This is a genomic window from Candidatus Protochlamydia phocaeensis, assembly GCF_001545115.1.
Lineage (GTDB): Bacteria > Chlamydiota > Chlamydiia > Chlamydiales > Parachlamydiaceae > Protochlamydia_A > Protochlamydia_A phocaeensis.
The window spans coordinates 1-57,671 of record NZ_FCNU01000031.1 but is presented as its reverse complement, the minus strand read 5'-3'; the positions used below and the strand labels follow the sequence as shown (position 1 = coordinate 57,671).

The following is a 57,671-nucleotide window of genomic DNA, read 5'->3' as shown; positions in this document are numbered from 1 at the left end:
GCAAGGAGAGTGATAAGCGATTATCCAGGCAGGAAGGATATCGGCAAAGGGAAAGCGGTCCCATAATAGATAGCGATGATCGTAGCAGTTTTGATTGATCGCATCGATATCCAGGTTTTGTTGATCGAAGGGGCCGGTGCTCATATGCGCTCCTTGGACAGACAGACTGACAATGGATAAAGCCAAATTTATTATAAAGCTTATTTTTAAGCGGTTGAAAAACATAGAGGCAGTCTCAGAAAATATTTTTATAGAATAATCGATGATGTTTACAGTAGATCCTATCGGATATTTTTATGCTAGTCAGACGAAAAAGTATACGGTTCCTAGGCAGCCCGGGCTTGTGAAAGGAAATGAAGGACTCATTCGCTTGAATCCACATTGTCAATTTGAGCAAGCGCTAGAAGGATTAGAAGGCTTCGATCGCATCTGGGTGCTTTTTCGTTTTCATCTTCATTCCCATTGGAAGCCAAAAGTGCTTCCCCCCAGAGGAAAAAAAAAGAAGGGGGTATTTGCCACGCGTTCTCCTCATCGTCCAAATATGATTGGGCTATCTTGCGTGGAGTTAAAAGCCATAGAGGGATTGGATTTAATCATTGTCAATCATGATTTAATTAATGGAACGCCTATTTTAGATATTAAACCGTATTTGAATTATGCGGATTCTTTTCAGTGCATCCGGCAAGGATGGGTGGATGAATTGGACAGCCAAGAATCCTTTGTTATTGAATGGTCTCCACTTGCGCTTCAGCAGATCGCTTATTTAGACGAACAGGGACTTCATCAATTAAAAGCAGAAATTGAAATGCGGCTGGAAACCAACCCCTTCCCTTATCCCAACAATCGCGTCAAACAATTAGAAACTGGTCTCTATCAACTGGCTTATCAAACTTGGCGCCTTTATTACACAATTTGCGGGCAAGAAATTCTCATTCACCGTTTGGCAAGCGGGTATGATGAGGCGACGCTAGCAGGCAGAAAAGAATCGAAATGGCCGGATGTGCCCATTCATCAAGCGTTTTGCCGGCATTTTCCTTTAAACAATGCTCCTTAGAATACAAAGATTTAAGCGGAGAGATTTCATGAACGATAAGAAAAGCGAAGAAAAACCCTTGGAAGTGGAGCCCGTCAAGCGTCACATTTTTTTGTGCTGTGATCAGACTAAACCCAAGTGTTGCGAGTATGAGGCGGGACTAGCAGCTTGGGAGTATTTAAAAACGCGATTGAAAGAATTGAATTTAACCGAGCAGGCCGGGATTTTCAGGACAAAGGCGAACTGTCTGCGCTTATGCCGTCAAGGTCCCATTGCCGTTGTTTATCCTGACGGCATTTGGTATCACTCCTGCCATCCTGATGTGTTGGAGCGCATTATCCAAGAACATTTAATTAAAGGAATTCCCGTCGAGGCGTATCGCATTCCGCAGGGCAGATCAGATTAATCTAGCGCGCATGATCAGGGGGAGAATGAGGAAGGGGGGATTCCAACCAATGGCCAATGTCATCCATTAAATGGGGGATATTCCTCAGGGTGTGATTGCCACCTTCTAGCTCCCAATAAGTGACCGGATTACCATGCTCTTGCAATTTTTCCACCATATGGTGCCCCTCTTCCAGATCGACGCGTTGATCTTTTGTGCCTTGTATAATCAAGATGGGGAGGGATTTTCTTAAATAAGGAACGGTTTCCAGCGGATCCCGCTGTTTAATCCACGTTTCTGCATTATCTGCAGAGAGGCCAAAATCATGCATGAACATGGTTTTCATATCTTCGCGGTCTGTAATTTGCCGATGCAAATCAAGAATAGAAGAAAGCGCAACGATTTTCTCGACTTTGTTTTGCAGCTGAGGATAACGTGCCAGCATTAAAAACATTTCCAACCCCCCTCTGCTAGGCCCGAGCATATAGAGGTGTGTCGGTCGAGGGCATGCGTGCAGTTTATTGGCTAGCTGAGGATAAAAGGCGATCAAATTTTTCATGTCATCAATATCCGTTCCTCCAAATTCATCCTGCCCTTCACTGACCCCTCCTCTTAAAGTAGAAGAAATGACGGCGTAATCGCGATAATTGGCCATGTCCAAGCCAGGATTAAATAAGGCAAAATTGCGATTCCCCCAGCGGAACAGTACAAGCAAAGGATGGCAAGCGGGACCTGCCGGCAAGCTCACAAAACCTTTAATAGAGAGGCCATCGCTTGGATAGCGGAAAAGATAAATACGGCGATGGTAGGCTTTAATTTCCTCTTTAACGTCCGGCTTGGTATCCGGGCTCTCAAGCACTTGTTCGGTAATATCTTTGATGTCTTCATTATTTTTTAGATCATAAAAATGCGTCATGCGCTCAGATATATCCAGAATTTTTTGATTTTCTTGCTTAAGCGCTTGATCTTTGGAGAGGGCTGCATGAAGCGTTAACGAAGCCAAGCTTAGAAACATAAAAATTGAAAAGATCTTTAGGTGCATCTTGTTCATTCTTTTACCTACGTTAAGGTGTACTACCCTCTAAAATAAACCAAATGTGCGAGAAAAATGCCAACCCCGTTAGTTTGCCTATTCTTTTTATAGCGGCATTCAAATAAAGAAAAGTTTAAATACACTCTCTAAGCCAAGAATGAAAATTAAAACATTTTAAATTCAACTCAAATTGTGTGATAAATAGTTTGAAGAATTGTCTGTTAGTTAATTTTCTTAATACTGTGCGAATACAATCTAAACAGAATCTTAATTGACGTAAAATAATAAAAAACTTTAATATTTCATAACAACAGCTATTTTAAAAGACTTGTGATAGTGATTATAAAGCACTATCTCAGTTTTATTTTATTATCATTCAACAAGAAGGATTGATTATGCAGGCAAGTTCAGGGATTGTTGCTCCAAATGGATTAGCATATTATAGGTTAGATGGGGCTGGTTCAGTACAGATGAGGGGGGAGACAAAAGGCAAATATACGATGAATATCAAGGATTTTGGAGATAATAAAAAAGCGATAGAAATTTATGAGATTACCCAAAATACCATTACAGGCAATTCAGATTCCAAAAAAGACACGCTCAAGGATTATTATAAATGGGAATGTATTGGTTACCTGTCTCCGGATAGAGAAAAGCTGTTTGTAGAGACGATCGCTTATATGTCGATTGCTGAGAAAATCAATGGCGTTTGTATAAGGGGAACGGGAGAATTTATGCCGGTAGAGATTGTCCAAATGCCTATAACGCATAAGTATGATTATCACTATTATTTAGAGACTCAATTATTCGGGAAGTGGGGAGGGACTTATACAGACAAGCCACGCGGCTATAAAGGATGTAAGCGTTCGTTAGCTGGTTATACTCCACCACAAACGCTTGATGCCGGAAAGAAAGACAAGGGGTGTATTATTTCCTAAAAGATCCATCAACCATTTGTTTGACAAGCTTGCCTGGTAGTCTTTGGACGACTAGGCAATTATTTTTTATTCTCTCAATAAATGAAAACAATGATTTTGCAGAATTTGATGCTGACCCTTAATTAAGATCTTGGTTGTTTTCCTCTTTTTTATCATTTAACAAGAAAGGATGTATTATGCAGGCGACTGGTTCACAACAAATTGTTTCTCCCATTGGGCTGGAATATTACCTCATCGAAGGAGTCTATACTCGAGGGACTGGATATAATGATCAATCTACGTTTCAAATATTCCCTAAAGATACAGAAAATGGGAAAGCTCTAGAAATCACTGCCATTACAAAAGATATTTTTAAGGGAATGGATAGCGACCAGCGAAAAGATAAAGTCATGAAGTATTATAGAGGCCAGGCGCTTGCTTACATGACGGCAGACCACAACACCGTTTTTCTGGAGACAGTGATGTGGAAGGGCATAGCCGAGGAAGTGAAAGGCGTTATCATAGAGGGTCATTTCTTTGCTGTTGAATTTAAGCCGATGCCGACAGATAATTGGCAGTCTTATCACTATTATTTGGAAGAGAACATTGGAATGAAGTGGGACCATTACACCTCAAAGCCTCGGCCTTTCGATAGTTATAAGAAAAATTTGAGCAGTGTAAAAGGGTATGAAGTTCCTATAGAATTTCAGAAAAAGAAAGAAGATAAGGGCTGCATTATTTCCTAAAATAGGTAATCAGTTTATCTTATAGATTTTCTGGTAGGTCTTAAGAGAGAATATGAAAACGGCTAAAGACTTAAATGCGAGAGGACTTTTCTTTCTATCGACTAAGAAATATGAGGCCATATTTTAACTCGTATGGCCTCTATTTTGAGAACTCACATGCACTTTTTAACCTAGCTTTTATCTCAATTGAATCTGCTCAGCTTGATTTCGAGTAAAAGCTTGCAGGCCTTTGAAGTAAGCCATCGCAACTTGCTTAACTCGTTCTGGCCCTTGAATCCCTTCTAGAACCAGACTTTTATCATTCAGCCTCAAACATTCTTGCTTGTTATCTTGGCATAGGCTCTCTCCGTAGCATAAGGGGCTATGCACCAAGCGGGTTAAAGCCAAATTGCGGGCATATACGCCTTTGGAAATGTTAATACAGGCATTTTTCAAATAGGGAACCGGATCAGCCTCTTCAACAGCCGGTACGTTGAGCTGCTTGACAAATTCTTTTAAAATTGCCTCGCTTAAAGCAATGGAGCGGTCCATCGTTTGGGTCAGCAATAAGTGCAAAAAAGCATAACGGCTTTTAAAATCGCTTAATTCATTGCGGCAAAAGCTGCCTCCTACAAAGACCATATTATAATTATAAGGTTGAGGAATATTTTGCTGGGTGATAGGATCGCGGCCTCCATGTGCATTGTAATGAATAATCAAGGTTACATCCGGTTTGTACGCATTAATTTTGTCGGCCCGGGCCAGCAAATCTAACCGATTATAATCTTTGAATAACTCAAAAGGAGATTTTGAGGAATTCAGCCGTCCAAGCCAATCAAAAAAATCCTCCGGATAAACTCCCGTGCCATTTGTTTCTTTTGTTAGCAAGACTTGTGCTCCAGCGTCTTCTAAAAGATTTTTTAAGAGCTTGGCCGTTAAAAGAGTTAAAGTGCCTTCATTGAAAGAAATGCTATCGCTGGCTTGATTCGAGTCCGGCCTATCCATCTCTATCCATCGTTGCTCTAATTTGGCATAGCGCCCGCCAAAATGGCCAGGGTCAATGGCTATTTTGAGTCCTGCAAGAGTAGAGGGCAACGGAAGCGAATGAGGTCTTTCCGAGGTGGGACGAGAAGCTAAAGCTAAAGTGAATTCCGGCCGATGCGCCTGGCTGTCTTCTTCTGTTGCATAGAGAAAGAACGCCTCCTTTGTAAGCAAAAATTGTTTGGCAAGAGCCGGGTCTTTAACGAGATAGTGATTAAGCTTAAACGCTATCTCATCGGAAGTGTAGATGCCTTGATAATTGTCAAAGTCTTGATAGCTTTCCGCTCTTAAGGAAAGACAACAGAGAAAAAGAAGGCAGAAAAGGAGGAGAATTAAGCGAGAATCTATATGAGGGAAAAAAGATACGTTCATGCACGCTCCAAAATTAGAATGGCATCAGAGACTTTTCTGACCTTTTTCAATCCTTCATCTTCATCCTCGTCGCCTGTTGGGTCATTGACGACATGATGATCGATGACCATGGTTGAGGATCCGCCTCCATCCAAATTAAGGGCTTCTTGGCAGCCTAAGCTATGCATAAACGAAGCTAATTCAGGAATGGTCATGCCTTTGCTTAATTTCGGTTGCCTGCCATCCACGACGACTAAAAGCCAATGCCCATTAGGTAGAAGGCCAACAGCTGTGCGGGCATGGGCGCTATTTAGAAAGCTGCTTCTCGTTTGTTCAGATGAAAAATCGCGGATGACTTCTCCTCCACGGATTAAAACGGGAGCTCCTCCAACTATATTAGACAAGCTGTCCCATAAATGGGAAGGCGTATAAGACGACTGCGAGTGCGTATGAATTTGTAAATTTATAGGAGAGCCAAGAGGGATCGTTCGCCAAAATTTAAGAAAAACTTTAGAGCCGAAGGAAAGGATGAATCCGTCCCAAGGAATCGCATGGCTGCCTCCTTCATAAACGGCAAACAGGCGATTTTGCCGGACAACCACTTCAAAACCTTTCTCATTGGTAAGAGTGGTGGAATGAAACTGGGGGGAGAAGAGGATGGTTTCTTGCTCATTCCTTTGCCGATTAAGGCCATCGATGGCCATCACTTTATCTTGGATTTGGCAGGAAGCCTTGCACAACACTTGGTCAATTAGAGCGAGGCGTCCATCTGGATTCCATCCCAGCGCTCCCCTTGGTTTTGTCGGCCAAGCATACCATTGCGATTGGATTTTTAAAATCCCGGCAGGCAATCCTTCCCAAGGGCTTCCCTTAAAGAAGCCGCCATTGATCGCAGCAAGCGCCCCATAGGCATCGGCTAATTCTTGCACTGTCTGCCTGCCAAGGGCTTTTTCTTTTGCATGAACGAGTGTAATGGAAAAAGCTTGAGGATCAACTTCTAAAATATGGATGGAAAGAGGGCCTGGTAAAATGACATGTTTATAAGGAAGGGCTTGAAAAGCGCATAAAAAAAATAAAAGTCCGAAAGCAGCAGCTGATTTAATTAAGGAAAGCAGATACGCAAGAAACGGTCTTTTAAGAAACGAAAAAGAAGCCTGAATTGGAATTCGAAAAAGAAATAAAAATGGAAACATAAGCCGTTTGTCCTGATTAATCACATCATTATTTAATAGAAGAAAGCTGTTTTATGCCACATGAATTCTCCTTCACAAAAATTACCTTTTTCTTCCTAATGAGGATTTAAGAAAAAGCAATAAATATTTTGAAATATAAAGGTTATCATTTCTAGCCAAGCACTTTCTAAGAGAATTTCTTAAAACTGCTAATGGCCTATATTTGAGATCGTGGAGAGTCTCTAAGGAGAAAGATCGTGACAAATCTGCAATTGAAGCATATCAAAAGATATAAAGATTTTGCCTGGCTGCTCGTGAAGTATGGCAGATCAGATTTATTGAAAGAGGTGCGGGCAGAACTACCACAGTTAGAAGAGGGGCGAACAGAGACGGCAGGAATGCCAAAACCGGAAGAGCTGGCTAAAGATTTGCAAAAAATGGGCCCGACTTTTGTCAAGTTAGGGCAGCTGTTGAGCACGCAATCAGATATTTTCCCCGATGCTTATATAGAAGCGTTATCAAAGCTGCAGGATAAAGCAGAACCTTTTTCTTATGAAGAGGTGGAAAAGATTTTTAAGGAAGAATTGGGCGTGCGTATTCAAGACATCTTTAAAGACTTTGAAAAAGAGCCCTTGGCTGCCGGTTCTTTGGCGCAAGTTCACAAAGCAGTTTTGCCTAGCGATCGCATTGTTGCGGTTAAAGTGCAAAGGCCGCACATCCAAGCAGGCATTATTGAGGATTTAGATGTTCTGGAAGAAATTGCGACTTTCTTAGAAAAACAGACGACATGGGGAAAACGTTATAATTTAGTCGATAAAGTTATCCAATTGCGGACAACACTATTAAATGAATTAGATTACAGAAAAGAGGCGATCAATCAGATTAGCTTTAAGCGCAACTTAAAAGAGTTCCGCCGCATCCTTATTCCAAGCCCGGTCGAAGATTATACGACATCCCGCATTCTAACAATGGACTTTATAAGCGGACAAAAAATCACCGACATAAGTCCTTTAATTAAAATGGAGATTGACGGCGAGCGTTTGGCCGAAGATCTTTTTGAAGCTTACCTCAAGCAAATTATCATTGATGGCTTAGTCCATATCGATCCTCATCCAGGCAATATTTACTTAAGTCAAGATAATCGGTTGGTTATTTTGGACCTAGGCATGGTTGCACGCATTGCTCCTCAATTGCAGACTGGATTGCTCAAGCTATTATTGGCCGTTAGCGAAGGACAAGGGGAAGAGGTGGCGGATATTATCATTAGATTAGGGCAAAAGACGGATGAATTCGATTATCATGTGTTTCGCGAACACATCTCCAATCTAGTTGCGCAGTATCAGGACTTAAATTTAGCTCAGATGGCTATTGGACAGGTGCTAATTAAAATTAGCGGGGCATCTGCCGAAACAGGTGTTAAGCTGCCTCCGGCTTTTAACTTGCTTGGCAAAGCTTTGTTAAATTTGGACCGCGTCGGCAAGGCTTTAGCGCCTCACTTTTCACCCAATGAGTCCATTAGGGAAAATGCCACTGCCCTCTTAACGGAAAGAATGCGCAGGAATTTTTCCGCAGGTGTGTTTTTTCGCACATTTATTGAAGCGACAGAATTTGTTCAACATTTGCCTGCTAAGATGAATAATATTCTGGATATCTTATCCAAAAATGAATTAAAGCTTGATGTTGATGCATTCAATGAACGACGGTTAATGATTGGCTTCGAAAAAGTCGCCAATCGCATTACTTTAGGACTTGTTTTAGCGGCTTTAATTATTGGAGCAGCTCTCTTAATGAGGATAGAGACGAATTTTACGATTTGGGGATATCCAGGTTTAGCCATTTTGCTATTTCTTGCAGCTGCTTTAGGTGGGTTGGCGCTTATTATAAACATTTTGATGTCCGACGAAAAAAAAGAGCCTAAATGATTCTCCTCCTTTTATTTTCTTTTTTAGCAGGCATTGTCACTGTTTTATCTCCCTGCATCCTGCCGGTTTTGCCCGTGATTTTATCGGCAAGCGTTGGAAAGGGAAAATGGCGGCCTTTCGGAGTCATTGCGGGATTAATCATCAGCTTTGTTTTTTTCACGTTGGCCTTGACGACTCTTGTACGATCTTTCGGCTTGTCTGCCAATGTCCTTCGCTATACGGCTATTTTGATTATTGGTTTTTTCGGTCTGGTCATGATTTTACCGACCTTTAGCAATTTGTTCGCTAAACTGACCGGCTCCCTTGCCGAATGGGGGAATCAAATTCAGGCGCGAACGCATCGGCAAACGGCAGGATTTTGGAGTGGTTTTTTTCTGGGAATTGCCCTTGGATTAGTCTGGACGCCTTGTGCAGGGCCGATTTTAGCTGCGATTACGACTCTTGTTGCCACTCAGAAAGTAACGATAGAGGTTGTCTTATTGACCTTTGCCTATAGTTTAGGAGCGGGCATTCCCTTGCTTTTTGTCGCTTATGGCGGAAATAGGGCGGTCTCCGAGTTCCCGGCTTTGGCCAAATACTCAGAAGAGATTCGAATGGGATTTGGCGTCATTATGATTCTGACCGCTCTTGCGTTAGCCTTTAATTGGGATGTGGCTTTCCAACAAAAAGTCCTGGATTACCTGCCGAATATTCAAATTGAGAATAATACCTGGGTCCAACAGCAGCTTCAACACCTCCGCTCCCCAGCTCCAAGCTTTCCCAATCAAGATAATAGTCCCTGGGAAGAACAAGACAATCCCTCTGTTCCCTCGTCTAGCCATCAACAAGCTGAAAAGGGTGAGGTATTGCCTATTATCTCCAAAGCCCCTCCTATTGTGGGAATTGCGGATTGGATCAATAGTCCTCCGCTTACATTGAAGGATTTAAGGGGTAAAGTTGTTCTCATTGATTTTTGGACGTACAGTTGCATCAATTGCATTCGGACCTTTCCTTATTTAAAGCGCTGGTATGAGCGATATAAAGACCAAAATTTTGTCATTATAGGCGTCCACACTCCCGAATTTGAGTTTGAAAAGAATCTAAGCAATGTCAAGAAAGCTGTCGAACGTTTTCAAATTGTTTATCCGGTTGCTTTGGATAATCAGTATGCGACCTGGGAGTCTTACCATAATGCCTATTGGCCAGCCCATTATCTCATCGATCAAGAGGGAATGATTAGAGAAGTCCATTTTGGTGAAGGCGGATATACAGAAACAGAAAATGCCATTCGCTCTCTTCTCAATGAGAAGCCCTTATCCAATCAAACAGAAGAACCCATGCCTGCTGTTCCCATCAGCATAACTCCTGAAACGTATTTAGGCTATCACCGTGCCGGTGCTTATGTTCCTGCGCTCACTATCCATAAAAACCAATTTTTTAATTACAATTCCATTCAATCTGTGGGGCCTAATCAAGTCGGCCTTAAAGGAGACTGGAAAATAACAAATGAAAATATTCTCGCAGGCGCAGACGATTCTATTCTGGTCTTGAATTTTATGGCCAATCGCGTGTACTTGGTTTTGGGAGGATCCAGTTCCCTACCAATCAAGGTGGAATTAGACGGCGAGCCTTTGCCTCTTAAATATCATACCGTAGACATGAATCCGCAAGGGGAAATCTTTGTTAAGGATGCACGGAAATATGATATTGTCAATCTAAGAGGAGAAGGAAAAAGGCGTCTTTTAGTCCTGCATGTGCCCAAGGGAATTCAGGCCTATGCCTTTACCTTTGGCATGGAAGAATAAAATCCTTCTTTCCAATTCCTTCCCAATGTATAATATAAGTTATTTAATTTGTTTTATTTAAATTTTACTAATTCTATGCATTGGCCTGCTAAGAAAGGCTTAAATGGTAACTAGGTTCTATGACGTTGCTTCCCAAAAATTCTGATGGCTGCCCGTATCTATTGTTAGCGCCCATGGAGGGAGTCGGGGATTCTACCTTTAGGCGCGCCATGGCCTCTATTGGAGGCTTTGACGAAGCCTGTACTGAATTTCTGCGCGTACCAAGCAATGCGCATGTAGCCAGTTTGGCTAAGCGGTATCGAGCGGATGAAACTTTTCCCATCCCGCAGGCCGCTCAATTAATGGGATCGGATCCGGATTTAATGGCAGAGATGGCGCGCGCTGTAGTGGAAAGAGGAGCTCCGCGAGTGGACCTTAATTGCGGCTGTCCGTCCAATACAGTTACGGGACGTGGAGCGGGCTCTAGTCTTTTAAAAGACCCCGGGCATCTTTACAAAGTTGCTAAGGCTATGGTAGAGGCTGTTGCTGTTCCTGTTACAGCTAAGCTGCGTTCGGGTTTTGAAGATACGTCCCTTTTTAATGAAAATCTATTGGCGGCTCAAGAAAGCGGCATTAAATATTTGACCCTGCATCCGCGCACGAAAGTCGATGGCTATGGACCTCCTGCCCGGTGGGATCTGATTGCCGAAGCCAAACAGCTATTGCGCATTCCGGTGGTGGGCAATGGAGATATTCTGACAGTGCAAGATGCGCTCAGAATGCTGGAACAAACGAGATGCGATGCTTTGATGATCGGACGAGGCAGTGTCATCAATCCTTTTATTTTTCATGAAATTAAAGCCCATTTTGCCGCTTTGCCTTTCGAGCGCGAATGGCTGCCTTTCGAGCGCTTTATCGCTATCTTTAAACAGGAACTAGCGAATATGCCGATGCGGGGACAAATTAATAAGTTAAAGCAGCTATTCGGATTTCTCTTTAAAGGAAATGCTGCATTGTTAGGAAAAAGACAGCAAATTCTGACATCCTTATTTACTGATAAGGAGGCTTTCTTAGATTTTGTCCTCCCGCTTTATCAATCCGATTGGAAGAAGGCCGGTCAAAAAGATTCGCTGATTTTAGCCGAATTTGAACGGGGGAATGGTGACATGTGCCTAGAGGAATCTTGCGGTTAGTTTTCTCGAAAATATAAAAACTCCACATTCAAGTTAAAAAGGTAGGCAAGTGAAGAAGGAGGAAAAAATTTCCTCCTAGTCATTAGCGGCTTTAATACAGCCTCTCTGTGGTTTTAAATATCCCGGTGAATCAATGTCGTTGAAGCTTGATTTGTAGGATAAAGAATCAAATCAGCGATATTGACATGCTGGGGTCGCGAGGCAATAAAAATAATGGCTTCTGCAATATCTAAAGCCGTTAGAGGGGTAATTCCGGCATAGACTTGCTTGGCTTTATTTTCATCTCCATAAAACCGCACATTGCTGAATTCCGTCTCCGCCATTCCAGGCGAGATAAGGGAAACCCGGATAGGAGTGGCCACAAGCTCCATGCGCAAAGTATCGGTTAGCGCTCTTACTGCGAATTTGGTTGCACAGTACACTCCTCCTCCGGGATAAGTTCCATGGCCTGAAATACTTCCCACATTAATGATGTGGCCACGGTTAGCTTGGATCATGCTTGGCAAGATCTGCCTTGTCATTGTCAAAACGCCTTTGATATTTACATCAATCATTTCATTCCAAGCATCCGGTTGAACTTCCCATAGCTTATCCATGCCTCTCACAAGTCCCGCATTATTGACCAAAATATGCGGCATGCCAAAGCGGCTTTCTATCCGTTGAATTTGCTCCGCCATAAGAGCATAATCTGCCACATTGCCAACGATCAGAGTACTTTCTGCTTGATAGCGTTGATTTAATTCTCGCTGAAGCTCTTCAAGCCTTTCTTGGCGGCGAGCGACAAGAATCAAGCGGGCGCCTTCTTTGGCAAAAAGGCGGGCTGTTTCTGCTCCAAAGCCAGAACTTGCTCCTGTAATCATGACTGTTGTGTCAGTAAAAAGCTTTGCCTGCATGGCGGGCTCCTTTAACCGTTTTTACTAAATTTTGAACCCAGAGAAAAATACGTCAGTGCTTTCCCCCCCTTTTGACTAGCCTATCCCAGTAGGCTCGCATATCAGGATTGAGGTACATGCGAATGCTTTTATAATCGGGTCCTTGTGAGGGATATTCTGTATCAATAAAGGCAAAAAGCCCTTGATTCGTATAGGCAATATTATCCGGCCTATAACTCGATCCTTTTGCGAAGCTAAGGATGGAATACAGTTCATCTAAGTGATCGGGCGTAATGTAATTTTGCCAGGCATAGTAATTGAGGTCTTTGGGAGCTAGATTCATATCGGTGACTAATAACAGCGCCAAGTGGCGGGTATGTTTTTCGTCTTTAGGAGGAGAAGGGTCTGCAGGTAAAGGGTAAATCCACTTGGAAGCTACGACGAAAAAGCGTATTTGTTTTTTGTTGATGATATAGCGAATTTTATCCGCCCCTTCACATCTGCGTACAAGCCATTCCCAGCTAGGTCGGTCGCGTTTTTCTTTCAATTGATCATCCATATAGGCTTTGACGAGATAGGTAGGCAATGATTTATGCTTGGCAACATAGATAAAGGAACGGGGACGTTTACTGATTATCCTAAATCCCGATGCTTTAAATGTGTCTTCATTGACTGTTGCTCTTTTCCTTAAAAAGATCGCATCAAGGTTATCCTTCATGGGATGCTTATCGGGAATGATATAGGGACGCATGCGTTTCTTTATTTTATTAGAAAGAACGCGGTTTTTCTCGAAATCGACATTTTGAGCCCGAACTCTTAGACTAGCAGCCTGACCGGAAGAATTTAAATGATCAAAGCCCTGTTTGCTCTCACGGTCAATGGCTTCTTCCCATAGACCGGACAGATAATTAAAAGAATCGGAAAACAAGCGTTCGGCTTGTTCGCTCTCTCCCATTGAAAGGTGGTGTTTTGCCTGATGATAACTTTCCTGGGCTTTTTCAAAGCGATATTCACGTCTAATTTGCTCGGTTGTCGCTTTTTGGGAGTAAAGGGAATGAGCAATCTTGTCCCACAAAAGACTGATTTCTTCTTCCGAGAAAGCAATGCCATCTGGCTCTTGGCTCGCATCTAAGGAGTCTTTAAGTTCTTTTATATGAAAGCTCAGCGAAGCTAAGCCATAAATATATGAGTGCTGATCCTCTTTAGCCTCTAATATAATCGAGGAAGAGGAATGAGCAAATAGAGGCGTTGTATGAAAGGACAATCCCGAAAAAGCGAGACATAAGGTTAAAATGGAAATTTTTGAGCGCATGATAGACCGTGAAAGGTTAAGATTCAAAAAAATTAACTTAAGACTTTTAGCATATTTGTTTTTGGACGGCAACGTTAAATCACGATGCTTTGAGGGTGAAGGATATTTTTGTTTGTTATAAACCTCTAATAGTCATTTATTTACTGAGATTTGAGTGGGGTTAATAGAAAGATGTGTTCGAAAGAAAATTAAATAGAAGGATGGGTCAGATATTTTAATAAGGGTTCGTGAAGAGGGGAATTGGTTGCCAAAAGGCTAGTTGTACTGGTTAGTTGTCGAGCTTGGCGATCATAGTAGGTGATTTTGCCTTGCGCTTCTTGAATGAGCAATTGACCGGCAGCCCAATCCCATATATATAGGTTGTTCATCCAAAACCCGTCCAATTTTCCAGCTGCTACATAAGCTAGGGCAAGGGAGGCGGATCCTAAATTGCGCAAAGTAGCGCCCAATTGGGTTAATTGGGCTAACTGCTCGATGCATAAAGTAGGATGGTCTTTGACATCATACGGAAATCCGGCTCCAATGAGAGCATTTTCGATGCGGTCGGTTGTACTGACGCTTAGACGTTCTCCATTTAAATACGCTCCTTTTCCTTTTTCAGAAATAAAAAGCTCATGGGTTAAAGGCTGAAAAATTACCCCGCATAAACACTCTTCCTTATAATAAGCGGCGATGCTGATGCTGAAAAGGGGGATATGGTGGGCAAAGTTAGTCGTTCCATCTAAGGGATCGATAATCCATAAGATGGTTTCTGCTCCAACTTGCGCAGACAAGCCACTCTCTTCTGCTAAAAAAATATGAGTGGGAAAATGCTCTTTAATAAAGGAAATGATGCAGGCTTCGGAAGCTTTGTCAAATTCCGTTACAAAATTTTGCCTTCCAGACTTTAATTGAATTTGATAAGACGTCCCAAATCCCTTTCGAAGAATTTCTCCGGCCTTTAGAGCCGCTTGTGTGGCCACAAATGTCAAATAAGATAAATCAAAAGAGAAAGCCATATGGAACCTATTATTCAAGCAGATTGTTTGCTAGAGCTGGCCGGAAAAAGTCATTGGCTGCTGCTGCGAGTTAAATCTGAAGAGCGGAAAACCTCATCAAACTCAGGTGAATAAGCCTAACTCTATCAAGTTAGCTTAACTTTTATTTGATTAATAGATGAAAGACAATCTTTTCAAGACTAAAAGGCGAAATTCAATTTTGAATTCACTTGTGTATAAAGGCGATTTAAATTTAAATATGACATCTCTAATGACTTATATGCTTTTTTAAATCGATGTTGTATGAATAACCGCTTTTATCTATTGTCAATTGTTAGGGCAGAGAGTGTGGTCCTCTGAGAGACCATTGTCGAATTGCTAATTGTCTGTGAATTCGATGATAGTCTCTGAGACTTAGGATGTAAGTAATTTTAGGTTATTTAAACGTCTATAATCAGGAGAGTGTACTATGCCTTCAAAAGAAGATGGACGCAAGCAAGCCGCCCGAAAAGGTGGACAAGCATCGGCAAAGAGAAGTCATGAGGAAAAATCAGCGGCTTCTAAAAAAGCTGTAGAGACGATGCGTGAGCGCGAAAGAGGAAAAAAATAAAGAAGTATCTAAGTTTGAAGAGTTAAAGGTGCTAGATTAATGGCCCGCCTATATATAGTTAAGTAAAGCATTAACAAGAGGTTTATTAATGGCTTTCAAAACAAACCGTAAAGACAATCCAGCTCGTCAAAACCCTCGAGCTTCCACTCAAAAAGCATACCAAGAGACGTCTTCTCAGATTGCTCAGAGAGGAAATAGGACTCGTCATACACAAGAGGAAGATGATGAAGAGGCCCTTTCTCAAAGAAATAAAGAACAATCACATGACTTATCAGAAGGCTTATCCTCCAACAGGGCTTTTCAGGAAAAAGCAGGAGCGGCCAGACGTTTAACAGGTTCTCATATAAATGCTGCCGATGAAGACGAAGATTACGAAGATGAGGACGATGAAGACGAAGATTACGAAGATGAGGACGATGAGGATGAAGATTACGAAGATGAGGACGATGAGGATGAAGACGAAGATTATGAGGATGAAGACGAAGATTACGACGACGATGAAGATGAAGATGAAGACGAGACTGAAGAAGATGTCTATCAAAAACCCTTCAAGAATCCTTCAGGACGCAGCCCTTACCAATTAAATGAACGGGCGAATAAGCCGCAAGGCAATCGCCTAAACTCTAATTCGGAAGAGGATGAGACTGATGATAAAGAAGAAGGAGGGCGCATGAATAATACTCAGACAGCCCGCCAAGCTAATCAGGCATCCCAAAGATGCAATCGGGATAATTCCAAAGATTCTAAAGGATGCGGTTGCAATAGAAGATAGATAAATAAAGCCAGGTACGCCTGGCTATTTTTTTGAATAGCTGTTTTCATTAAATTTTCAGAAATTTTGCGGAAGCGCTCCTATCTCTGGAAGAAAAAGGAAGGCTTTTGAGCGAATACAAAGCTTATGGCTGCAATCCTATTTTTAATTATCCTATTTGCCATTTTAGCTAATATCCTTTGGTATTCTTTTCGTTATGGAATTACTCCAACCCCTACTTCCTATCAAGTCAAAAAGGTCGTTCTTCAATCCCTGCCTGTCCCTAATAAGGGAACGATTATGGAACTAGGATCGGGCTGGGGCAATTTAGCCTTTAGCTTGGCTAAACATTTTCCCGATCATCAAATAGAAGCATATGAAATTTCTCCTTTTCCTTATTTGATCTCTAAACTCCTAGCAAAACTAGTTGCTTATCCAAATCTACGCTTCATCAGAAAAGACTTTTTCACTTTCCCATTGCATGAGGCTTCTTTAATTGTCTGCTATTTGTATCCAGGTGCAATGCGAAGGCTAAAAGATAAATTTGAAAGAGAATTGCACGCGGGAACCTATATTATCAGCCATACATTTGCTATTCCAGGGTGGACGCCTATTAGGATCAGGCATGCCCATGATTTGTACCAAACACCTGTATTTGTCTATCAAATAAAGAAGAGTGAACCGAATTAATCTAGCTACTGAAAATGGATAGGATTTAAATCAAGAAAAGAAGCGCGCAAGAAGAGTTGAATTCTTGCGCGAATATTTGAAATTTAGATGTTAGAAGGATCTGGCTTTATCGGCTCAACGGTAAGCATAGAGGGATAGTCTTTAATAAAATCTGATAGCAGAGGCGTGGTAAGGGCTTCCAAATCAATTTGCCTGTCTTTGTTATATTTAATTTTATAGCCATGTGCATGATAAATCGAGCCCTCTAGCCATTCTCCAATAGAAGCTGATCCACGTTCCGTGGGCATGCAATTGGCAAAATAATGACGGAATAATCCCGAGGCCGCTTGCAGATCTTCTAGCTTATTTGTTTCGCAAAGAACGGCATTGGCAAAAAGCAATGCGATTTCTTGCAAGGTTTCATCGATAAGAAAATTATCTTGGTGAATGACCATGACTGTCGAGTATTTTAACATGCGGTCAATGGGAGGTTGTTGGAAATCGCGGTAGAGCCAAGTCAGATACTGGGTCATCGCATACATTTTCCCGTTCACAAGCAAGCGAGATGTTCCTAAAGCAAAAAAGGACTTTAAGTTTCCTTCGTTTCCAATCAATTGGACTTCTCCCTTCAGCCCTTGTTTAACAAGAGGAGAGGGAAATTCTTTCTGCAAGTCCAGTAAAAGATTTGCCATTTTCAAACGTTTATATAGGTTCAAATCGTTTTGTTTTAATAATTTAATGGCATTTTTTAAAGACTGCAACTCTAACTCGGAAAGGCTTGTTTGCTCTCTTTTTGTTAATAGATTGACGGGGAAATCTTTTGGAAGCTCTTCCTGTGAAATTGGGATGCGCCATCTCAATGAATCAAGTTCTTGAATTTCAAAGATTTCTACTTCGAAGGACGACGTGTAGCCTAAGTAGGTATTCTCTATTTTTTTTTGTTGCTTGGCATGATTTTTGGTTTCAATAGGCATGCCTTGCATGGTTAAAGAAAAGAGCTTTAAGATTTTGGGATTGTATGCCTGATAAATATCATCCAGGTAGGTATGATAAAAATCTTTTATTCCTTCCTTATCTCTACGGCGTCCAAATTGCTCAGCATAAGGTGTTCCATGTTCCCTGGCAATTGCTTGACGTTCTTTTTGGAAGTTCTCTAGCAAAGTGAAGAAAAGCGTCGCAAGGGAATCTTTAGCTGTCTGCTGAATTTGTTTGCCTCCCCATGCAATGAGAGCTTGAGTTCGGTTCACATAATCGCTTTGCCGGCCGCCAAATCGATCAGGAGCGCGCTCTGTCATATAAGAAGAAAAAGAAGATGTCATTAGTTGTTTTCCTTAATTAATAAGTATTAAATGAGAAAGCTAGATTTAATGAAAGAAAAGCTAGATAATCCAATTGGAATTAGCTTTTATTTAACTGGTAAATTGTAATAAAGAAATGGATAAAGTGTATAGTTAAAAATTATTGAAATGACGCGGATACATCAAATTTTCTTGACCGCTAAGAAGCCGTTCTAAATCCATAATAGCTTATAGTACAGATTGCATTCTTCTAAGGGAAAAAAACGCAAACTCGGTCATTAGCGGTTTTAAGAAATTTTCTAAAAAATGGTGTACGCATAAGTATGAGTTGTATGCTGCATTTAGTTATAAACACGTACTCAATATGGATGGGATTTAATAAAAAAGAATGGCAGGAATAATAGAGCGAATGAATTCTCTAGGTTTGCCTCTTAAGAAAAAGCTAATACGATTTTATTTGTGACTATCGAAGATGAAGAACCTTGCCGGTTTAGCCCTATCTTTTCCTGCTCATCAGTAGCTAGCTGATGAACAAGAAAATTTTACATACGCCTCGATTGTAAATGAAAATTTGACTGAGAATGCAGGAGGGGGCTAAAAAGTAGAATAAAAGGAATAATAGCCCAGACCTTATTTAACAAGCTCTTCTTCAAGAAAGTCGGCAGACTCTTCTTGCGTCAGGCAATTTCTGCCGTCCGGATTTTTTCCTTGCTTTTCTAGCATATATAAAGACCATGTTTTATCCCAATTGCCGGAATAAAGACGGCAATATTCGTAGAAATCCTCTAAAAAGCGGAGGCGAAGGATCGCATAAGGGAGTTTCCAAGATGTTTTTTCAGAAAGATTTTGAAAATTGAGGCCCCCGATAGACCATTGTCTTTTGAGAATATCGTCCAAACCGACTGTTTTGGCATTTTTAATCATATCAAACATGGCCATAAAAGTTGTGGTCCGTCCTACTCCTGCAGCACAATGCATGTGCAGCCAATAATCTTTTGGAAGGTTGCGAACAAATGATATAAAAAGATCGACGGCTTCATCGGTTGGTTTAACATGATCTGTCACAGGGATGCGGATATAATGCACCTGATAGCGATTGGCTATTTCTCTTTCGGTTGCTATATTAAACACCCTGAAGGGAATTTGCTTGACTTCCGGAAGCTTATTTCCGGTCTTGTCTTTTTTTACGATAAGGTTCAGCGAAATTGTTCGGCGCTTTAAGCAATCTTGCAGTAAGAACCTTTCATTCCGCAGAATATCCTCTAAGGGTTTGCCTACATTATCCCAATCTCTAACTCCATACCAGCTCACTGCTGTGCCATTTAAAAAGCCATGATATTCCTGCCGCAAATCAATGATGAAGAAATGCGAAGGATAGTTTAAGTGATTCAAAATGGCCCCTAAGGCATTTTCGGAAAATTGGGCGCTGCCGGATAAATTTAAGGAATTCAACCCCTCACGAGAAAGAGCCAAGCTTTTAATTTTAAAAGCGTCTTGTGTCGTTCGAAAATTGCGCGGCAAAGCAGCCTCGTTCTTCATATTTAAAATCAAGAGCGATTTTTCTTCATTGGAAGCTGCGTATGAAGAGGCCCACGTAACGGCAAAGAAAAGAGAATAGAAGAGTATTTTTTTTAACATAGTTCTTATCTAATTAATCATGATTTATAGCTTGAGTCTAAAGGACATAAACCTAAGAAAGAATATCCACTAATTGATGCTCAGGATTTTGCTTAATGGCATATTGCTTTTCCCATTGTTCGCCAAATAGGACGATTGGACGATTCAATCGGTCTTGAACAATCAAAGCTGTTGTTGTTTTCTTAAAAGTCTGCAAATCGCCAATCAACCAAGCACTGCATTGATAAGGCAAGGGAGAGAGGAGCGTATCCACTCCATATTCATCTTTTAAACGGTATTGCATCACTTCAAATTGGAGCTGTCCCACAGCTGCAAAAATCAAATCTCCGCCTAAATCATAAGGATATAATAGTTGAATAGCCCCTTCATCGGTCAATTGCAAGACTCCTTTATCAAAGGATTTACGTTTGCCGACATCTTTAGGTTGAACGCGAGCGAAAATTTCGGGCTGAAATTGAGGCAGGGGTTTAAAATTAAAGCCTCCCGTCAGGGAAATCGTATCTCCGATGGCGAATACGCCCGGGTTGATCACACCAATAATATCGCCTGCATAGGCGACATCTAGTGTCGTTCGCTCGCCAGCTACCATGCCATGAGGGCGGGATAAACGCACCTCACGTCCTAAACGGTGGTGCTTGACGACTAAATCACGCTCGAATTTACCTGAGCAAATGCATAAAAAGGCCATGCTATCGCGGTGCCGTTTATCCATGTTTGCCTGCAGTTTAAATACATACGCGCTGAAGGGGGTATTAACAGGATCAATTTCAATATCTTCTCCCTTATCATTGTGCGCTAACCGCTTATGAGGAGAAGGGGCTAAATGGATAAAGGCATCGAAAAAGGGTTCCACACCGAAATTCGTCAAGGCGGAAGCAAAAAAGACGGGGGTGACTTCTCCAGCCAAGAATTTCTCTTGAGAGAAAGGATTGCCGGCTAGGCCTAAAAGCTCCAGTTCTTGTAAGAGCGTTTGAAATGGCTCTTCTCCTAAACGGTTTTTAACTTCAGGATCATGTAGCGGCAGACGAGTAATGGCAGCCTTTTGGGATCCGCCGGGTGAAGTCTTTGTAAAAAATAAGCATTCTTCCGAGGCCATGTCCACAACACCGCAAAAATCCTTTCCGGTTCCAATCGGCCAATTCAGCGCACAAGAGTGAATTTGCAAGACATTTTCCACTTCTTGCATGAGATCGAGGGGATCGCGGCCCGGCATATCCATTTTATTGATAAATGTTAAAACCGGAATTTTGCGCAGACGGCAGACTTCAAAAAGCTTACGCGTTTGCCTTTCCACCCCTTTGGCAGCATCAATCACCATAATTGCGCAATCGGCAGCTGTTAAAGTGCGATAGGTGTCTTCGGAAAAGTCTTCGTGACCGGGAGTGTCCAACACATTAATGATGGCATCTTTATAAGTAAATTGCATAGCGGAAGCTGTAATGGAAATGCCTCGCTCCTGTTCCATCGCCATCCAATCCGAAGCTGCAGCCTTTCTGCCCTTGCGACCGCGCACCATTCCTGCTGTATGAATCATACCCGAGTAAAGGAGAAGTTTTTCTGTCAAAGTCGTTTTTCCGGCATCGGGGTGGCTAATAATGGCAAAAGTACGCCGTTTCTGGCAGGCTTCCGAAATCATTTGTGAGTCTGGCAATGTCATACATTCCTGGATTAATGAAAGATTTAATAATCGGTCAAACTGGGCATTGCGGGCTTTCTTAGAGGGAAATTAAAACCGCTAATAATCTGGATTTGAGTTCTTTTCCCCAAGGAGAAAATCATTTCAAATACCAGCCATGATAAGGGATTTAACACCCGCTTACCGCAATCAAGACAAAAAAAGAAAGCTAGTAGCCCAAGTTATTAAAAGCACTCTACTATTGAATCAATTAATTTCATGGTTAATTTGTTTATTATAATGATTGATTATATTTAAATCATTAAATAATTTATTTAAGAGGGATTTTTTTTAGAGATTATCATTGAATTCCTAATGGCCTGGATTCAAAATTTTTTCTTAGAGAGCGTTAAAACCGTTAAGAGTGGTTCTTGAAAAAGAAGGAAGCCAACCTCATCTGCTAGTCGCTTAGCCTCTTTAGTCTAGCCAGCCTTTTTTTGCTCTATGCCTTTCAAATTTGAGTTTTAACAGCTAAAATAATCTTGAATGAATTAAACGGGCGCATTTTTCGATTCAAGTTCTTCCCATCGATGAAAAAGAGCTTCAAGGGCTGTATGCTTTTCATCCAACGTCTGACACGCTTGTTGAAGCTGTTCAGGTTGTCCTGCAATTAGGGGATCTTGAATCTTTTTCTCTAATTGTTCAATTTCTTGTTCGACTTGCAAAATTTTACTTTCAATTTGTTCCCACTCTCTTTTTTCAGAATAGGTCATTTTCTTTGCTCGATTCTCCGTACGGTTTGGAGAAGGAGGAGAAAGCGTTTTTGCAGAGTCTTTTTCTTTAGCGGAGAGATCGGACAATCGTTCTTTTTGCTGAGCTTGAAATTGTTCCCATTGCCGGTAATCGGCGAACAAAGTTGTATCGCTCTGCGTGCCGAGACCGAGAATAACTGTCGAGATTTGATCTAATAAATAGCGATCGTGGGAAATTAGGACAATGGCTCCTGGAAAATCCATTAAGCTGTCTTCTAAAAGCTCGAGCGTAGGGATATCTAAATCATTCGTCGGTTCATCCAATAATAGGATATCGGCAGGCTGGAGCATCAAACGGGCGATGTGTACGCGTGCTTTTTCTCCCCCTGAAAGCTGGCCAAAGGGAAGATCGAGACGATCTGGGCTAAAAAGGAAGCGTTTACACCAGGAGTTGACGTGAATGGATTGGCCGCGGTAAGTGACTGTTTCTCCATCAGGCGCTAAAGAGCGTCTAAGGGAGGTATCGGGAGGCAATTGGGCGCGATGTTGATCGAAATAGACAATTTTAATTCCATCGGCGTACTTAATAGTTCCCTTGTCGGGGGCAAGTTCTCCTTTTAGCAAACGCAAGAGGGTTGTTTTGCCGCTTCCATTCAATCCAACGATGCCTAAGCGCAGTCCCGGAGATAAGGTCAGATTTACTCCGGCAAAAAGCTGACGCTCTCCCATGGATTTGGTCAAATTGGTCGCTACCAACAGTTTTTGCGTATCCCTTTTCGTAGAAGAAAAATCAATTTGGCTTTTGCTGTCTTTATTACGGGTTTGGATGTCATCCAACTCTTGAATAAGCCTATTGGCTTCCTGAATACGAGACTGCGATTTAGTGGTACGTGCCTTGGGATTTTGCTTGAGCCATTCAACTTCCCGTCTCACTTTGGAGGCTAATGAACGCTCCTGCTGAAGCTGGCCGCTGAGAAATTCTTCGCGCTTTTCTAAAAAAGCACTATAGGACCCTTCAACGCTGAATAATCCTTTTGGATAGCTTTTATTTAATTCCATCATGCGCGTTGTAATATGCTCTAAGAAATAGCGGTCGTGGCTGATGACAATATAAGCAAATGAAGCCTGCTTTAAAAACTCTTCTAGCCACAAGACCCCTTCAAGGTCTAAATGGTTAGTCGGTTCATCCAAAAGTAAAATATCCGGCGAGCGGACGAGTTCGGCGGCTAGCGCTAGGCGTTTTTTCCATCCCCCGGAAAGGGTGGAAGCCAATCTTGTCGGATCTTCGAATCCAAGCTTGCTCAATGTAATGATGGCTTGAATGCGCTTTTCCTCGCGGCTTAACAGATGCTCTTCGGTTAAAGCCTCTTCGACAATATCTTGCACACTTTTTTCGGGAAATACTGTTTCTTGGGGAATATACCCGATACGCAATGATCGATTGCGGGCGATATGGCCTTCGTCCGGATTCTCTAAATGGGATAAAATTTTTAAAAAAGTGGATTTTCCGGATCCATTTGGCCCGATTAACCCAATTTTATCCCCGCGAAAAATGCCAAAGCTAATGTCTTTGAATAAGAGGCGCGATCCAAATGATTTGCTGATTCCTTGGCAACTAAGAAGTAACGTCATATAAATAAAAAAATAATAAATAATTGTTGAGATTTGATTTATTATAACATCAACTATCTTATAAAATAAATAGTTTTCTTTAAAATTATAGGGTGTAGAAATTATCAGAGTTGTCCGGTCATTAGCGGTTTTAAGAAATCCTTTCAGACTCGCATGCGCATGCCATCTCCATAGGCATTTCCGTAATCAGGCTCGACAGAAAAAGAATGATGTCTAGTTGATAGAGAAAACCCTTGTATGGCGCTTCCCAAGCTTGGACTTGGCAGTTGATTGCTAGAAAAACAGTTGAAAAGGACGGGGATTCTCATACATCCCAGAATGCTTTCACATACATGAGAAATCATCTCGTCTAAAGAAGGGCAGCCTTGGTTTTGATTTTTTTTCACTATCACTTGCCGACAATTGGGACAAGTAGGCAATTGATTTTTATAAGCCTGCGCATCAAACCATTCTTTTATACAGGAGCGATGAAAAATATGCGTGCAGATAAGAACTTTTACGGTTTTATCTGCTTGATAGTCGGCTATTTGAGGATAGGCAGGCAAGGACTGTATGCAAATTGAGCAGTCTAGATTTGACATAGAGTTTTTCCCATAAATGGTTAGCAACGTGCGTCTGATTCATAATGACCTAGATTCAGACTAATCTTCAATATAAGCCATTAGCTATTTTTAAAAAAACTCTTGATTATTCTTAAAAAGAAAATAATCTTAAATGATGGCAAAATGATTGATGTTAATTATTTATTTGGAGTATAATTTTAGTATTAAATTAATACTTGAAATTATTATGACAACTATTTTTTCTTCCAATTTTTATCAACAAAACTTTTTTTTAAATGAAGTAAAGCCATTTATTGAAAATGAGATGGTTGATTTAGTGTTATCTTCCCGGCCAGACTCTTCTCTGTTTAGTCGAATTAGAGCTTTTTTCCTTTTCAAGCCGGATTCCGATTTATTTGCCATCAGTCAAAAATTAAATGAAATTTTCGATGAAATAAAGAAACCCAACTCTGAAATGGCTAGAAAATTGATCGAAGAATTGCATCGAGAAGGAAACACAGGTTATCAAAATTTACTCTCCAATTTGGAAAGCGTAAAAAGAGTGTTTCAAATTGAGAATAAGCGCTCGTCTTTTGCTCGTTTTTGTTTATCGATTTCAAATATATTTAGAACGATTTTTAACTATCCGTTGCTTCAAGAGCCGCAGCATTCCCTTATTTCTTATAGGCAATGGAAGGACGTCTTAAAGCCTCTTAAGCGGGAAGCTTTTCAATTAACAGCGGAAGAAAGCAATCAAACTAAGTTTTTTATGGAGATAAAAGGTCCTTCTCCTGTGTCTTTAACAGCAGAAAACATGAATAAACTGCAGTGTGGATTTATACCTGCGCTTATTTTTGAACATGGTTCAAACAAGTATAGGCTAAACTATAAAAAAGATAAGCAGGCTTTTCATTTGGGGTTAGTTTCTGGGCCAGAACCGAGATCCCTTAAGGAGTCGAGAGTGTTTCTAAATCCTCCCGCTGAATTTGTCAATAAGGGGCCTTTGCGTTATTCTGTTGAAATAAAAGGAAATCGAGAGGACTGGGAAGGGACGGCAAATTTATGGATGGAATGGGAATTTAAAAAGTCTTTCTTTCAAGGATCTAGCGGTTCATTTAAATCATCCGGTCATCTTGTTCTTGAAACGGATACAGACTATACGCTTTCTTGCGAGGGAGAAGCGCCTCTTATATTGACTTTGAAGCAAAAATAAAATTGAACAGCAAAGAAACAATCTATCAAATCGCAAAAGAATAGAAAGGGATAAGCCTAAGGTTTTGGCTAGATCCCATTCTCTTTAATTTTAATTTTTTGTGGTTTTTCCTGAATTTTATTTAATAATTCTTTTTTAATCGCTTCCAGTTCTTTTTCTTCTCTCTCTTCTATTGCGATTAAGGCGTTTTCCGCTTCTTTATTACTTCTAATTAACTCGTCTATTTTTAAGTGCAAAGCCTTGCTTTCTCGATTCTGAGTGTTTTGAATAATAAAGACCATGAGAGAGGCATTAATCGTAGCAATTGTATCGATCGTCAAAAGCCACGAGTCTGAAAATCCCCAGATAAATCCAATAACGGTCCAAAGAAACAATAAAAAAAGAGCGATCACAAAAGAGATGGGCTTGCCGGCCATTTTAGCCGACCATGCTAAAAAACGGGACAGGGAAGGAATGTGATAGCTTTCCATGAAAAACTCCTTAAATGAATTGATCTAGAATGGTATAGATACGTTTTCCCTATAAAATAATTATAATTTAAACTTGAATTATTAGAAAAATTTTCCTAATCTGAAAAATTTAACGGCCAAGCAAAGAATAAATAAGGGCTAAGTGCATGAAGGCATTGGTGTATAAAGGGATAAATCACATCAGCTTAGAAGATGTCCCTAAGCCTGTCTTAAAGCATCCGACCGATTGCATTGTCAAAATTGTTAAAACAACCATTTGCGGAACCGATCTCCATATTAAAAGAGGAGATGTGCCATCTGTGGAAAGCGGCCGTGTCTTAGGACATGAAGGAATAGGAGTAATTGAAGAGGTCGGGAAAGGGGTAAATAACTTCAAGGCAGGCGATAAAGTCTTGATTTCTTGCATTACTTCTTGCGGGCGCTGTGCATTTTGCAAAAAACAAATGTATTCCCACTGTGAACAAGGGGGATGGCTACTGGGAAATAAAATAGATGGGACGCAGGCCGAATATGTGCGCATTCCTTTTGCAGATACGAGCCTCCACCCTACTCCTCCAGGAGCAGAAGAAGAGGCGCTCGTTCTCTTTAGCGATGTTCTGCCAACAGGATTTGAAACAGGCGTTTTAAAAGGAAAAATCAATCTTGGAGACGTTGTTGCCATCATTGGAGCCGGACCTATCGGCTTAGCCACTCTTTTAACTGCCCAATTCTATTCACCTTCTATGCTTATTGTGATCGATAAAGAGGAAAGTCGCTTAGAAGTCGCCAAGCGGCTAGGGGCCACTCATACCATTTTGGCTAATGAGCAGGTGGTGGACGGTATCATGAGGCTGACAGAGCGAAAAGGGGTAGAGGTGGCAATCGAAGCAGTCGGTTTGCCCGAAAGCTTTGAGGTCTGCCAATCCATTATTGCTGTTGGCGGGACAATTGCCAATATTGGCGTGCATGGAAGAAGCGTCAGCCTGCACTTAGAAAAATTATGGGATCAAAATATCACTTTAACGACAAACTTAGTCGATACGTATTCTATCCCTTTATTATTAAAAATGTTTATGACTGGAAAGCTTAAGCTGTCCGGATTGATCACTCATCATTTTATGTTAAATGAAATTTTAAAAGCGTATGCGATATTTGAGAAAGCGAATCAAGAGCGGGCTTTAAAAGTCCTTATAGAAAATAGATAAATTTAAAATTCAATGTGAATCGCAAAGGAATGCAATGATTACGATAAAAAACGCAAAAACATTGGCAGGCGAGCAAAGAGATTTTACTCTGCCTTCTTCTAAAGATTATAGCATTGATGCAAAAGGCCAGCTTTTGTTCTTGCCAGGATTGATCGATTCTCATATTAGCTTAGGCCCTACAACTAGGGAAGACTGGAAAATAGGCATTGAATCGGCCATTAGGGGAGGCGTGACAACCCTGATCGATATTCCGCGGCTTGATCAGTCTTGCTATTCAAAAGTCGGCATTGAAGAGCATAAGCAAATCGTCCATAAGCACTTATCTGATTGGGATATTCCTTTGCATTATAATCTTTATGCGACGGCTCATCCTGACCATTTGGAAGAATTGGGCCTAGCTAAAAAATTGATCCGCGGTCTTGCAATCCTTATTGATCCCGTCCATCGCGAGCAATGGGATGATGAAAAGTTTTGGGAAAGGGCTTTTCAATTGGCGGCCTGGGAAGATCTTCCTGTCATTGTAAATACCCAGGATGAAGATTCTTGGCAAAAATTGCGAAAAAAAGAAGAGTCTCTCTTGGAGAAGGCAATTTTTTATACTGAGCAAAATAATACCCGCTTATATGTTTTAAATGTTGCGACTAGAGAAGAGATAGAGTTGATCCAGCAAGCCCGGGAGCGATCGTTGCTGATCTATGCCGAAACAACCCCTCGTCATTTATTTTTAAATAAATCTTCTCAAACCGAGCATGTATGGGAAGCGTTAAATCGAGGGACAATTGAAATGATCGGAAGCGGATTTTTTGCAGGGATGAACCACTCGGATAGAATCTTATTAGAAGAGGGAAATTTTAGTTATTCCGATCCCATTTTTTTATTGCCGCTCCTTTTGACTGCCAGCTTTGAAAAGAAGATTTCCATAGAAAAAATTCTGGGACTCACGCGCTTTAACATTAACCAATTATTTAATCTGGATAACCAAGATGCCGTTTTAGTGGACGTGGAACACGAGCGAGCCGTTCAGCAAATTACTAATGGCCAAACAATAGATATCAAGCTCAGGGGTTGGCCTGTTTATACCTTTGTGAAAGGCAAAGTCTTTAAAATACCGCCAAAAGGATATCACCTTATCCCGGAATAAGCTAAAACTTGAAATCAAGTCTATTATGATTTCCAGTCTTTAGCGCAAAGGCGTAAAAAAAATGATGTCCATACGTTTAAAAATCGCTTAATTTCTTATGCGGAAAAGCGACCCGTAAAGCGTTAAGAACGGCAAACACATCAATAATTTCTTGGGCAATGGCTCCCGCAACAGGCGGTAGCCATCCAAAAGCGGCAATGCACATGCCTATTAGGGATAAGGCAATCCCTCCCACTGCGCTTTGTAGAGCTATGGTGCGCATACGCCGGCTGATATGGAAAAGCTCATCAACTTTTTCCATTGAATTGTCCATGACGACGGCATCTGCTGCTTCAGACGTAATGTCGCTGTTCTGTCCGAAAGCAAGTCCGACAGTCGCCACAGATAGAGCAGGGGCATCATTGATTCCATCGCCCAAATAAATGGTTTTGGCTCTTTTGGCTTCTGTTTCGACAATGGCAACTTTTTCTTCAGGCGTCTTGCTGGCATAAACTTCTGTAATTCCCATATAGTTGGCTAAATAACGCACCTCTTGTTCCCTGTCTCCCGATACAATCATCATTTTCTCAATTTGATGCTTGGGAGCCAGGTGGCTGATGAAAGGATAGGTGTCTGTTCGAGGTTTGTCATGAAAACGGAAATGAGCGGCTAATTGCTGATCGATCAATAAAACACATTCCAAGCCGCTTTGAGTAGGCAATGAGGACACCCAATCCGCTTTACCTTGCCGCAGAAGGTGGGAGCGGCTAGTCAATACAACTTTATGATGGTTCACAATCCCTTTAAGTCCTTCTCCCGGATTTTCATTAATCTCCGCCGCTTCTTCTATGGGTAGCTTTTCCTGAGTTGCCGCTTCAATAATTGCATGGGATAAAGGATGCTTCGAATAATTTTCTACGCTTGCTGCCAATGTGAGAACCTCGCTGCGGGAAAAGGCATTAAAGCATGAGATTTCTGTTAAAGCCGGCTTACCGTAGGTCAAAGTGCCTGTTTTATCAAAAATAATTGTGCGGCATTGATCGATTTGTTCAAGAATAATGGGATTCTTAATGACAATCCCATTTTTAGCGCATAAAGAAATAGATCCGATAATGGCGACTGGGATAGCGATCAAAAGCGGACAAGGAGTTGCTATAACAAGGACAGCCAAAAAACGCATCGCTTCGCCGCTGGCTAGCCAAGCGGCAATGGCTATTAGCAAGGCAAGCGGGGTATAAAAGGCGCCTAACTGATCTGCAAGCCTTCTCATGCGAGGCTTCTTTTGCTCTGAATCAATCAACACTTGCACAATCTTAGCATAACGGGAGTCTTTCGCTTGCTTAGTCGCCGTTATGGTTAAAGAGGTATTTCCATTAATGGAACCGGAAAGGACCGTAGATCCTGGCGTTTTAGAGATTAGAAAAGGCTCTCCGGTTAAATAAGATTCATCCATGATTCCATGCCCTTCTGCGACGATGCCATCCACAGGGCAGATATCATGGGGATAAACCACTAACGTATCACCGATTTGGATTTGGTCGATCTCAACGGATGAGATTATCCCCTTCAATTTGCGATGAGCGATATTAGGCATGCGCTTTGATAAAGCCTCAAGCAAGAAAGAGGCACGGCGAACAGCATAGACCTCTAGCGCTTGGCCTCCCGATAACATTAAGACAACAAGAGCGCCTGCCAGATATTGTCCAAGCAAAACAGCCGTTACAATCGATAAACCTGCTAAAAGATCCGAGCTGAATTGCAACTGGATAAATTTAAGCATAAGGCTAAAAACAATGGGAATACCTCCCAATATAAGAGCGGCATATAGAGGCAGGTACTGAATAAAGTCTGAAACCGTAAAAGCGTAGCGCAAAAGCAGATGAAGGCAGATAAGAAAGAGCGTTAAGAGAGCAATATAAGCATCTTGTAAGTAAAGAGGCGAAGGGGACGGCTTATCAATTTCGGAAAGGCTGGCCATATTGTTCTTATTTCTAGGGCTTGTAAAACTTTAAAAATTTCATCTTATCCTTTTTCTGAATTATTTTCTTATTCAGCTATTCGGATGAATAAAACGATGAAGCCGTGGCTAACAGAGGCTAAAGGCCGGTGATATGAGATCATTCTTTAGCAGCTTCTTGCTGGATGCTTTCGGGCATAGGCGATAGCCCGTCGATTGCAGGGCCATTGAGAACTTTGCCATCCGTATCAAATCGCGAGCCGTGGCAAGGGCAGTCCCAGCTCTTTTCCCCTTCGTTCCATCGCACTAAGCAGCCTAAATGCGGGCAAACAGCCGAATAGCAATGAAACGTGCCTGATTCATCGCGGTAGACGGCATATTTGGTTAATCCTTCGCGGATGACAGCGCCCGTTCCGGGACGGATATGCTGAAAAGAGTCGACTTCCCCGGGCATAATCCATTCTCCATATTGTGCGGCGACGTTTAAGTTCTCTTTAGCGAATTCATCTACCGCAGCAAGTGTCTTACGGGAAGGGTCATATAAATCTTTCCAGGGATTGGAACGTCCTAAAATAAGATCGGTTAGCAAGAGGCCTGCAATGGTGCTATGCGTTAAGCCATTGCCGGAATCTCCGGTGACAATATAAACATTTTCATCATGGGGATTACGGCCGATAAAAGCCAAACTATCGACAGGCTCAAAGATCTGGCCGGACCATTGATATTCAACAGGCCCCATTTGGGGAAAACGCTCCCTAGACCATTGTTCTAAAAGGGAATATTTCTCGAGGACATGTTCATCTTGTCCTGTCTTATGGTCTTCTCCGCCGATGATGAGCCAATCGCTTGTTTGATCGAAAGGATGCTTTTGAATGCGGATATAATGATAAGGATCAGAGGTGTCATAATAGAGGCCTTTGGAAACAGAACCCTTGGGTATGCGGGCAGCAATCACGTAAGTGCGGTAAGGCGCTTGTTTGCTGTGAATAATAAAGCGATCATTGATAGGTGTATTGGTTGCGATAATGGCGGCTTTGGCCGTCACGTCTAGTTGGCGGTTTGTCTTTATGCGGCAAACAGAGCCTCCTTCCACATCTTGAACATGCGTTTCGCAAAAGAGTTTGCCCCCCTTTTTTTGGATGGCTTTTACCAGTCCGGATAAATACTTTAACACATGAAATTGCGCCTGATCCCCATAGCGCAGGCAGGGGCCCGTGTCAAAGCGAGAGAAAGGGGCGCGGCCTAAACGTTCAATGGGCATTCCCATTTTTCGGACAGCCTCAAACTCTTTGTCTAAAATTGTTAGAGGATCCTGAGGAGCACAAAATAAAAAGGCCTCAACTTTTTCGAAGTCGCAGTCGATTTGCTCATCTTGAATAATTTTTTCAATTGTTTTAATGGCTTGAAAATGGCTTTCAGCCGCTAATTGGGCTCCCTCTTCTCCAAAAAGTCTTTCTAATTCGTAAAAATGATCGTCAAGCGCCCAGGCTAAATGGCCTGTCGTTCGCACAGACTGCCCGCCGGCAAGCGGTCCGCTTTCCAAGACAATGACCGATTGGCCTTTTTGGGCCAAAAGATAGGCACAGGTTAAGCCGGCGATTCCCCCTCCGATCACGCATACATCAGCAACCCGATTCTGGTCTAAAGGAGGGGAGGAAGGGATTTCTAGTTCTTCCATCCACAAGGAATGGCTTTTTCCTGAACGGTTATTTAAGCAAATGGGTTGATGTGACATATTGCGCTTTGGTTAAATTTTAAAAACTTATTACTCTATCGTCCTATTAATAATCTGAGTGTAGATATGGGCTTTCTATATAAAAATGTTAAATTATTTATTGATAAATCTGCAATAAGGTCTTGATAAGTCTCTCAGAAGATTCTTTAAAATCCTGATGACTTAGATTCGAGTTCTTTTCTTCCTAGAGGAGGCCGATTGGGGATAAAATCCTCTTAATCTAGGTCAGTAGCGGTTTTGGAGCAGCTTCTTATAGCTAATTGTAAAAAAAGCTGTATCATGATAAGAGTGTTTAACGTAAAGAGATTTTAAAAGAATTTTATTAATAGGATGAAGCCATGCCCATTCGTATACGCCGTTCAGCTCAAAGAGGATTTTTTGATCATGGATGGCTTAAGACTTTTCATACATTCTCTTTTGGGCAATACTACGATGCGGAACAAATGGGATTTCGATCCTTAAGAGTTCTCAATGAGGATTTTATCAGCCCCGGCGTGGGTTTTCCTCTCCATTCCCATCAAGACATGGAAATTTTTTCTGTAGTCTTGGAAGGCGGCTTATCGCATCAAGATGACATAGGAAATGGAACCATTTTGCGACCGGGAAAAATTCAATTGATGTCAGCCGGGCAGGGAGTCACACATAGCGAATATAATGCCTCTGATAAGACGGATGCCCATTTTTTACAAATTTGGATTCTCCCTCATACACGCAAGTTGAAACCGAGTTATCAAGAAAAGTATTTTCCTCCTGAGACCCGGCATAACCAATGGGGATTGATTATTTCAAATGACGGTAGAGACGGTTCATTGCATATTCATCAAGATGTGTCGGTTTATTTAGCTGATTTGGACCAAGATGTTCAGCTACAAAAAGAAATAGCGGAAGGTCGCTATGGCTGGCTGCAAGTGGCGGAGGGCAAACTTGACCTAAATGGCGAGGAATTAGAAGCTGGCGATGGCGCAGCCATCAGCCAAACTTCCGCTCTCGTTGTTCGGGCTATTAAGCCGAGCAAACTTGTCTTTTTAGATTTGAATTAAGCGCTTGAGGCTTCCCTGTTGTTTTCCTCGATTAAAATGCCCGAAGAGAGAATGAATTTAAAACGCCCGATAAAAGCGCGGAAAAAAATGAAATAGGCTTTTTCTTCAGGAGTAGGCAATTGGTTCGGATCGCGGACTTGCTCGAGGCATTTTGTCTCAATAAAGTGGTCTTTTAAGGTTTCCTCGACTTGTTTATCTAGGTCCTCTGCTTCTGCTGTATTTTGAATCCATTCATTGATTCGATCCTGAAGCATGGCTATCCTTTTCTCTTGAAGAGGGGTAAGTTTTTGGATGATTTGAAACTGAACAAAAGGATTCACAGGATAGTCGCTGTCCAGTTTGGTCAAATGAATGAAATGCGTATAAACAGGCATACAGATCTTCCATTCTTCTGCCGGTATAGTCTTCAACGTATTATGAGGAGCGGGTAATTGTAAGGTTTCTTTTTTCCCGCATGAAATAGCTGAAATTCGCCCTTCATCGTTAAAGGCCAAGTAATAGCTGATTTTTCCGGGCTTGATCGCTCTGTGCAAAGGATAAAAAGAGCAAAGATATTTTCTAAGGATAGAAATGGCGTTTATTTGTTCTTCAAATTCTTGTTTATAACAATTTTTCCAATTCGTGACAGGCTTTAAAAAAGGAAAAACCTGAGGAAATTTGCGCAGGGTTAACTCTTTCCATAATAGAGAGATTTCAGAAAGGGTGAAAAATTGCTTGCTTAGAAGGCTAATGGCAAGAACTTGCTTAGCTTCCGCAAAGGTTAAAATATAGATAATAATTTCAAATGGAATAAATAAGACCTGCTGATTGATCTTGATTTTTACTGCAGCAACGCAATTCGTCTCGCTATCTTCATTAAGACGTCGAATTTTAGTTGATAAGAGAGGGCTTGGGCTATTTGGCGCTCTTTTCTTTCTCATGGAATCCGAGAGATTGATAAAGGAATCAAAGGACCGGCATTTTTTTATTTCTTTGGAAGATAAGCCTGCTAAATCATTTTTATAGTGAAGGGTGGGAGAAGTTGAATAAACCTGCATTCTTACTCCTTGTAAAAATTAAAGTTAATTAAAGTTGGGTGTTTTAAAATAAATTTTTAACAGTTGTTTTTAGAAGGTGTATTAAAAGAGGGCGGACCTATCTAAAATGAGTAGAATCAATTGTTTTAGAGCAGGCTTTATCGCAGCAAGTTTGTCTTTTAATTTTGCAAGTGATAAGGCCTGCTCTAAAATTGCATTTAGGCTTTCGAAGGAGAAGCCATGAATTCACGGGGGGCTTCTATGAAAATCCCGAGATCCGACATGACCTTATGTTCTTTTTCTCGGAAAAAAACGAAATAGGCCTTGGCTTCCGGAGTAATCTTTCCATTTTTAACAGAAAGATTATCTTCTGGAGCCTCTTCTCCTCTAACTAAATTAATTGCGTGTCTGCCTTCAAAATGATTGCAAAGAGATCTTTCTACGAGCGTATCTAAATCCTCCTGAAGAGAAAGATTTTTAAGAGAACCATTAATTGTTTCGCTCAATTGATTGATAGTCCTTATTTGAGCGTCGTTGGGAGAATTCAGTGGCTTAAAAGAAATGCGAGGATCGATTGGATACTTTCCGTCCAGGACGGCGAAGTGGACATAGTTCACATAAACAGGAAAGCTTGCTTTCCAGTCCGTTTCTTGAATGGTATGCAAGACCCCATAAGAGTCTTTTAATTGCATATTGTTCTCGGTCTGTGAAAGAGCAATCAAATGCCCGTATTCATTGAAAGCTAAATAATAAGAGGTGGGGGAAAAAGAGGTAACGCGTCGGTGGCGTTTTTCAGGAAAGGAAAAAACACCACAGCAATAATTTTTAATGGCTTCTACATAATTTTGCATGCAATTTTCATAGAGATGGGGAATCTCTCTTATAGAAAAGCCTCGTTCAGGTTCAGTTTCCTTTATAGAGTGCGTATCCGAGCAAGCAGATTCTGCTCTGCTCCTGCTAGGAGGGATTATAGAGTCGCTTGGTATTGAAGAATTCAAAGCCGATAGGTTAAAAGTTGTCATCTTTCCCTCCATGATTTTAAATTGTTTGAAAAATTAAAGATAATTACCTAATCTCCTTTGATTTATGGGCAATTAGAATTTAAACGACCTTCCTTTGAGAAGACCCGTCTAATTTAGTTTAAAGACTGCTAGATGGCCTCTACAATACAGGATGAGCGGAACTCATCAATTGGCCTTTTAGCAGAGCCAGCAAGTCAATGTGTGAATTCAACGATGTATCATTAGGGACGAATGTCACACTTTAATAAAATCAATAAAGCCTTTTTCTATATCAAGATGGACGAGTTTGACGCGAATCGTATCACCGACGTCGACATTTTCAAACCCTTGAATGAGTTTTCCTTCAACAATGGGATGAAAAATGCGCACCCACGTTCCTTTTGCAGCGCTTCCCGTTACTAAAGCATCAAACGTTTCATTTAATTTGGATGCCAATAATAAAATCACAGCAGATTTTTTCATTCTTCGCTCAATTTTGTCCGCATCATCTTCCCTTTCCGTGCATAATTTGGCCAACCTTTCAAGTTCTTTAGGTTGATAAGCAGTCCGGCTGTTCTCCAAAATAGATTTAATAAGGCGTTGAGAAATGATATCAGGATAACGGCGATTAGGCGCGGTCGAGTGAGTATAGTGTTTTACGGCTAAGCTGAAATGTCCCACTGGCGGTTGATCGGGATATTCAATAATATACTCTCCCTTACCTAATAATTTAATAACGGTCAAGGAAAGATCCGGAAAATGAAGCGGATCGGTCAAGCGCTGCTTGATTAAAAACAAATCCAGGGCTTTAGCGTCCGGCTGATCCGGTAAGCTTCCCCCTTTTTCTCTGGCAATTTCAACAATGCGATCCCATCGCTTGGGAATGCGGACCACTCGTTTAAAAGAAGGGAGATTATGTTGGCTTAAAAAACGAGCGACCGCTCCATTAGCGGCTATCATAAAATCTTCAATTAAATTGCGTCCCCGGTTTTTTTCTAAAATTTTTACGTCGACTACTTGTCCGTTTTTAATGATGGCATAGGACTCAATAGTCTCAAGGGTAAGCGCTCCTTGGGCATGACGATATTTTTTTAAAAGATGGGCAATATTGTCTTGAAGCCTGATTTGCTCTTCTATTTTAGGGGCGTGAGCAATGCGTTCCGGAATAGGGGCTTTGCCATCCAGCCAATCCGAGACGCTATTATAAGCGAGCTTGGCATAGTTATGGACAAATGCGGAATAAATTTGATAATCGCCGGGTGAACCATCCGGATTGACAAGGACTTCTACAACAATGGCTAGACGGTCTTCATCTGGATTTAAAGAAGTCAAGTCAGTCGAGAGTTTCTCGGGGAGCATCGTGAAATTTTTAGTTGGAGTATAGATCGTCACTGTATTGTTTTGGGCATGCCTATCTAGCGCCGAATCCTTTTTTACAAGGCTGTCTACATCAGCAATAGCAATGAAAACTTTATATTTTCCTTGATCTAAAGATTCTGCGTAGGTGAGCTGGTCCAAATCCTTGGAATCATCATTGTCCAGAGAAAACCAAAGTTTATTCCGCAGGTCTTTGATGCTAGAAGATTGAGGATGGGCAGGGCCTGTGATGCGATCCAGTTCTTTTTTCGCTTCTATTGAAAAATCAGGAAAAAAATGGCGCTCCAGCAAAGCTTGCCTGGCGAGTTCGGTTAAATTAGTAGAAGGAAGAGCAAAGCCTGTCGTCATAGTGGTCCCAATTAGATCATATTAAATCTTATGTTGCTGGAATGCCAATTTTGCGGGTTACTTACGTATCCAGTACTTTTTTAATCTTGATGGTGATTTAATGCAATTAAGTATTTTGGATTGCGAGGTTTATTTTATGATAGAAGCGGTTAATAATCGAACAGATCCTTCCCAAAACTTCATCGACCGGTACCCTCAGCGGCTTGACCCTCTTTTTCATCCGCGTACAGTGGCCGTTATTGGAGCCAAAGATAATCCAGGCAGTGTGGGAAGAACAATTATGTCTAACTTGCTCTCCGCCTCTTTTAAAGGCCGGATTTATCCCGTTAACCCTAAGCGCGACCAAGTGCTAGGCCTAAAGGCTTATCCTTCGGTTTCCGCTATCCCTGAGCCCATTGATCTGGCCATCATTGTCACCCCGGCTCAAACTGTTCCCAAAATTATTGCCGAATGCGTGGAAGTGCATGTTAAAACAGCCATCATCATTTCAGCAGGCTTTAAAGAACTGGGAGAGCCGGGCTTAAAGCTCGAAGAGGAAATCCTTTCACATGCAAGAAGAGGCGGGCTATCGATTATTGGCCCTAACTGTTTAGGGGTCATGAATCCCATTAATGGATTGAATGCCACTTTTGCCAAAGGAATGGCCCTACCTGGCAACGTCGCCTTTATTAGCCAGTCCGGAGCAATGTGTACAGCAGTCCTTGATTGGAGCTTAAAAGAAAGGGTGGGATTTAGCGCTTTCGTTTCAATCGGATCCATGGCAGATGTCAATTGGGGAACGCTTATCGATTATTTGGGTAACGACCCCTATACACGTAGCCTCTTGCTTTATATGGAGACAATTGGGGATGCTCGCTCTTTTATGACAGCTGCCCGCGAAGTGGCGTTGGAAAAGCCCATTATTGTGATTAAAGCGGGGCGTAGCCAGGCGGCAGCAAAAGCTGCTGCTTCGCATACAGGTTCGCTTGCAGGCAGCGATGAAGTTTTTGACGCTGCCCTTGAAAGAATAGGCGTGCTCAGGGTGAATACCATTGCTGAGCTTTTCAACATCGCTTCTGTCTTGTCTAAGCAGCCTCTTCCCAAAGGGCCGCACCTCTCCATTGTCACTAATGCGGGAGGGCCTGCCGTTCTCGCAACAGATGCGACGGTATTGAACCATGCTGAATTAACGCCTTTAAGTATGGATACAATCGAGACGCTTAATCATTTTTTGCCATCTGCCTGGAGTCATAGCAACCCTATTGATATTTTAGGCGATGCTAATGCCGATCGCTATGCTAAAACAATTGAAGTATTGGCTGACGATGCGCAGACAGATGGCATTCTCGTGATTCTTTCCCCTCAAGATATGACAGATTCAACCGGCACCGCAGTGGCTCTTAAGCAGTTTTCTCAGAACAATCAAAAGCCGCTTCTAGCAAGCTGGATGGGGGGCGAATCGGTTAGGGAAGGAATCGGTATTTTGAATTCGGCCCAAATACCGACATTCGATTATCCGGATAATGCAGCCAAAACATTTGCCACGATGTGGCGCTATAGCAAGAATTTACAAAGCCTTTATGAGACGCCTTTGCTAAGCCGGCATGAAGGACAATTTATGCCTGGATATGAACAGATTCAGCATGTCTTAAATCATGTTCAAAAAGAGAACCGCACCTTGCTAACAGAATTTGAGTCTAAGCAAATTCTTGATTTTTACCATATTCCGGTTGTTAAAACGCTAATAGCTAAACAAGCCGATCAGGCCGTAGAACTGGCCGCTCAAATCGGATATCCCGTAGTGCTAAAGCTGTTTTCACAGACAATCTCACATAAAACGGATGTGGGAGGGGTAAAATTGAATCTGGAAACAGATGAACAGGTATCTAGAGCTTTTCAAGAGATTTATCAAGCTGTTATCCAAAAAGCCGGAAAGGAACACTTTGAAGGCGTGACTGTCCAGCGAATGGTGAAGCATGCCGGCTATGAACTGATTTTAGGAAGTTCGACCGATCCGCAGTTTGGCCCTGTCTTGCTATTTGGAATGGGAGGACAGCTTGTCGAAGTCTTTAAGGACCGGGCGCTTGCTATTCCTCCGCTTAATAAAAATTTGGCCCGTCAGCTCATGCAAAAAACAAATATTTATGAAGCGCTTTTAGGAGTAAGGGGCCGGAATGCCATTGATTTATCCCACCTGGAGGATATTCTAGTTCGTTTTTCTCAAATGATTGTAGAAAATAGGCGCATTAAGGAATGCGACATCAATCCGCTTTTAGCCTCTGAAAAAGAAATCATAGCCTTGGACGCGCGTATTGTATTGCATGAGCCATCGATTGACGAAGCCAATTTGCCGAAATTGGCTATCCGCCCTTATCCGGTGAACTATATTGTTGAAACGAGATTAAAGAATGGAATACCGGTGATTTTGCGTCCCATTCGACCAGAAGACGAGCCTTTAATTGTAAATTTCCATCGAGAGCTTTCGGAGCACAGTGTAAGGCAGCGCTATTTTGAATTCATGAGCCTTGATCAAAGGGTAGCCCATGAACGCTTGGTCCGGATTTGCTTTAATGATTACGACCGGCAATGGGCCCTTATCGCAGAAATTTCTCAAGAGGGAGAAAAGCAGATCATTGGAGTCGGAAGCTTATCGCGCGTGCCGGGAACGCCTTATGCACAAGTTAAATTGATCATTGCCGATGCTTATCACAATTTAGGATTGGGCACCAAGATGCTAAAGCAGCTTCTTTATATTGCCAAACAGGAGAATATTCAGGCTGTTGACGGCCATATTCTGTCTGAGAATCAGGGCATGCTCAAGATTTGCCGGCGATTGGGCTTCGAACTGTCAAGCGAGAAAGATCCTTTTATTGTGCATGTAAGATGGCAGAATGCAGAAAATTAATTCGATAAGAATAAATTTAATTTTCTGCATAAAGGGAAGCGCCATGTAGATTATTGCTATCTTGCATGGCCAGCCATCGAAGCGATTAATCCCGCTCTTTCCATAAAATATAAGGCATGCAGGACGGACAGGGCTAATAATCCAGTGCGATTGATTAAATGCAATTCATGCAGAACCTTACCTACAATCATGCTGCCAGCTACATCCACTAACATTTGGATCTTGTAGCGCCGCTGTTCCGTTCTATTATTGTACTGGTAATCCCTATAATTGCGCAGGCGATAGGTGATAGCTAAAAAAAGAACAGACCGCGCCAGTTCAGAAATGGCAAAGACCTTTGCGGACAAGCTTGCGTTGAACTCAAATATCCTGCCGTAAAAATAACCGATAACCGCCGCAATGGAGGTCCTTTGTATGAGCGTAGGAATGAGTTGAAATGTATTTGGAATGGAAGTGTGAAGCGAATCTTGATTGAACATGGGAAAAAAATTAAGCATCTTTCTTCCTTTTTGTGAGCGTGAAAATTGGCGAAATTAAATTAGCAGAATAATACATTCGGTACGAAGAAAATAGCTTGTCGCTGTTCAGTCCGGCATGCTAGAGTTTTGTGTGATAATTTAAATTTTATATTAGATAGCTGTATTGATATGGAATGGAAATACGTCTGCTTGATAAAGGAATGTTTTGGAGAAGAAAAAGGGTATTTGCTAACTGCAATCCGCAAAGAAGACATAGCGCATATTCGCGAATGGCGAAATGAGCAAATGGATGTTCTTAGGCAGAAAGCCCTTATCTCGGAGCAGGATCAGCTTGCCTATTTCACTCACGTCATTGAGCCGACCTTTACCCAACCTCATCCCCGTCAAATTCTATTTAGCTTCCTTCATACAGGCATTTGCATCGGATATGGAGGATTGACCAATATAGACTGGGAAAATAAGCGAGCGGAGGTATCTTTTCTGGTTAATACCAAGCGGGCCCAAGAAAAGGAGACATATGCAGCCGATTATTGGCACTTTCTTCATTTGCTCGCCGGCATCGCTTTTAATGAATTGGGCTTTCACCGGCTTTTTGCGGAAACGTTTGCATTTCGCGAGCACCATATCCATATTTTGGAAACAGCCGGATTTAAAAGGGAAGGAGCTCTAAGAGAACATGTTTTTAAGCATAACCGATGGTATGATTCCATTATGCATGGATTGTTAGCCAGGGAGTATAAAAATGCGCAATAAACGCGTCTTTGTTAGCGGGGGAGCAGGGGTAATCGGAACGGCGCTTGTGGATTTTCTCTTGAGGGAAGGCGCTGATGTATTTGTCGGCGATCTTAAACCTTGCCCGAAGTCATGGTTTGGAAAAGTAAAATATCGCCAGGGCGATCTTAATACCATTTCGCCGCAAGATTTGCTCACATTTGATCCCGAAATTTTTTTTCATTTGGCCGCCACTTTTGAGCGTTCAGAGGAAAGCTTCCCTTTTTTTGAGGAAAACTTTCATCATAATGTTAAGCTCAGCCATACCCTAATGCACATTTTAAAGGACGCGCCTTCCCTTGAAAAAGTCGTTTTTGCATCCAGCTACCTCATTTATGATCCTCAGCTTTATCAGTTTTCCTCTCCTCAAGAAAAAAATGCGATTTTGACAGAAGCGTCTCCCATTTATCCGCGCAATATATGCGGAGCGGCTAAATTATTTCATGAAATGGAGCTGCGGCTGTTAAGGCATTTTTTGCAGCAGAATACATCTTTTATTTCTGCACGGATTTTCCGTGTCTATGGAAGGCAGTCGCGCGATATTATTTCTCGTTGGATACGCGCAGCTTTAAGAGAAGAAACGCTAACTGTTTATCGTCCGGAAGGGCGATTTGATTATATTTTTGCCGATGATGTTGCCGAAGGGTTACTTCGGCTTGCACAGACTGATTATAGTGGAGTCGTGAATTTAGGATCCGGCCAAGCCCGATCGATTCAAGATGTCTTGCATATTCTTCGACAGCATTTCCCAAAAATAGATATAGAAACTGTTGAGTCCGATATTGCATTCGAAAATTCTCAAGCAGATATTCAACGCTTGGAAGCGTTAACAAGCTGGAAGCCTTCGCATACCTTAGAAATAGCTATTCCCAAATTGATTGAATTTGAAAAAGAGAGCCTCAGATTTCCCACTCAATCATCTGAACATCCAAGCGTGATGATTACTAGCATTTCCAAAAAAATGCCTCTCATTCAAGCTGTCCGTAATGCTGCCAATAAAATCGGACAATTTAAAAATATTCACGGATGCGATAGCCACCCTTTTTGCATTGGACAATATGGTGTGGATGAATTTTGGCAATGCCCGCCTCTGTCTGAAATGAATTTAGAAGAAATGATTGCCTATTTTCAAAAAAATTATATTACAGCCGTTATTCCTACCCGTGATGCGGATTTGGAATTCTATGCCCGCCATTTATCCTTTCTGCAAAAGAGAGGCGTTCATGTCATGGTATCAAAATTCGATGCGGTTTCAACATGCTTAGATAAAAAGCGGTTTGCCGACTTTCTCATTAAGCAGCGCTTTCCCGCCATTCCGACAAGTTTAGCGATCGAAGAGTTGAAAACATCCCGTTATGTTGTCAAAGAAAGACGTGGAGCAGGTTCGCATCAATTGGGATTAAATTTGCCTAAGGAAGAGGCGATTATCCATAGCAAAGGACTCAAGGAACCAATTTTTCAACCTTATATAGAAGGGGAAGAATGGAGCGTAGATCTTTATCGCACAAAAGAGGGGCGAGTGAAAGGGTGCGTGGCCAGGCAGCGTAACTATGTAGTGGCAGGAGAGTCTCAAGTGACGACAACCGTCTCTTATCCTGCGCTCGAACGTCTTTGTGAAGAAATGGCCGATCATTTAGATTTATATGGACATGCAATTTTTCAGCTAATCGAGGATGCACAAGGCGATTTCCATGTCATTGAATGCAATCCCCGCTTTGGGGGAGCTTCTACAGTCAGCATTGCAATTGGATTGGATAGCTTCTTTTGGTTTTTTGTTGAATGTCTCGGACAAAGTCTGCAAGATTATCCCTTTATCAGAAGACAAGGAGAAGTGCGCCAAGTGCGTTATATGACAGATCGGATTATCCCATGGTCATCGTATTTGACTTAGATGATACTCTTTATGAAGAAATGTCCTTTGTGCGAAGCGGATTTTCTGTTGTTGCCGACTATCTCAGTCCGCTTCTTCATATGCCTGCACAGGATATTTTCCATGATCTGAACGACCTGGTTGCCGTTCAGCGCGACAGCGTTTTCAATCGTTTTCTTGAAGAAAAGGGGATTCATAGCCTGCAATTGATCAAACGCTGTCTAAGCGTCTATAGAGGGCACCAACCTAGCATCAGTCTCTATCCCGCAGCTAAGGCTTGCTTGGAGCGATTCCAAGGCCATCCCCTTTACATTGTAACGGATGGTAACAAGCTTGTCCAAAGAAGAAAATTTTTAGCGTTGGGCTTAGACCGTTTAGTCCGGCGCTGCTTTTTTACGTATGCTCACGGCCTTCATCGCTCCAAGCCTTCTCCTTATTGCTTTGAAAAGATTTGTCAAATTGAGCGCGTGGATCCTTCACACGTTATTTATGTGGCGGATAATCCGCAAAAAGACTTTGTTGGAATTAAGCCGTTGGGATTTCATACCATCCGCGTTCTCACAGGACCTTATGCCCAATCGCAGGTAGAACTGGCCTACGAGGCCGAGGTGCGAATTAAAAGCTTAGATGAATTAGATGAACGCTTGGTAAGAAGCTTAATAACCTGAGTTTGGGTTTTTTTTGCCATTTGTTCATCGCCGAGGTTTTGACGCAGTCGAAAGGGTAAAAAAACTCCAAACTCAAGTTAATAGCCTTTAAGGATAAGCATGACTGAAGAAAAAAAGATTAAAATTCTCGTACAGGCACGCATGGGATCGACTCGCTTGCCTGGAAAAGTTATGAAAGAAGTCTTGGGCCGGCCCCTTCTAGATTTTCAAATCGAGCGTTTGCAGCAAGCGCGTTTGCCACATGGCATTGAGATCTTGACGACGACGGAATCAAGCGATGAGCCCATTGTTGCTTTCTGCCAAAAGAAAGGCCTAGCCTATTTTAGAGGTTCGGAAGAGGATGTTCTAGACCGTTATTACCAAGCGGCTAAGGAAGGAAAATTAGACGTCATTGTAAGAGTGACAGCGGATTGTCCGTTAATTGATCCTGATATTTTAGATCATATCATCGCTGTCTACTTGGCCGCTTTTCCCACTTATGACTATGTATCAAATGGATTGGAAAGAACATATCCCAGAGGGCTAGATGTAGAAGTTTTCTCTTTCGCAGCATTGGAAAAATCTTATCGAGAAGCCAAAGAGCCGGAGGAGAGAGAGCATGTTACCCCGTATATCTATCGCCATCCGGAACTCTTCCATCTAAAGAATATCAGCCATTCACCTGCATTGGATCACTACCGTTGGACTGTGGATACTCCTGAAGACTTCGAATTAATCCAACTTATTTTAGACCGGCTTTATCCGCTTAACCCGCGTTTTCGCCTACAAGATATCTTAGCCTTATTGGACCGGCATCCGGATTGGAATAAAATTAATGCGCATATTGAGCAAAAAAAGCTTTCTCCTCTAAATAAAAAAGCGTAAAAGAATGAGAGAGGGGAGTAAAACCGCTGATGACCTAGATTCGAGTTCTTTTTCCAAGAAGCGATAAGAGAAAATAATCTCAACTGTCGATTATTATGGGTTTTAATACACCCTCAGCGCTTTTTATACCAATAAGAGACGTTAATAACCTGAGTTTGAGGCTTTTTGCCCTTTGGACTGCGTCAAAGCCTCGGCGATGAACAAATGGCAAGAGCTTTCACGCTGGTCCAAAGGGCAAAAAAAAACCAAACTCAGGCTAATAGAATTGACTTGAATTCAATGCTTTGCTATACACTTTTCTCATCAATCCTTTAAAGGAGAAAATTATGTTACGTAAATCGGTCGTCAAAATCGCTACTCTTGCATTGGGCCTGTTGGCTCTAACTATGAACGCAGAAGCAGCGATTGCCCAATCTAACCCATCTAACAGCAATCAGCAAGCGGTTAACCGCTCTTCCTTAAGAAAAGAATCTGATTCTACGACGCAAGAAAAATACGATATCATGAGACGTGATGAAATTGATAATACGGATACGTATGCAATTCCCTTCGATGAAAGCGAAGTCGAGGACGAGCAGCAAATAGACATGGATGAAAAAAAGGATGTTTTCCCCCTTCCCCATTCTCATTAATCCGGTCTACTTCAGCCCTCATTACTTGATGAGGGCTTTCTTTTTCCCTTTCTTTTCATCAATCAGTTAAGTTTAAAGTTAAATTTTTACATTATTTGGTAATAAAATTATTAATATTTGTTTATTTTAAATGCTGTATTTGTTATTCTGGTTGAGAGTTTAAAAATAAATTGTTCGTTTTTGTTTTTAGATCCAAACCCATCATTATTTGATTGAGTTTATAGAAAGTGTCTTTAGAGACTGTCTCAGCAAGGGGCTTTCTTTTCTGGTTGGCTGTAAACCTTATCTCGATGATCGCCGATTGACGTTTGGCGAAGTCATAGCCTCTTACTCGATTCTTTTGCTTAGCAACAGAGTGGTTTAGAAGAATTATCAAATGAAGGAATAGTGGATTTAAAAATCAATATTCAAAAGCAGGCAAAAAGGCGATGGTCGTCTATTTATCCGCTTGAAGTAAAGATTTTAAAAATTTTTGATAATCTTTCGAGCAATTCACAAACCTAAACAAAAGAAGAAAGAATGACTCAAGAATTGACTTTTGATATATTTGGTTTAAAAGAACCTATTCTACAAGCGTTGCAAGAGGCTGGATTTAAAACGCCTAGTCCTATCCAAGCGCAGGCTATTCCTTTGATACTGGCCGGCCATGATATGATTGGCCAAGCCCATACGGGGACAGGAAAGACGGCTGCATTTGGATTGCCGGCTCTCCATTTGATCAGCGATCAGCCGAATGCGCAGATTCTCGTTTTAACGCCTACCCGCGAATTGGCCAGCCAAGTCAGCGATGAATTATTTCGCTTAGGCCGCCATTTAGGCATCCGTACAGCGACGATCTGTGGTGGAAAATCTTTTAAGCATCAAATTGAAGCTGCAAAGCGTGGAACACAAGTAATTGTGGCGACTCCTGGTCGTCTATTGGATCTTTTTGAATCTGGTAGCTTGCCTGGTTTTCAGCCTTCGCTTGTTGTTTTAGATGAAGCAGACGAAATGCTGGACATGGGCTTTTTGGAAGCGATCCAGAAAATTTTCACTTTCCTTCCCAAGCAAAGACAAACGCTCTTATTCTCAGCGACTATGCCAAGCCCTATTCAAAGGCTTGCCGGTTCGATTTTGAAAAAGCCGCAATTTGTTAGTGTCACTCAAAAAGAAACAACAAATAAAGATATTAAGCAGGTTTATTACGTCATTCGTGAAGAAGAGCGCGATGATGCGATTCTCCGTTTGCTAGATAATGACGAGCCGGGCAAATCGATTATTTTTTGCCGCACAAAAAAAGACGTAGACCGTCTGACTTCCCTGCTTGTGAGCTGTGGTTACCATGCCAGAGGTTTGCATGGAGACATGGAGCAGCCTCAAAGAGAAGAGGTGATTCGCCAGTTCCGCTCGGAAATGGTACGCGTGCTTGTTGCAACGGACGTTGCGGCGCGAGGCCTAAGCGTGTCTGATGTATCGCATGTATTCAACTATCACTTGCCGTTTGATCCTGCTAGCTATGTACACCGCATTGGACGTACAGGGCGTGCCGGAAATAAGGGCATTGCCAGCACATTCGTTACACTGCGTGAATGGCGCGACTTTCAGAGATATGAAAAGTTTATTGGTGCATCGATTAATCGCGCTTTTATTCCAACTTTGGAAGAAGCTAAGCAGTCTAAGCGTGCCCGTTTAGTCAGCAGCGTGCTCGCCCAGCCTGTTCACAATGAAGTCGAGCATGTATTGGCGCTCGTGAAAGAAATGGATCATCAAACATTAGCAGCTCACTTTATTTCCTTCGTCCTCAATCAGCAGTCTGTGCGTGGGCCTGACCAAATTGGCGTAGAGCCAAGAGGGCCAAAGAAAGAAGGAGAGATGAAGCCTTTTAATAATGAACATAAAAGAACGAACGGAAATCGGTTTGCAAGCAAAGAACCGAAGAAGTTTGGGAAAAGGTCTCATGGCGTTGGATCTTTTAGGGATAAACCTAAGGGGTTTTCCAAGCCAAAGGGATTTGCTAGTCGGCAGCGCGTAGAAAGATAATAAGCTTTAGATCTTATATCAGAAGCAAGGAAGTTTTCTTCCTTGCTTCTGAAAATTCTCTTAAAGATTTCATGGCCTATTCAAAATAAGGATCGCTTTAGATTCTCTAGTCGTTTGATAAGTAATGGCAACATCTTTGTCATTCACTTTTTGCAAAGCGTGGAATTTCTGGATGACTTCTCTCTAAAGCTAATGAGAAATTGTCCATTTTTTGTGCTGCAGTTCCGCATCAATAGATCTCATCAAATTTTTCGTTAAACAAAAGCCCAATGGTTGCACTTGCAAAGAGAGCTTATTGTCTTGATTGAAAGGTGTTAACCGAAAAATCAAAGGCATATTAGCTATTCCTATCCTTTATTTTATGTTCGCTTTAGCTGGATAGGAAAGCGCAGGCGCTTTCTACCTGCCGCTGCCTTTGGCTTGCAATGATACTGGAGTGCCCTTGAATGCTATTCGGATGAAAATAGCGGGCATCCTTGACATTTTTCGGATAAAAGGAAGGCGGCGTCACTTTTGAATCGGCAAAGCCTCCTTCAAATTCAAATTGAACTCCTTGTTCAGCAGCCCTTCTAATCTCTCGAATAATCTGTTTGCCCGCTTCGCTTCCCCAGCTGAAATCTTTATAGATAACCTCTTCATGATTTCCCCCTAAAGGCGATTGCACTAGCCATTTCCATATTTTCTGCTTCCAAGGGGCTAAAGCTGGATCGCACATAACTTTTGTTCCATAAAGAGGGGAGGAATTGGCATTAACCATTATCCGTTCGCCTTGAATGCCAGCATCGATGGCGTCTACAGCTAATTGAGACGCCAGCCATCCACCATTAGAAATTCCATGCGCATATAATTTTAGAGCGGGACGTTCTTGAAGAAGAGGCAGAACGGTATCCGTAATACGCTGGACCGCTTCTCCTTTCGAACAGTTTCCCTTTTTATCGACCTGAACTTGATAAATTAAGATGTCTTCTCCAACTTTTTGTTTGAAAGCCTTGGCATGTCCATCCATTTGGGATGCATGGCCATTTAAGCCATGAATCAAGACAACAATCCCTTTAGCTGTTTCTTTATTGCCTATGACTTTTCCATAATTAGGCGCGTGCTCAATGCGAGAGAAAAATGTTCCAATCGTAAACCACAAATCTTTGATTAAGCCAATCATTTTAGCAATGCCTACCGGTAGAGGACTCGTTTTAACAACTTTTTGTGCGTCAATATAATTCTCTTCTGTTGCAACAGGGGGAAAATGAGCCGCTTCCAATGAAGGACGAGAATAAGCAGAATAAGAAGCGACCGAATAGGGGAATGATAACATACAATTTTCTGTGTTTTGTTTATAAGTTCAATAAATTTTTAAATAATTGTAATTAAGATTAATTACTCTTGCAAGAGTTAATGTTAATGGTTTAATTTCTTGACTCTTATTTCTTTTGGGTTTATGAAATTAAGCGTTCATTTAGTAATTATGCGTATTATAGAAAAGTGCCTTCTATTTGAAGACTTCAAAAAGAAGGATAATAGGGAAACAGGTGTAAATCCTGTGCGGTTAGGCCGCTGTAACGAAGGACGGATGCTTAGTCATTTATGACCACTGCTTGTCGCGGGAAGGTTTTAAAACTCAACTAAGCCTATCGGATGATTTCGAAGCCAGAAGACCTGCTTTTTTATACCTATCAGATCTGATTAAGACGCTGTCTCCTTAAAGGCAGGATGGGGAAATGATTCGCTGATTTGACTTGGGAAAGAGGTCTGTTTAGGAATGTATGTGATGGACGCCTTTCAAGAGCTATCTCTTCGATCACCATTTTCCTCCGATGCGTAACATTAAACTTAAGCGACTTTGCTTTTTCGATAAAGCAGGAAAGGAAAAGGGTATGTCTTTGAATATCAATCCACTGGGATTTTTTTCGACTTTCAATCAGGAAATAAGGCATTTGGTTTGGCGTGAACCTTCGCCTTTTGAAGGGATTAACAACTTAAATGATTTAGAGCGTGTGCTTTTATCCGAAGGATGGAATCGGGATAAATGGAGAAGTTGGAAAAAAGAGATTCAAAAGGCTTTACTCCGCCATCAACAGGATCCGGCTGCGTTAAATGCGTTCTTGGCAAATTTGATTAAAGCGCATATTCATCGGGATCCCCAAGAGACGCTCCAATTTTTCTCTGAAGTATTGTCTCTTGAAGCGCTGGATTCAATCGCCCGCTTTAGGACCCAAGGAAGTGTCACTCCTTATCAGAATGCCTTTGAGTGGGCTGCCGAAAGAGCGGCGAGGTATCCGTTAAAGCCAGAACCGTCTTTTAATGAGTGGATATACCAAGAATGGAAAAGATGCCGCCCTCGAGTGATTTATTTTATTCCAAATTTAATCAATATTTTCCTTGGGGCTTTTAACTTTTTAGATACCCATAAAAAATTTACGACTTTATGGGAAAAACACATTCTCTTAGAAATTATTTACAAATTTTTCATTATTCCTTTTTGCCTCGTTCAAATTTTACAGCCCATTTTTATTGTGACAGCTAAAGTTTATTTGGTGGCAGGAGCGATTCTTGCTGCGGGAGGGCTTTTGGCTATTGCTTATCAGCGCTGGTTTAAGCCTATTCCGGATGAAATTGTCAACTGCACCAATTTAGACAAGCAAATGGACAGCGGGCTTATTGAGCCCAAAGTGGGACAAACGGAGCTGCTTACCAAACTGCTGTCCACTCTTATTACAGGAGCGAATGTCTTATTAGTGGGAAAATCCGGGGACGGGAAGACAACCTTATTCCACCAGCTTCTTCAATTAAAAAAAGAGGGGAAACTTCCCGCTGAATTGCAAGATCGTGTCAACTATGAAGTCGATTGCGGCCTTCTCATTTCCAATGTCAGTTTCGGACATTCCGAACTGATCAATCAAATTAAAGACCAGATTGGGGGGTATGAGAAAAAAACGCTCTTTTTAATGGATGAATTTGACCAATTGGCCAGCAATCAGGGGGCCTTTCAAGCCTTCAAAAACCACTTTTTACAGGGTGGCCCAAATGATCCTCAATTTATTGCTACAACAACCTTTAAAGAGTTTGAGAAAATCAAGAAGCTTGATGTAGACGGATCCTTTATGCGTCGAGTAGTCACGATTATTGTAGATGGGGAAGAGGAAGAACAAAACAAACTTGTTTTGGAAGAATTCGTCACTCGCGTTGAACCGACCATTCCGGTGACAGAAGAAGCCATTAGGGTTGTTCTAGATATATCTAAATCGGAAACGTATTTGCCTAACATTGGCCGCCCGGCTAAAGCAATCAAAATTATGAAAGAAGCCATTGGCCGCAGTCAATGGGTTTATAATCCGACTTATACTTTGCCTGCTCTGGACCAAGCCGTCCAACAGCTCAAGCTGCTCAAGGCAAAAATGGCTCGCCGCTTGATAGAAAGTCAGGAAGACTTGCAAGCGTATCGAATGCTTTCTGATAGAATAGTAGCCTTAAAAGAAGAAAATGCCGTTCTCAAAGATCAAATCAAAAAAATTAAGCAGATCAAAGAGAGAGAATTGACCTTTAAAGATCAATATTTTAAATTGACCCATCAATTGGCGGCCGTCAAACAAAACGAACCGGTTCCAGAGAACCATCTTCCCATTATACCTGGCGGTCCCATCACTCCCGAGGCTCAAAAACTTTATCTTCTCTATCATTTTTATGGGGCCGAGGCATTTGAAAAAGTCTTGGAAGAAGAAATGGCAAGAATAGAAAATAAAGTTCCGGTTAGGGTCAATGAAGCGCTTGTCAGGCAAGTTTTCGAAGAAATTAAAGCGGCGGAAGCTAGGGTGATTGAGCAAAATAATGTGCCGCAACAAGCCATATCTGTCGCTTAAAAAAGACTGAGGAAAGGAATAGCAATGGGCGAGAAAAAAATTGGCGTCTTACTTGTAAATTTAGGCACTCCAAAGTCTTTTCGCCCTAAGGATGTCTTTCATTATTTAAATGAGTTTCTGACGGATGGCCGAGTCATTGATCTGCCCTGGCTGCAGCGTCAATGTCTTGTGCGGGGGATTATCGTTCCTTTCCGTTATAAGGACTCTGCTAAGTTATATCAGCGCTTGTGGACGGAGGAGGGATCGCCTCTTCTTATTCACGGCTTGTCCGTTAGGGATAAACTCCAAAGCGTATTGGGAGAGCATTTCTATGTCTCCTTAGCCATGCGCTACCAAACTCCTTCAATTAAAGAAGGCCTGGAACAATTGAGGCAAAAGCAAGTGGATGAGATCCTTGTTTTTCCTCTTTTTCCCCAGTATGCCTCCGCAACAACGGGATCCGTTCATCAAAAAGTCATGGATGAGATCAAGCACTGGCAAGTCATTCCCAAATTGACTTTTGTGAGTAGCTATGCCGACCATCCGGCGTTGATTCACGCTTTTTGCGAAAGGGCAAGACAATATTCCCTGCAATCCTATGATCACGTTTTGTTTAGCTTTCATGGCCTGCCTGAAAAGCAAATTCGCAAAGCTGATGAAGCCGGGGCTTGTTTAACGTCCGGTTGCTGCGACAAACAATGTAAAAATAATACCTTTTGCTATAAGGCCCAGTGCTATGCTACTGCTCGGGCTATCGCTTCTCAACTAGCTATGCAGCCGTCTTCTTACACCATTTGCTTTCAATCCAGATTAGGGAAAGATCCGTGGATCCAGCCTTATACAACAGAGGTTCTGCAAGCCTGCAGTGCCAAGGGGTATAAGCGCCTGCTTGTTTTTTGTCCTTCTTTCGTATGCGACTGTTTAGAAACGACATGTGAGGTGTCTTATGAATATGCCCACACCTTTAAAAGCATGGGAGGGGAGACTGTGCAGCTTGTCGAAGGGCTAAATAGTCATCCCGATTGGATCGAAGCTTTGAAGATAATGGTGCGCGAGCACACGCATTCCAAGAGCGCGTAGTAAAACCTGCTAATGACCTATTCGAATCCTTTTCCCTAGGAGACGTTCGAGTAAAGGTAAAAAAAACTCCAAACTGAGGTTATTAGGGGCAATACGCCCTCTAAAGACTTGCTTTCCTCTGCCCGGCTTTGGCCTCAGCTAAAAAATAGGTGTAAATAATTTAATTGACCGCGAATTGCTGCATATTTACGATCCAGCCTAAGCGGGTGTATTATGGGTTTTAATACACCTTCTAAGAAAGGAGAGATTTTACCATGGCAGGCCTTTGCATTCCCACAGCAACTTATCGATTGCAATTTAATCAGCGTTTCACCTTTAAGCAAGCTTTAGAATTTGTTCCCTATTTTAATGAGCTGGGCATCTCCACTCTTTATGCTTCCCCCATTACAAAATCGAGGGCGGGAAGCTTGCATGGCTACGATGTATTGGATTCCAATCAAATCAATCCTGAAATTGGAACCGAAGAAGACTTGCAGCAATTAGTCGATGCCCTTCATCAAAGGGGAATGGGGCTTGTTATTGATATTGTGCCCAACCATATGTGCATCGCTGATGAAAATAAATGGTGGAACGATGTGTTAGAAAATGGCCCCAGTTCTCTCTATGCCAATCATTTCAATATTGTTTGGGATCCGCCTAAAGTCGAGTTGCGTAATAAAGTGCTCCTTCCTGTCTTAGATCAGCAATATGGTAAAGTAATCGAAAATCAAGAACTTAAAATTGTCTATGATGCCGGCGCCTTTTTTATCGATTATAAAACTCATCGTCTTCCGGTTAACCCTAGAACCTGGCCGACCATCCTTAAACCCGTTATTGAACAATTAAAATCGCAATTAGGGGAGCAGGATGCCGGGCTTTTAGAACTGGAGAGTATTGTGACGGCCTTGGACCATTTGCCGGATATGACGGAAACCAATCCGGAAAAATGCAAAGAGCGCAATCGAGAAAAGGAAATTATTAAAAAACGCTTGAGTATTTTATTGGAAGAATCCCCTCGCATCTTGGAAGCTGTCCAAGCTTCTATGAAAGTATTAAATGGGACGAAAGGTGATGCCCATAGCTTCGATCAATTAGAAGAATTGCTTGACTCTCAGGCTTATCGTTTGAGCTTTTGGCGTGTGACCAATGATGAGATAAACTATCGCCGGTTTTTTGATATTAATGAATTGGTCAGCATGCGGGTGGAAAATGAAGACGTCTTTATAGACATGCATGAGCTCATTCTTAAGTTGATCAAGCAAGGATGGGTAAATGGTCTGCGAATTGATCACGTTGATGGCCTGTTTGATCCGGAGCAATATTTCTCACGCCTTCAGCAGCACTGCGCTCAAGTATTAGGCGAATCAGAAAAAGAACTAGGCCGCCATTTTTATGTTGTCGTAGAAAAGATTTTAGGAGGGGATGAGCAGCTTCATAAAAGCTGGTTTGTTTTTGGCACAACAGGCTATGATTTTTTGAATTTGGTCAATGGCATATTCATCATTCCTGAAAATGGGCCAAAAATCCAGCAGATTTATGAGCGGTTTACAGAACGCAATGATGAAATGGACGATGTCATTTATTCCGCTAAAAAGCTTATTCTCATTATTTCCATGTCCAGCGAATTGCACTTTCTTGCCCGCCAGCTCGAAGAGGTCAGCGAGCAGCATCGTTGGTCCAGAGATTATACACTCGAAAGCTTGCGCTCGGCCCTTAGAGATGTCATTGCTTGTTTTCCTGTCTATCGCAGCTATATCCGTACGCAGGACACGCAAGTAGACGAAGAAGATAAAAATTATGTGATCTCTGCCATTGAAGCGGCGAAAAGAGTAAATCCGGCCATTGACCTTTCCATTTTCGATTTCATTCAAAGTGTTCTGCTTTTACAAGATCCGCCAGGCTTGACAGAAGAACAAATCGCCTATCGCCGCAACTTTGTCATGCGCTTCCAGCAACTGACGGGGCCTGTAACAGCCAAAGGCGTGGAAGACACAGCTTTTTACCGCTATTATCCGCTTGCTTCTCTCAATGAAGTTGGCATGGATTTCAAGAGCTTTGGCATTCCGGCCCTCACCTTCCATAAAAAAAATCAAGAGAGAAAGGAATGGTGGCCGCACACGATGTTGGCGACATTTACCCATGATACCAAAAGGAGCGAAGATGTGCGGGCTAGGATTAATGTCCTATCGGAAAATCCGGAAGAATGGAATGTTGTTTTGCATCGTTGGCAAGCGCTTAATCAATCGCAAAAAGTGCGATTGAATGGCCGGGAAGTTCCTGGAAATAATGTCGAATACTTGCTTTATCAAACGCTAATTGGATCTTGGCCTCTTTATGCGGTTGATGCCAGCACGCGGGCTCAATATGCCGACCGTATTGAGAAATATATGATCAAAGCCCTCAAAGAAGCTAAATTGCATACAAGCTGGATTAATCCAAATGAAGCATATGAAAAAGCCGTACAGGAATTCGTGCGCAAAATTCTTACGCCGGATTCCTCTAATCGCTTTTTAGATGATTTTACAGCCTATATTCAACCCATTATCAAAGCCGGGCTTTTCAATTCCCTGTCTCAGACGCTCCTCAAAATGACCTGCCCAGGCACCCCTGACTTTTATCAGGGCAGCGAACTGTGGGAGTTTACTCTTGTTGATCCCGATAATCGCCGTCCTGTCGATTACTCAAATCGAGAATCTCTATTACATTTCCTTAAGGAAAAAGCCCAGCAAGATCCAGGGGCATTAGTCAGTCATTTAATGAAAACACCTGAAGATGGCCTCATTAAATTATATTTAACTTCTCAAGTTTTAGCCTATCGTCGGCAAAATCCGTCTCTCTTTCAAGAAGGGGGATATGTTCCTTTAGAACCGATTGGAAAAAAGGCTCGTCATGTTGTTGCTTTTAGCCGCATGAAAGATCAAAGCCAATTGATAGTCGCTGTGGGACGTTTTTTTACTCAATTAACGGATTTATTGGCATTTCAGCCTATTGCAGAGGTGTGGGAGGATACCGCCCTAGCCTTGCCTTCCCATATGCAGGGAGACTTTCGCGACATATTAAGCGGATTGACTTTTTCTATTCATTCCGATGCCCCTGTTCCGCTAAAAGATCTTTTTTCTAAAATGCCTTTAGCGATTCTAGAGAAAATCAAATAATGGCAGTAAAGCGGAATGACAGGCTTTTAACTCAGGTTTTTTAAGAATTCCTATTCGAGCAACAAGAGTAGACCGAATTTTTTTTATCAAAACTCAAGTTGATAACATCTAATTTCTATAGACTCTATGAATTTTAATTCCCATTTGAAGCTTTTAAAAAACGAAATAAATCACAGAATACAAGTAAAGATCAATCGAGAAGAATTGGCGAGAAATTTATATAAAGATGATTTGGCGATAATTCAGCAATGCCCGTCGAATGGCTATGGCCTAGAGTCGAATTCTTTTCCCTTAACGCTCAGGCTAAAAGAAAGAGGGCAATTCTTTATTCATAACAGAGTATCTAAAAAAAAGAACCTCATAGGAGACTATGAGGTTCTAAATAAGGCCCTGCTACAAATCGATTAGCGATTTGGCTGATTGCCTGTTTGTGGATTATTGGCAGGAGCATTGCCTGTTGAAGGATTGCTCGCAGATCCACCTGTTCTTGACTGATTATAGTTATAGTTGCCGGCAGGTTGATTACCATAGTTTTGGCCGCCTGCTTGATTATCGCTGTAGCCGCCATAGTTCTCATTGCCGCGATCATAGCCAGGTCCTGCATAATTCATAGAACCGCCATAATTCTCATTTTCAGGTCCAGCATAGTTCATTGTGCTTTGGCTGTAGTTGCCATAACCATAGTGCTCTGGTCCGGCATAGTTCATGCTGCCTTGATAGTAGCCTTCATGCTGATGGAAGCCAGGATGCTCATATCCATGACCATAGCCATAGCCACCTCTTGGACCAGCTTCAAAATCGCTGTAATAAGTTTGGCCACCATATGGATACTCATGAGAATAACCCATATCATGCTCTTCATAGTAAGGTTGGTTTTGATAGCTATAATTTTGGCTATATCCGCCGCCATAATAGCCGCTGCCATAATTGCCGCTGCCGTAACCTCTATTGCCATAATTGCGATTGTAGCTACCCCATGGGCATCCGCCACCTGAGCATTGAGCCATTGCACTAGCGGCAACTAAAGTTGAGAAGATCGTGGCTATTAGTGATTTGGACAAAAGTTTCATAAAATTCTCCTTATTGTTTTGAGAAGCAAACTAAATCAAAGTCTTTAATCTTGTCTTCTTAAGCAGCCGATATCTCTGCATCCGCAGCTGCCAGTCCATTAAGCCTTGCTAAGAGTTATTCCGATAGGCTTAAACTCCCTGAAGCCTTGAAGAAATCCTGTATAAAATATAAGCCGCAGGCTTTTCATTCTATATGAAGAATTTCCCCTTCTTTCAATAAAATATTTACACCTTTTTCATGCCTAAAGATTTATTTTTAATAAAGAAAAATTTAAAAAAAAGATGGCAAGGTAAAAATAGTAAATTTCTCTAAGGCATTAATACTTGGTCAATAATGTAAATAATTCCATTGTCGCCGGCAGGTTCGGTTCGCAACACGCGAATTCCGTTTACCGTTAAATCATCTCCCTTTGCCTGCAAAGTTAAATTGTGTCCATTTAATGTCTTAACTGCTTGATTAAAGTCTTTTTTTAAGATTTTTTGTGCAACAACATGGCTGCTGACAAGAGCTGAAAGTTGTTCTTTGTTCTCCGGTCTTAAAAGATCTTGGATAGCCAGAGGGCCTAAGTGACGGAAAGCTTCATTGATAGGAATGAAAAAAGTGAAAGAATCGCAAAGCGTGTTGAGAAAATCTTTTGTCTGTAAAATTGTCAATACAGTGGAATAAGGCTGATTAGAAGCCGTCTTGGCATATCCGATGGTGCTTTGCGTATCATTCAGCGAAAGCATTTGACTCTTACTTCCTTGAATGCCCATTCCCGACTTTTTCTGCATTCGGCGTGTCTGCGGCTGGTCGGAAGAGGTGTCGAACTGGTCTAAGCTCTCTTCAGTCTTTATTTCATCTGGCTTGTTTGTCATATCGCTTGTTGTTGACGAACGGGAAGTTGAGCCGCTTAACGCTCCGGACCCTTTTCCTTCCGCTTTTGTGCCGGATGAACCGGTTTTATAGAGCCCTTTATTGTTCTCGCTGGAGGAAGGGCTTTCTTCATTAAGGCTAATTTCTTTTGAAAAGTCATCTTCATAATAATGAAAAGGCTGTGGATGTTCAGCTTGTTCCTTGGCCCTGTCCGCTTCAATCCGGCTGCAACGGGCACAATAAGCATATCCCTGGGACGTGATTAAAGTTGAGGCGAGTATGGTTAGTAGAGTGCTCTTAGTGAATGCGTGCATAAATATCCTCCTGAAATAGATGGTCATTAAATTTGATTGAACTTAAATAATCCATCTATAAAATATTTTAAATAAGAAAGCTATCGGGAAATTCCCGAAAATAAAGCCCTTCAACTCCTAGGCAAGCGTTCTTAAATGGTGTAAACTTTTAATGCAACGTTTTAAAAATCAATAGCTATTGAAAAATTTAGAACAGCAGAGAAAAAGGTATTGCGTTAAAACAGCCATTTTCTGTACATTAGTAACTTCTTGCGAACGAAATGCGTAAAATCGAATAAATCGATGACAAGAATAACAGATGCCAATGAGCGCTGTAAAAATGTTTTGACAGTATAAGAGAGACAATGTGCAAGCATAATAAATAGAGCTTGTGTGGGGCAGGTTTACCTGTCTTACATATAAAGCACCGCTTTAAGCGGTGCAAAATAAACAACTCAGATTTTCAAGAGTTTTTTTTCTGTGAGAATTTGATCTTGGTTCAGATTGAATGCTGACGGCGTGGATGAGGCATGCAAGTCGAACGAAACCTTCGG

At 41.8% G+C, this 57,671-nt stretch carries 46 protein-coding genes and 1 riboswitch (1 of these 47 running past the window's edge); of the genes, 24 read left to right on the top strand and 22 right to left on the bottom strand.

From position 1 onward, the window contains the following. A protein-coding gene (locus BN3769_RS11955; RefSeq protein WP_068470899.1) for a class I SAM-dependent methyltransferase crosses the window boundary here: on the bottom strand, positions 1-144 show its 5' end (the start). It extends 483 nt beyond the left edge of the window; 144 of the gene's 627 nt are visible here — the first part of the coding sequence; the start codon lies at positions 142-144; its stop codon lies beyond the left edge, outside the window. A 118-nt stretch (positions 145-262) separates the two neighbouring features. Here BN3769_RS11955 and tsaA point away from each other — a divergent pair, with 118 nt between their 5' ends. Next, positions 263-1,054 (top strand): tRNA (N6-threonylcarbamoyladenosine(37)-N6)-methyltransferase TrmO, encoded by a 792-nt coding sequence (gene tsaA / locus BN3769_RS11950; RefSeq protein ID WP_068470897.1) that lies wholly within the window; start codon positions 263-265, stop codon positions 1,052-1,054. Positions 1,055-1,082: 28 nt separating this feature from the next. Further along, positions 1,083-1,439: a (2Fe-2S) ferredoxin domain-containing protein gene (locus tag BN3769_RS11945; protein WP_068470894.1), complete on the top strand. Its 357-nt coding sequence runs from the start codon at positions 1,083-1,085 to the stop codon at positions 1,437-1,439. A 1-nt stretch (position 1,440) separates the two neighbouring features. Here the strand turns inward: BN3769_RS11945 and BN3769_RS11940 are convergent, their stop codons facing one another. After that, the gene (locus BN3769_RS11940; RefSeq protein ID WP_079989549.1) at positions 1,441-2,469 is read right to left on the bottom strand and encodes an alpha/beta hydrolase family protein; all 1,029 of its coding nucleotides are present in this window, start codon (positions 2,467-2,469) and stop codon (positions 1,441-1,443) included. A 377-nt stretch (positions 2,470-2,846) separates the two neighbouring features. Between BN3769_RS11940 and BN3769_RS11935 the strand changes: the two genes are divergently transcribed. Together BN3769_RS11935 and BN3769_RS11930 are read left to right on the top strand one after the other, a co-directional pair. Beyond that, positions 2,847-3,389 (top strand): hypothetical protein, encoded by a 543-nt coding sequence (locus BN3769_RS11935; RefSeq protein ID WP_068470890.1) that lies wholly within the window; start codon positions 2,847-2,849, stop codon positions 3,387-3,389. Positions 3,390-3,565: 176 nt separating this feature from the next. After that, positions 3,566-4,114, top strand: a complete 549-nt coding sequence (locus BN3769_RS11930; RefSeq protein WP_068470888.1) for a hypothetical protein — start codon at positions 3,566-3,568, stop codon at positions 4,112-4,114. Positions 4,115-4,291: 177 nt separating this feature from the next. On the opposite strand, the gene BN3769_RS11925 is transcribed toward BN3769_RS11930, so the two are convergent. Next, entirely contained in the window at positions 4,292-5,506 is a 1,215-nt protein-coding gene (locus BN3769_RS11925; RefSeq protein ID WP_068470886.1) for an N-acetylmuramoyl-L-alanine amidase, read from the bottom strand. Next, the gene (locus BN3769_RS11920) at positions 5,503-6,678 is read right to left on the bottom strand and encodes a phosphodiester glycosidase family protein (protein ID WP_068470884.1); all 1,176 of its coding nucleotides are present in this window, start codon (positions 6,676-6,678) and stop codon (positions 5,503-5,505) included. The genes BN3769_RS11925 and BN3769_RS11920 overlap by 4 nt, the downstream gene beginning before the upstream one ends. Positions 6,679-6,914: 236 nt before the next feature. Between BN3769_RS11920 and BN3769_RS11915 the strand changes: the two genes are divergently transcribed. From BN3769_RS11915 to BN3769_RS11905, 3 genes are all read left to right on the top strand, one after another. Continuing rightward, a complete protein-coding gene (locus BN3769_RS11915) occupies positions 6,915-8,579 on the top strand; it encodes an ABC1 kinase family protein (protein WP_228840690.1) in 1,665 nt (554 codons plus the stop codon). After that, positions 8,576-10,363, top strand: coding sequence for a cytochrome c biogenesis protein DipZ (locus BN3769_RS11910; protein WP_068470882.1), 1,788 nt, complete (start codon positions 8,576-8,578; stop codon positions 10,361-10,363). Before BN3769_RS11915 ends, BN3769_RS11910 begins: the two co-directional genes overlap by 4 nt. A gap of 119 nt (positions 10,364-10,482) precedes the next feature. Next, complete coding sequence (locus BN3769_RS11905) at positions 10,483-11,535, top strand: tRNA dihydrouridine synthase (RefSeq protein ID WP_079989548.1); 1,053 nt, start codon at positions 10,483-10,485, stop codon at positions 11,533-11,535. A gap of 113 nt (positions 11,536-11,648) precedes the next feature. Here BN3769_RS11905 and BN3769_RS11900 read toward each other — a convergent pair whose 3' ends face one another. The 3 genes from BN3769_RS11900 to BN3769_RS11890 form a co-directional block, all read right to left on the bottom strand. Further along, positions 11,649-12,428 carry an SDR family NAD(P)-dependent oxidoreductase gene (locus BN3769_RS11900; RefSeq protein ID WP_068470879.1) on the bottom strand — a complete coding sequence of 260 codons (780 nt, stop codon included), beginning with the start codon at positions 12,426-12,428 and terminating at the stop codon, positions 11,649-11,651. A gap of 52 nt (positions 12,429-12,480) precedes the next feature. Next, on the bottom strand, positions 12,481-13,719 hold the full coding sequence (locus BN3769_RS11895) for a hypothetical protein (RefSeq protein WP_068470876.1): 1,239 nt from the start codon (positions 13,717-13,719) through the stop codon (positions 12,481-12,483). Between the two features lie 188 nt (positions 13,720-13,907). Then, positions 13,908-14,717 carry an inositol monophosphatase family protein gene (locus BN3769_RS11890; RefSeq protein ID WP_068470874.1) on the bottom strand — a complete coding sequence of 270 codons (810 nt, stop codon included), beginning with the start codon at positions 14,715-14,717 and terminating at the stop codon, positions 13,908-13,910. Between the two features lie 448 nt (positions 14,718-15,165). Between BN3769_RS11890 and BN3769_RS14815 the strand changes: the two genes are divergently transcribed. The 3 genes from BN3769_RS14815 (at position 15,166) to BN3769_RS11880 (ending at position 16,747) form a co-directional block, all read left to right on the top strand. Continuing rightward, on the top strand, positions 15,166-15,306 hold the full coding sequence (locus BN3769_RS14815; protein ID WP_154017908.1) for a hypothetical protein: 141 nt from the start codon (positions 15,166-15,168) through the stop codon (positions 15,304-15,306). 88 nt (positions 15,307-15,394) lie between these two features. Continuing rightward, positions 15,395-16,078 (top strand): hypothetical protein, encoded by a 684-nt coding sequence (locus BN3769_RS11885; protein WP_068470872.1) that lies wholly within the window; start codon positions 15,395-15,397, stop codon positions 16,076-16,078. Positions 16,079-16,204: 126 nt separating this feature from the next. Then, on the top strand, positions 16,205-16,747 hold the full coding sequence (locus BN3769_RS11880) for a class I SAM-dependent methyltransferase (RefSeq protein ID WP_154017907.1): 543 nt from the start codon (positions 16,205-16,207) through the stop codon (positions 16,745-16,747). Positions 16,748-16,830: 83 nt separating this feature from the next. On the opposite strand, the gene BN3769_RS11875 is transcribed toward BN3769_RS11880, so the two are convergent. The 5 genes from BN3769_RS11875 to BN3769_RS11855 all read right to left on the bottom strand — a co-directional run bounded on the left by BN3769_RS11875 (position 16,831) and on the right by BN3769_RS11855 (position 24,242). Further along, positions 16,831-18,045, bottom strand: coding sequence for a hypothetical protein (locus tag BN3769_RS11875; protein WP_068470870.1), 1,215 nt, complete (start codon positions 18,043-18,045; stop codon positions 16,831-16,833). A 609-nt stretch (positions 18,046-18,654) separates the two neighbouring features. Then, entirely contained in the window at positions 18,655-19,662 is a 1,008-nt protein-coding gene (locus BN3769_RS11870) for a fused DSP-PTPase phosphatase/NAD kinase-like protein (protein ID WP_068470869.1), read from the bottom strand. A 52-nt stretch (positions 19,663-19,714) separates the two neighbouring features. Beyond that, on the bottom strand, positions 19,715-21,319 hold the full coding sequence (locus BN3769_RS11865; protein ID WP_068470867.1) for a peptide chain release factor 3: 1,605 nt from the start codon (positions 21,317-21,319) through the stop codon (positions 19,715-19,717). 509 nt (positions 21,320-21,828) lie between these two features. Continuing rightward, positions 21,829-23,661, bottom strand: a complete 1,833-nt coding sequence (gene abc-f, locus BN3769_RS11860; RefSeq protein ID WP_068470865.1) for a ribosomal protection-like ABC-F family protein — start codon at positions 23,659-23,661, stop codon at positions 21,829-21,831. A 143-nt stretch (positions 23,662-23,804) separates the two neighbouring features. After that, positions 23,805-24,242, bottom strand: a complete 438-nt coding sequence (locus tag BN3769_RS11855; RefSeq protein WP_068470863.1) for an RING finger domain-containing protein — start codon at positions 24,240-24,242, stop codon at positions 23,805-23,807. Positions 24,243-24,450: 208 nt separating this feature from the next. On the opposite strand from BN3769_RS11855, the gene BN3769_RS11850 reads away from it, so the two are divergent. Continuing rightward, entirely contained in the window at positions 24,451-25,416 is a 966-nt protein-coding gene (locus BN3769_RS11850) for a hypothetical protein (RefSeq protein ID WP_154017906.1), read from the top strand. Positions 25,417-25,484: 68 nt separating this feature from the next. On the opposite strand, the gene BN3769_RS11845 is transcribed toward BN3769_RS11850, so the two are convergent. Then, the gene (locus tag BN3769_RS11845; protein WP_068470859.1) at positions 25,485-25,886 is read right to left on the bottom strand and encodes a low affinity iron permease family protein; all 402 of its coding nucleotides are present in this window, start codon (positions 25,884-25,886) and stop codon (positions 25,485-25,487) included. Positions 25,887-26,032: 146 nt separating this feature from the next. Between BN3769_RS11845 and BN3769_RS11840 the strand changes: the two genes are divergently transcribed. Continuing rightward, positions 26,033-27,070, top strand: a complete 1,038-nt coding sequence (locus tag BN3769_RS11840) for a zinc-dependent alcohol dehydrogenase family protein (protein WP_068470858.1) — start codon at positions 26,033-26,035, stop codon at positions 27,068-27,070. 34 nt (positions 27,071-27,104) lie between these two features. Then, positions 27,105-28,211, top strand: a complete 1,107-nt coding sequence (locus BN3769_RS11835) for a dihydroorotase (protein WP_068470857.1) — start codon at positions 27,105-27,107, stop codon at positions 28,209-28,211. A gap of 76 nt (positions 28,212-28,287) precedes the next feature. Here the strand turns inward: BN3769_RS11835 and BN3769_RS11830 are convergent, their stop codons facing one another. Continuing rightward, positions 28,288-30,168, bottom strand: a complete 1,881-nt coding sequence (locus BN3769_RS11830) for a heavy metal translocating P-type ATPase (protein WP_068470855.1) — start codon at positions 30,166-30,168, stop codon at positions 28,288-28,290. Positions 30,169-30,307: 139 nt separating this feature from the next. Further along, positions 30,308-31,882 (bottom strand): FAD-dependent oxidoreductase, encoded by a 1,575-nt coding sequence (locus tag BN3769_RS11825; RefSeq protein ID WP_068470853.1) that lies wholly within the window; start codon positions 31,880-31,882, stop codon positions 30,308-30,310. A 338-nt stretch (positions 31,883-32,220) separates the two neighbouring features. Between BN3769_RS11825 and BN3769_RS11820 the strand changes: the two genes are divergently transcribed. Continuing rightward, entirely contained in the window at positions 32,221-32,922 is a 702-nt protein-coding gene (locus BN3769_RS11820) for a pirin family protein (protein WP_068470851.1), read from the top strand. Here the strand turns inward: BN3769_RS11820 and BN3769_RS11815 are convergent. From BN3769_RS11815 to BN3769_RS11805, 3 genes are all read right to left on the bottom strand, one after another. Continuing rightward, positions 32,919-33,959 (bottom strand): F-box protein, encoded by a 1,041-nt coding sequence (locus tag BN3769_RS11815; protein ID WP_068470849.1) that lies wholly within the window; start codon positions 33,957-33,959, stop codon positions 32,919-32,921. The two genes, BN3769_RS11820 and BN3769_RS11815, sit on opposite strands and share 4 nt — an antisense overlap. 197 nt (positions 33,960-34,156) lie before the next feature. After that, entirely contained in the window at positions 34,157-34,960 is an 804-nt protein-coding gene (locus tag BN3769_RS11810) for a hypothetical protein (protein WP_068470847.1), read from the bottom strand. 234 nt (positions 34,961-35,194) lie between these two features. Continuing rightward, positions 35,195-36,664 carry an RNB domain-containing ribonuclease gene (locus tag BN3769_RS11805; protein WP_068470845.1) on the bottom strand — a complete coding sequence of 490 codons (1,470 nt, stop codon included), beginning with the start codon at positions 36,662-36,664 and terminating at the stop codon, positions 35,195-35,197. Positions 36,665-36,800: 136 nt separating this feature from the next. On the opposite strand from BN3769_RS11805, the gene BN3769_RS11800 reads away from it, so the two are divergent. Next, positions 36,801-39,548 carry a bifunctional acetate--CoA ligase family protein/GNAT family N-acetyltransferase gene (locus BN3769_RS11800; protein ID WP_068471102.1) on the top strand — a complete coding sequence of 916 codons (2,748 nt, stop codon included), beginning with the start codon at positions 36,801-36,803 and terminating at the stop codon, positions 39,546-39,548. A 56-nt stretch (positions 39,549-39,604) separates the two neighbouring features. Here BN3769_RS11800 and BN3769_RS11795 read toward each other — a convergent pair whose 3' ends face one another. After that, complete coding sequence (locus BN3769_RS11795; protein ID WP_068470844.1) at positions 39,605-40,045, bottom strand: hypothetical protein; 441 nt, start codon at positions 40,043-40,045, stop codon at positions 39,605-39,607. 150 nt (positions 40,046-40,195) lie between these two features. Between BN3769_RS11795 and BN3769_RS11790 the strand changes: the two genes are divergently transcribed. From BN3769_RS11790 to BN3769_RS11765, 6 genes are all read left to right on the top strand, one after another. After that, positions 40,196-40,780 (top strand): GNAT family N-acetyltransferase, encoded by a 585-nt coding sequence (locus BN3769_RS11790; RefSeq protein WP_068470842.1) that lies wholly within the window; start codon positions 40,196-40,198, stop codon positions 40,778-40,780. After that, complete coding sequence (locus tag BN3769_RS14530) at positions 40,770-42,689, top strand: NAD-dependent epimerase/dehydratase family protein (RefSeq protein WP_079989547.1); 1,920 nt, start codon at positions 40,770-40,772, stop codon at positions 42,687-42,689. Before BN3769_RS11790 ends, BN3769_RS14530 begins: the two co-directional genes overlap by 11 nt. Continuing rightward, positions 42,668-43,336, top strand: coding sequence for an HAD family hydrolase (locus BN3769_RS11780; RefSeq protein ID WP_068470840.1), 669 nt, complete (start codon positions 42,668-42,670; stop codon positions 43,334-43,336). Before BN3769_RS14530 ends, BN3769_RS11780 begins: the two co-directional genes overlap by 22 nt. A gap of 99 nt (positions 43,337-43,435) precedes the next feature. After that, the gene (locus BN3769_RS11775) at positions 43,436-44,200 is read left to right on the top strand and encodes a cytidylyltransferase domain-containing protein (protein ID WP_068470838.1); all 765 of its coding nucleotides are present in this window, start codon (positions 43,436-43,438) and stop codon (positions 44,198-44,200) included. 326 nt (positions 44,201-44,526) lie between these two features. After that, positions 44,527-44,832 carry a hypothetical protein gene (locus tag BN3769_RS11770; RefSeq protein ID WP_068470836.1) on the top strand — a complete coding sequence of 102 codons (306 nt, stop codon included), beginning with the start codon at positions 44,527-44,529 and terminating at the stop codon, positions 44,830-44,832. A gap of 519 nt (positions 44,833-45,351) precedes the next feature. Next, on the top strand, positions 45,352-46,851 hold the full coding sequence (locus BN3769_RS11765; RefSeq protein ID WP_068470835.1) for a DEAD/DEAH box helicase: 1,500 nt from the start codon (positions 45,352-45,354) through the stop codon (positions 46,849-46,851). Between the two features lie 370 nt (positions 46,852-47,221). On the opposite strand, the gene BN3769_RS11760 is transcribed toward BN3769_RS11765, so the two are convergent. Continuing rightward, positions 47,222-48,163: an alpha/beta hydrolase gene (locus tag BN3769_RS11760; RefSeq protein WP_068470833.1), complete on the bottom strand. Its 942-nt coding sequence runs from the start codon at positions 48,161-48,163 to the stop codon at positions 47,222-47,224. Positions 48,164-48,311: 148 nt separating this feature from the next. Then, positions 48,312-48,526, top strand: a riboswitch (cobalamin riboswitch). Positions 48,527-48,722: 196 nt separating this feature from the next. Here BN3769_RS11760 and BN3769_RS11755 point away from each other — a divergent pair. From BN3769_RS11755 to treY, 3 genes are all read left to right on the top strand, one after another. Then, entirely contained in the window at positions 48,723-50,705 is a 1,983-nt protein-coding gene (locus BN3769_RS11755; RefSeq protein ID WP_068470832.1) for an ATP-dependent Clp protease ATP-binding subunit, read from the top strand. Positions 50,706-50,729: 24 nt separating this feature from the next. Beyond that, positions 50,730-51,764: a ferrochelatase gene (gene hemH, locus BN3769_RS11750; RefSeq protein WP_068470830.1), complete on the top strand. Its 1,035-nt coding sequence runs from the start codon at positions 50,730-50,732 to the stop codon at positions 51,762-51,764. A 254-nt stretch (positions 51,765-52,018) separates the two neighbouring features. Continuing rightward, on the top strand, positions 52,019-54,898 hold the full coding sequence (gene treY / locus BN3769_RS11745; protein WP_068470827.1) for a malto-oligosyltrehalose synthase: 2,880 nt from the start codon (positions 52,019-52,021) through the stop codon (positions 54,896-54,898). A 404-nt stretch (positions 54,899-55,302) separates the two neighbouring features. Here the strand turns inward: treY and BN3769_RS11735 are convergent, their stop codons facing one another. Next, complete coding sequence (locus tag BN3769_RS11735) at positions 55,303-55,959, bottom strand: hypothetical protein (protein WP_154017905.1); 657 nt, start codon at positions 55,957-55,959, stop codon at positions 55,303-55,305. Positions 55,960-56,277: 318 nt separating this feature from the next. Beyond that, positions 56,278-57,138, bottom strand: a complete 861-nt coding sequence (locus BN3769_RS11730) for a fasciclin domain-containing protein (protein WP_068470821.1) — start codon at positions 57,136-57,138, stop codon at positions 56,278-56,280. Positions 57,139-57,671 lie beyond the last annotated feature (533 nt).

Coding starts and splice junctions, on each gene's coding strand:
- tsaA (WP_068470897.1), top strand. CDS start 263: ATGATGTTTACAGTAGATCCTATCGGATATTTTTATGCTAGTCAGACG.
- BN3769_RS11945 (WP_068470894.1), top strand. CDS start 1,083: ATGAACGATAAGAAAAGCGAAGAAAAACCCTTGGAAGTGGAGCCCGTC.
- BN3769_RS11940 (WP_079989549.1), bottom strand. CDS start 2,469: ATGAACAAGATGCACCTAAAGATCTTTTCAATTTTTATGTTTCTAAGC.
- BN3769_RS11935 (WP_068470890.1), top strand. CDS start 2,847: ATGCAGGCAAGTTCAGGGATTGTTGCTCCAAATGGATTAGCATATTAT.
- BN3769_RS11930 (WP_068470888.1), top strand. CDS start 3,566: ATGCAGGCGACTGGTTCACAACAAATTGTTTCTCCCATTGGGCTGGAA.
- BN3769_RS11925 (WP_068470886.1), bottom strand. CDS start 5,506: ATGAACGTATCTTTTTTCCCTCATATAGATTCTCGCTTAATTCTCCTC.
- BN3769_RS11920 (WP_068470884.1), bottom strand. CDS start 6,678: ATGTTTCCATTTTTATTTCTTTTTCGAATTCCAATTCAGGCTTCTTTT.
- BN3769_RS11910 (WP_068470882.1), top strand. CDS start 8,576: ATGATTCTCCTCCTTTTATTTTCTTTTTTAGCAGGCATTGTCACTGTT.
- BN3769_RS11905 (WP_079989548.1), top strand. CDS start 10,483: ATGACGTTGCTTCCCAAAAATTCTGATGGCTGCCCGTATCTATTGTTA.
- BN3769_RS11900 (WP_068470879.1), bottom strand. CDS start 12,428: ATGCAGGCAAAGCTTTTTACTGACACAACAGTCATGATTACAGGAGCA.
- BN3769_RS11895 (WP_068470876.1), bottom strand. CDS start 13,719: ATGCGCTCAAAAATTTCCATTTTAACCTTATGTCTCGCTTTTTCGGGA.
- BN3769_RS11890 (WP_068470874.1), bottom strand. CDS start 14,717: ATGGCTTTCTCTTTTGATTTATCTTATTTGACATTTGTGGCCACACAA.
- BN3769_RS14815 (WP_154017908.1), top strand. CDS start 15,166: ATGCCTTCAAAAGAAGATGGACGCAAGCAAGCCGCCCGAAAAGGTGGA.
- BN3769_RS11885 (WP_068470872.1), top strand. CDS start 15,395: ATGGCTTTCAAAACAAACCGTAAAGACAATCCAGCTCGTCAAAACCCT.
- BN3769_RS11880 (WP_154017907.1), top strand. CDS start 16,205: ATGGCTGCAATCCTATTTTTAATTATCCTATTTGCCATTTTAGCTAAT.
- BN3769_RS11875 (WP_068470870.1), bottom strand. CDS start 18,045: ATGACATCTTCTTTTTCTTCTTATATGACAGAGCGCGCTCCTGATCGA.
- BN3769_RS11870 (WP_068470869.1), bottom strand. CDS start 19,662: ATGTTAAAAAAAATACTCTTCTATTCTCTTTTCTTTGCCGTTACGTGG.
- BN3769_RS11865 (WP_068470867.1), bottom strand. CDS start 21,319: ATGACATTGCCAGACTCACAAATGATTTCGGAAGCCTGCCAGAAACGG.
- abc-f (WP_068470865.1), bottom strand. CDS start 23,661: ATGACGTTACTTCTTAGTTGCCAAGGAATCAGCAAATCATTTGGATCG.
- BN3769_RS11855 (WP_068470863.1), bottom strand. CDS start 24,242: ATGTCAAATCTAGACTGCTCAATTTGCATACAGTCCTTGCCTGCCTAT.
- BN3769_RS11850 (WP_154017906.1), top strand. CDS start 24,451: ATGACAACTATTTTTTCTTCCAATTTTTATCAACAAAACTTTTTTTTA.
- BN3769_RS11845 (WP_068470859.1), bottom strand. CDS start 25,886: ATGGAAAGCTATCACATTCCTTCCCTGTCCCGTTTTTTAGCATGGTCG.
- BN3769_RS11840 (WP_068470858.1), top strand. CDS start 26,033: ATGAAGGCATTGGTGTATAAAGGGATAAATCACATCAGCTTAGAAGAT.
- BN3769_RS11835 (WP_068470857.1), top strand. CDS start 27,105: ATGATTACGATAAAAAACGCAAAAACATTGGCAGGCGAGCAAAGAGAT.
- BN3769_RS11830 (WP_068470855.1), bottom strand. CDS start 30,168: ATGGCCAGCCTTTCCGAAATTGATAAGCCGTCCCCTTCGCCTCTTTAC.
- BN3769_RS11825 (WP_068470853.1), bottom strand. CDS start 31,882: ATGTCACATCAACCCATTTGCTTAAATAACCGTTCAGGAAAAAGCCAT.
- BN3769_RS11820 (WP_068470851.1), top strand. CDS start 32,221: ATGCCCATTCGTATACGCCGTTCAGCTCAAAGAGGATTTTTTGATCAT.
- BN3769_RS11815 (WP_068470849.1), bottom strand. CDS start 33,959: ATGCAGGTTTATTCAACTTCTCCCACCCTTCACTATAAAAATGATTTA.
- BN3769_RS11810 (WP_068470847.1), bottom strand. CDS start 34,960: ATGACAACTTTTAACCTATCGGCTTTGAATTCTTCAATACCAAGCGAC.
- BN3769_RS11805 (WP_068470845.1), bottom strand. CDS start 36,664: ATGACGACAGGCTTTGCTCTTCCTTCTACTAATTTAACCGAACTCGCC.
- BN3769_RS11800 (WP_068471102.1), top strand. CDS start 36,801: ATGATAGAAGCGGTTAATAATCGAACAGATCCTTCCCAAAACTTCATC.
- BN3769_RS11795 (WP_068470844.1), bottom strand. CDS start 40,045: ATGCTTAATTTTTTTCCCATGTTCAATCAAGATTCGCTTCACACTTCC.
- BN3769_RS11790 (WP_068470842.1), top strand. CDS start 40,196: ATGGAATGGAAATACGTCTGCTTGATAAAGGAATGTTTTGGAGAAGAA.
- BN3769_RS14530 (WP_079989547.1), top strand. CDS start 40,770: ATGCGCAATAAACGCGTCTTTGTTAGCGGGGGAGCAGGGGTAATCGGA.
- BN3769_RS11780 (WP_068470840.1), top strand. CDS start 42,668: ATGGTCATCGTATTTGACTTAGATGATACTCTTTATGAAGAAATGTCC.
- BN3769_RS11775 (WP_068470838.1), top strand. CDS start 43,436: ATGACTGAAGAAAAAAAGATTAAAATTCTCGTACAGGCACGCATGGGA.
- BN3769_RS11770 (WP_068470836.1), top strand. CDS start 44,527: ATGTTACGTAAATCGGTCGTCAAAATCGCTACTCTTGCATTGGGCCTG.
- BN3769_RS11765 (WP_068470835.1), top strand. CDS start 45,352: ATGACTCAAGAATTGACTTTTGATATATTTGGTTTAAAAGAACCTATT.
- BN3769_RS11760 (WP_068470833.1), bottom strand. CDS start 48,163: ATGTTATCATTCCCCTATTCGGTCGCTTCTTATTCTGCTTATTCTCGT.
- BN3769_RS11755 (WP_068470832.1), top strand. CDS start 48,723: ATGTCTTTGAATATCAATCCACTGGGATTTTTTTCGACTTTCAATCAG.
- hemH (WP_068470830.1), top strand. CDS start 50,730: ATGGGCGAGAAAAAAATTGGCGTCTTACTTGTAAATTTAGGCACTCCA.
- treY (WP_068470827.1), top strand. CDS start 52,019: ATGGCAGGCCTTTGCATTCCCACAGCAACTTATCGATTGCAATTTAAT.
- BN3769_RS11730 (WP_068470821.1), bottom strand. CDS start 57,138: ATGCACGCATTCACTAAGAGCACTCTACTAACCATACTCGCCTCAACT.